The sequence below is a fragment of the Paracoccus fontiphilus genome (genome assembly GCF_017356265.1).
GTDB lineage: Bacteria > Pseudomonadota > Alphaproteobacteria > Rhodobacterales > Rhodobacteraceae > Paracoccus > Paracoccus fontiphilus.
Map to the genome: position 1 here is coordinate 1 of NZ_JAFNAW010000021.1, position 56493 is coordinate 56493.

A 56493-nucleotide genomic window follows, 5' to 3' on the forward strand; every position below is an offset into this window, starting at 1 on the left:
GGTGCCGACGCCGCGGGCCAGCAGCGCCTCGGCCCGGTCGCTGGCCTGACGGGCCTGGGACAGGCCGGCGCGGGCCGCGGCCAATCCGGCCTCGGCCACGCGAAGGGCCTGGTCCTGCTGGAGAGAATCGACCCGGGCAAGTTCCTGCCCCTCGGCCACGCGGTCGCCTTCGTCCACCAGGACGCTTGTCACGCGCCCGGCCTGGCGAAAGCTCAGCTGGATGCTGTCCGTGGCGGCGATGCTTCCCGACAGTTGCAGGTCAAGCTGCACCGGCCGCTCGGCGGCCTCGACCAGTTCGACGCGCAGCAGGTCGCCTTGCGCAAGCGCCGCGGATCCCGGCAACGCCGCGGCCCCAATGACCCATGCCAATCGAAACACGCGCATGAACACGTCCCATCAAATGACGCAGTTGTGCGTCACAATCGGCACCGGCGAAAGCCCCGTGCCCTTACGTCACCGCCGCCTTGTCATGAAACTTCTCATCATTCCAAAGACCGTCGCGCAGGACCCGGGCCAAGGTTTCGACCGCGCGCCCGACATCGTCAAGATCATTGTAGAGCGGCGCGAAGCCAAAGCGCAGCACGTCCGGCGCCCGGAAGTCGCCGATCACGCCCTCGGCGATCAGCGCCTGCATCACCGCATAGCCCTGCGGATGGCGGAAGCTGACCTGGGAACCGCGCCGCTGCGGATCGCGGGGTGAATTGAGGGTCACGTCCGGGCAAGCGGCCTCGACCCCCTTGATGAACGCCTCGGTCAACGCGATCGAGCGGGCGCGCAGGTCAGCCAGTTCGACGTCGTCCCACACGTCAAGCGCGGCATCCAGTGCCGTCAGGGCGATCACGGGGGGCGTGCCGACCCGCATCCTTTCCACTCCCCCGGCCGGGCGATAGCCCAGGTCAAAGGCAAAGGGCGCCTCATGGCCCATCCAGCCCTGCAGGATCGGCTGCGCCGCCTCGGCATGGCGGGGATGGGTCCAGATGAAGGCGGGGGCGCCCGGCCCGCCGTTCAGGTACTTGTAGGTGCAGCCGACCGCGAAATCGGCATCCGCCCCGGCCAGGTCCACATCGACCGCGCCCGCCGAATGGGCCAGATCCCAGACCGTCAGCGCGCCCGCGCGATGCGCAAGGGCGGTCAGCGCCGCCATGTCGTGGCGGCGGCCGGTGCGGTAATCCACCTCGGTCAGCATCAGCACGGCCAGGTCGGGCGTGATCGCGGCCCCGACCTCCTCGGGGGCGACGACGCGCAGTTCGGCGCCGACCGCGCGCGCCAGCCCTTCGGCCACATAAAGATCCGACGGGAAGTTGCCGTTGTCCGACAGGATCACGCGGCGGCCGGGACGCAGCGCCAGTGCGGCGCTGACGGCCTGGAACACCTTGATCGACAGCGTGTCGCCCATCACCACCTCGCCCGGCCCGACCCCGATCAGGCGGGCGATGCGGTCGCCGACGCGGCGCGGCTGGACATACCAGCCCGCCTTGTTCCAGCCGGTTATCAGCATCTCGGACCATTCGTCCGCCATCATCGCCGCCACCCGGTCCCTGGCCGCGACGGGCATCGGCCCCAGCGAGTTGCCGTCCAGGTAGGTGATGCCGGCGGGCAGGTGGAAGGCGCGGCGGGTGGCGGTGAAATCGGTCATGGCGGCTCCTTGTCTTGACCGGAGGCTAGCAGCAGGATCACCTGGCGGAAAGGGAAGGCCGGAAAGAGGGATCTGGATGCTGTATCACGTCGCCGACTGGGACGACGCCTATGCCAATGGCGCGCATATCCCCAATGCCGAAAGCTTCGTTCCCCGGTGGGAGGATGCCGCCGCCCAGTTCCGCCAGGCCCATCCCCCCGAGCCGCTGGGGCGCGGGCACCTGTTCCGCCCGTCGGGCACCGCGCGGGGGCTGATGGTCTTCATCCATGGCGGCTACTGGATGCGCTTTGGTCCCGGCACCTGGTCGCACCTGGCTGCCGGTGCCCTGGCGCGCGGCTGGGCCGTGGCCATGCCCGCCTATACGCTGGCCCCCAAGGCGCGCATCGCGCAGATGACCCGCGAGGTCGCCGAGGCGATCGTCGAGGCTGCCCGCTGCGTGGACGGCCCCCTTGTCCTGAGCGGCCATTCCGCAGGCGGCCATCTGGCCGCGCGGATGGTCTGCCCCGACGGCCTGCCCGATGCGGTGGCGGCGCGGGTGACGGCCTGCGTGCCGATCTCACCCCTGGCGGACCTGCGTCCGCTGCTGTGCACGGCCATGAACGACACCCTGCGGCTTGACGCGAACGAGGCCGCGGCGGAAAGCCCCGCCCTGCTGGCGCCCCGCCCGGGCATCCCGGTCACCACCTGGGTCGGCGGGATGGAACGGCCCGAGTTCATCCGGCAGGCCCGGCTTCTGGCGAATGTCTGGGCGGGACTGGGCGCGGCGACCGAATGCGTGATCGACCCCGGCCACCATCATTTCGACGTGGTCGAAGGGCTGGAACGGGCGGGCAGCCCGCTGTTGGAACGGCTTCTCAGCCGGTGAAATCCGCCAGCGACGCCCCCGTCAGGGTCAGCAACACCCCCGGCGCGATGGCGAAGATGTGGCGCGGCGTGCCGGCCGCGGCCCAGACGCGGTCGAAATCCAGCAGGCGCCGGTCGAAAAAGGCCGCCACCGGCGCCGGATGGCCCACCGGGGCGACGCCGCCGATGGCAAAGCCGGTTTCCGCGCGGATCAGCGCCGCATCGGCCTTGCCCAGCGGCTGCCCGGCGATGGCGGTGGCCTTGGCGGGATCGACGCGGTTGCCGCCGGCGGTCAGGAACAGGACGACATGGCCGCTGGCCTCGCCCCGGAAGATGATCGACTTGGCGATCTGGTCGAGGGCGCAGCCCGCCGCCTGCGCGGCATCGGCCGCCGTGCGGGTGCTGTCCGCCATCTCCAGGATCTCGGCCTTCACCCCCGCCGCATCCAGGGCCGTCCGCACGCGCGCCACGCTTTTGCTCATCCCGTCCCCCCATGATCGCGGCGCGACCATAAGGCGGCGACGGCATGGGGAAAAGGGCCGTCCCCGCATCGCACGTCTTGCGCTTTGCCCTGCGGCGTGATGAGGCGGACGGGCGATCGAAGGAGACCCGCCATGAACGTCTATACCCTGCTGGTCGAGGTGGGACGGGCCCCGAACGACGGGTTGCCCGACGGATCGACCGGCGCCGCGCTGATCTGCTATGCCGCAGGCCGTGACGAGGCCGAGGCCGTGCGCGAAACCGTTGCCATCCTGAAGCAGGCCGACCTGTCGCCGCTGGACGTGACCGGCTATGGCAGCCTGGAGGAACGGCTGGCCGAAGGCCACGAGATCGACGACGAGGAGCGCGCCCTGATGAACCGCGCCCTGGACGAGAACTCGGTCATCATCGCGCAGATGCAGCCCTTCTTCAAAGGCTGCGAAGGCGGGTCGGACGACGACGGGATGCTGCACTAGGGGCAAAGCGGCCTATTCAACCGAAAGTGTCTTCGCTAGACTGCCCCCAACAAGAACAGCAGCAGTCACGGACAGGCGATCCCATGATACTTTCCCGCATTTTCCTGACCACCGCCCTGGTGGGCGCGCTGGCGTCCTGCGGCGGTCCGATGAACCGCGCACCGGGCGCGATGACCGGCAGCGGCCCGGTCACGCCCGCGCCGATCCCCGCCGCCTCGGCCGGAGACGAGGCAGGCCTGCAGAACTTCGTCCAGTCCTTCCGGCCCCGCGCCATCGCCTCGGGCGTGTCGCCCGCCACCTATGACCGCGCCATGCGCATCGCCCGCTACAACCCCGAGGTGATCCGCCTGGACCGCAAGCAGGCCGAGTTCAGCCGCCCCGTCTGGCTGTACCTGGACAGCGCCGTATCGGATTCGCGCATCACCACCGGCCGCCAGAAGGCCGCGCAGCTGTCTGGCGTGTTGTCCCGGATCGAGGCCCGCTATGGCGTCCCGCGCGAGATCGTGCTGGCGGTCTGGGGGATGGAATCGAACTTCGGCGCCAACCGCGGCAAGATGCAGATCATCCCGTCGCTGGCCACGCTGGCCTATGACGGCCGCCGGGGCGAGATGTTCCAGAACCAGCTGATCGCCTCGCTGCGCATCCTGCAGGCGGGCGACACCGATCCCGAGCATATGCTGGGGTCGTGGGCCGGGGCGATGGGCCACACGCAGTTCATGCCGACCTCGTATCTGGACTATGCGGTCGATTTTACCGGCGATGGACGCCGCGACATCTGGTCGGACGACCCGACCGACTCGCTGGCATCCACCGCGAACTACCTGCGCCGCAACGGCTGGGTGCCGGGCCAGGCCTGGGGGGCCGAGGTGCAGTTGCCGCCGGGCTTCAACATGGGCCTGGTCGGCAAGGGCACGCGGCGGTCGGACTGGGCGGCCCAAGGCGTTCGCCGGATCGGCGGCGGCGCGCTGCCGGGCGGCAACGGCTCGATCATCATGCCGGCGGGCGCGAACGGCCCGGCCTTCCTGATCCTCGACAACTTCCGGTCGATCCTGCGCTACAACAACTCGGACAACTACGCGCTTGGCGTGGCTTTCCTGGGCGAGCGCATCGCGGGCCGCGCGGGCATCCAGGGATCTTGGCCCCGCAACGACCGTCCGCTGTCCACGTCGGAACGACAGGAAATCCAGCAGCGCCTGCGCGCCAAGGGCTTTTACCAGGGCGAGATCGACGGGCTGTTCGGCTCGGCCACGATGGAATCGGTCGCGGCCTACCAGCGGTCCATCGGGGTCACGCCGGACGGGTATCCGACATCGATCCTGCTGGGGCAGTTGCGGCGGTGATGGAGAAAGGGGCGTCCGAAAGGGCGCCCTTCCGGTTCGTGCGCCTTGAGCCCGTTGCGGTCATTGATCCCTGCCTTCATGCTGCCGCAATAGACATCGATCCGTCGCGAACTCATGAGGGATCCTGCCTCTGCCTCCAGCAGACTGAGGGCCATTCAGGTGGCCATGTCCAAGCGGAAGCAGGTCAGACAGGCAAGGGGTGGATCATGGCGCGGGGGCGCCCGGCCTCTTTCCAAAGGAAAGCCAGCGTGATCGGCAGGCGGAAGCGGCGGGGGCCGGCCGCGCCGGGGTTCAGCCAAAGGATGCTGCCGGTTTCCGCGATGCCGGGCTTGTGGGAGTGGCCCGAGATCACCACGTCCCACCCTTCGGCGCGCGGATCGGCCCGCAAGGCCTTGCGGTCATGGATCATGTGGATCCGCAAGCCTCCGGTCGTGAGGCTGACCGTTTCAGGCAAGTCCTTGGCCCAGTCGCCGCGGTCGATGTTGCCGCGGATTGCCGTTACCGGGGCGATGCGCACCAGCACGTCGAGATGGCGGGGATCGCCGATATCGCCCGCGTGCAGGATATGGTGGACGCCTTCGAGAGCCTCCAGCGCCTCGGGGCGGAGCAGGCCGTGCGTGTCGGAGATGACGCCGATGCGCTGTTCAAAGGATGGCTGGCCAAGTGGATGCATGGGCGCAGTTCCTGTTCGGCGAAGGAAGGGACGATGCCGAACGACCGGAGCGCAGGCCCCGATCGCCTTGCCATCTGCATCCCCGATGGATCGTGGACTCACGGGCAAACAACCTTAGAAGGCGATGTTCCGGGAAACCGCCATGCCGAGGCCGGACGGATGCTCCGCGATCCTGCATGGCCTTCGTCAAGATCGCGGTAACCGTCGCGGCCAGCGGCAGGTTCGTCCCTTGTCGTCCAGACAACCCCTACCGCAGCCACTCCCGGAACGCCGCCAGCACCTCCTCGTAAACCCCGCGCTTGAAAGGCACGATGTTTTCCAGCAGCGCAGCCGCGGGCATCCAGCGCCACTCCTCGAACTCGGGGTGGTCGGTGTCGATGCGGATGTCGGCGTCGTCCCCCCCGAACCGCATCAGCACCCATTTCTGGCGCTGGCCGCCATACTTTCCCTTCCAGACCTTGCCCATAAGCTCGGGCGGCAGGTCGTAATAGACCCAACCGGGGGTTTCGGCCAGGATCTCGACCTTGTCGGGGGAAACGCCGGTTTCCTCGACCAACTCGCGCAGGGCGGCCTCGCGCGGGGATTCACCCCCGTCGATCCCGCCCTGGGGCATCTGCCAGGCGCCAGGCATGTCGATGCGCTGGCCCGCGAAGACCAGGCCTTCCGCGTTGATCAGCACCACGCCGGCGCAGGGCCGGTAGGGCAGCCCGCCCGGCCCCGTCCGTTCCGCCTCAGCCATTCGTCTTGGCCGCGCCCGAACCCTCGGTCCCCGATCCCTCGCCCGTCATGGCGGGGGTTTCGCTGGCCGGAACCTGCCCCGCCTGGAAATCGACGGCGGCAAGGCCCTTGAGGATGTCCACGGCATAGGCCAGCTGGTAGTCCTCGTCGCGCAGCTTGGCGGTGGCCTCGACCTCGGCGGCCTCGTCCTCCATCTGCTTCTTCTCGTCGTCGCTGACCGAATCGTTGTTCAGCGCGCCGCGCAGGTCGGCCTCGGACCGGCCGAAGTTCGACTGGGTGCGCGGGCCTTCCTTCTCGTCCTCGGGCGTGGCCGGCGGGGTCGGCTGGGCCACCAGAATGTCGGGCTGGATGCCCAGCGACTGGATCGAGCGGCCCGACGGCGTGTAATAGCGCGCCGTGGTCAGGCGGATGGCGCTTTCGGCCGTCACCGGCATGACCGTCTGGACCGAACCCTTGCCGAAGGTCTTTTCGCCCACCACGATGGCGCGGCGGTGATCCTGAAGCGCGCCCGCGACGATTTCCGAGGCACTGGCCGAGCCGCCATTGGTCAGCACGACCATCGGCTTGCCCTGCGCCAAGTCGCCCGGCTCGGCGTTCCAGCGTTCGCTTTCCTCGGGGTTGCGGCCCCGGGTGCTGACGATCTCCCCAGCCTCCAGGAAGGCGTCGGACACGCTGATCGCCTGGTTCAGCAGCCCGCCGGGATTGTTGCGCAGATCCAGGACAAAGCCCGTGACCTTGTCGATCCCGCCCGCATCCTTGACGCCCTTCTCCAGTTCGGACTTCAGCGTGTCATAGGTTTCGTCGTTGAAGGTGGACACGCGCAACACGACCGAATGGCCTTCCACGCGGGTTTTCACCACCGTCAGCTTGATCGTGTCGCGCGTCATGGTCAGGTCGAACGGCTCGGTCTCGCCCTCGCGCAGGATGGTGACGGTGATCTCGGACCCGATGGGGCCGCGCATCATGTCCACGGCCTGATCCAGCGTCAGGCCCATCAGCGATTCGCCGTTCACATGGGTGATGAAGTCGCCCGACTTGACGCCAGCCTGCGCGGCAGGCGTGTCGTCGATGGGGGACACGACCTTGACCAGCCCTTCCTCCTGGCTGACCTCGATCCCCAGGCCGCCGAAGCTGCCGCGGGTCTGGGTCTGCATGTCCTCGTAGTCGCTGGCCGACAGGAAACTGGAATGCGGGTCCAGCGAGGTCAGCATCCCGTTGATGGCGGCCTCGATCAGTTCCTTGTCGTCGGGCGCCTCGACATAGTCGGCACGGACGCGTTCGAAGACATTGCCGAACAGTTCAAGCTGTTCGTAGATCGAGGCGTTGGAGCCGGTTTCCTGCGCGACCAGCGGCCCGGCGATCTGGGTGGTCAGCAGGGCCCCGGCCAGAACGCCGCCCACGCCTGCGATCAGATAATGTTTCATGTCGGCCTTTCCTGCCTTCAATCCTGTTGGGCCCCTACGACCGGATTCAGCATGAACCAGTCCGCCGGGTCCAGAGTTTCCTGTCCCTTGCGCAATTCGAGATACAGGGATTCCGTCTGCCCTGCATTGCCGCCCATGGCGGCATCGGCCACGAATTGCGCACCGAATTCCTGTGCAGACGCTTCCGTCCCGCCCATCAGGCCCAAGGGATCGCCCGCCTGCAGCACGTCGCCCACCTCTCCGAAGACCTGCGCCATGCCCGCGAAGACCAGAAGATAACCGCGCGCGGGCTCGACGATCATCACATTGCCGTAATCCAGCAGCGGGCCACGATAGCGGATCGTCGCGGGCCAGGGGGTCGTCACGAGGGCCGCGGGGGGCGTGGCGATCACCCAGCCGGGACGTTCGACCCCGGCGGCATCCGGCTGGTCGTAGAGCCGCAGGATGGTTCCCACCACCGGCAGGGGCAGGCTTCCCCGGGCTCCCTCGAAATCCTCTATGGGCGGGCCGACATCCATCTGCACCTTGGCCACGCCGGCCGCGAATTCGTCCAGCGACTGCGCCGCATCGCGCAGCTTTTGCAGTTCTGCGGGCGCATCGGCAAAGCGGACAGGCAGGCTGGACCGGTCGGTCACGGCGCTGGCCAGAAGCCTGCGCGCCTCCTGGACCGAGGCAAGTCCCGTCCCCAGCATCTGCGCCGCGCCCGCCTGCAGTTCGCGCACGGTGGCGATCTCGCGCAGGTCGTCCTGCAGCCGCTCGGCCTCGGACCGCAGGCCGGGGGTGACATCGGCAAGCACCATGCCCGACCGGGCATTGGCCAGCGCGCCGGCCGGATGCAGCAGCATGGTGGTCTCGGGCGATTGCTGCAGCGCCGTCATGGCCCCCAGCACCGAGGCCAGTTGCACCCGCTGCGATTCGAAACGGGCGCGCAGGTCCGCCTCGCGCGCGCTGGCCTGGCGCAGGCCTTCGCGCAGGGCGGCGAGGCCCTGTTCGTATCCCCGGATGACCTCCGTCAGGGCCGTCACCTGGTCGTCGGCGGACACGGCATCGGCCAGCTTGGCGACTGCGGCACGCAACTGGGCCGCGGCATCCTGCGCCTCGGCCACGGCGGCGCCGACCGAAGGCTGGTCCTGGGCGGCCACCGGAGTGGCGGCGATCAGCGCCGCCAGCGCAAGGGAAAGCAGCCGTTTCATGCGGTCACGATCAGGCTTTCGCCGGTCATCTCGGCGGGCTTGTCGAGTCCCATCAGATCCAGAACCGTCGGCGCCAGATCGGCCAGCCTGCCGTTCCGCAGGCTTGCGCCCGCCGGGCCGCCATAGACGATCACCGGCACGGGGTTGGTGGTATGGGCGGTATGCGGGCCGCCGGTTTCGGGGTCGATCATCGTCTCGCAATTGCCGTGGTCGGCGCAGATCACCGCCGCGCCGCCCGCGCGGTCCAGCGCCTCCAGCATCCGGCCAAGGCCGCGATCCACGGCCTCGCAGGCCAGGATGGCGGCAGACAGGCTGCCGGTATGGCCCACCATGTCGGGATTGGCAAAGTTCACCACGATCAGGTCATAGTCCGCGCCGATCACCTGGACCAGTTTTGCCGCGACCTCGTCGGCGGCCATCTCGGGCGCAAGGTCATAGGTCGCGACCTTGGGGCTGGAGGGCATGAAGCGGTCCTCGCCCGGTTCGGGCGCCTCTTTCCCGCCGTTCAGGAAGAAGGTGACATGGGGGTATTTCTCGGTCTCGGCCAGGCGGAACTGGCGCAGGCCCTTGGCGGCGACCCAGGCGCCCAGCGTGTTGAGCACCTGCCGCTTCGGGTAGGCGGTGGTCATGTATTCGTTGTGCCGGGTGCTGTAGTCGACCATCCCCAATAGCGCCGCCCATTCCGGGCGGTCGTTCGTGCCGAACTGGTCGAAGGCCGGATCGGCCAGCGCGGCAAGGATCTCCCGCGCCCGGTCGGCCCGGAAGTTGAGGCAGAAGAACCCGTCCCCGTCCATCGCGCCGTTATAGCCGTCGACGATGAAGGGCTGGATGAATTCGTCGGTTTCGCCACGCGCATAAGCGGTGGTCACGGCCAGGTCGGCGGACAGCGCGGGCTCGCCCTGCCCCGCGACGATGGCGCGATAGGCACGCTCGACCCGTTCCCAGCGGTTGTCGCGGTCCATGGCGAAGTAACGTCCGATCACCGTGCCGATCCGTGCGCCCTCGGGCAGCGTGCCTTGCAGTTCGGTGACAAAGCCCATCGCCGACTGCGGCGGCACGTCGCGTCCGTCGGTGACGGCATGGACCACGACCGGCACGCCCGCCCCGGCAATGGCGCGGATGGCGGCCTGGACATGGACGATATGGCCATGCACGCCCCCGTCGGATACCACGCCCATCAGATGCGCCGTCCCTCCCGTGGCGCGCAGCCGTTCCACGAAGCGAACCAGCCCTTCATTGCCGTGAAAACTGCCATCCTCGATCGCCAGGTCGATCTGGCCCAGATCCATCGCCACGACGCGGCCGGCGCCGATATTGGTATGGCCCACCTCGGAATTGCCCATCTGGCCGCGGGGCAGGCCCACGTCGGGCCCGAAGGTCGTCAGTGTCGCATGGGGGCAGTCGCGCATCAGCCGGTCGAAGTTCGGCGTCACGGCCTGGTCCGGCGCGCTTTGCTCGGGCCGGTCCGAGATGCCCCAACCGTCAAGAATGCACAGGACCACAGGTTTCGTCATGTCAGCCTCGGATGATTTTCGCCTTGTTACGCTGGCGCAGCGGCTGCGGCAACCGTAAGCCGGGGGCTTCGCGCCCCCGGACCCCCGCGGGATATTTGAACAAGATGAAATGAGGGTTGCTTTCACATTGGCGTAAATATCCTCGGGGGAATCTCCGAAGGAGATGGGGGCAGACAGCCCCCTGCCCGGTTGCCACACTCACTCCCGGTGATAAGGCGATCCCGCCAGGATCGTCGCCGCGCGATACAGCTGTTCGGCCAGCATCACGCGGACCAGCATGTGCGGCCAGACCATGCGGCCCAGGCTGATCTGCCAGTCGGCCCGCGCCCGCAGCGCCGGATCAAGCCCGTCCGCGCCGCCAATCACGAAGCAGACATCGCGCGCCTCGTCGCGCCATTCCGCCAGCCGCCGCGCGAACAAAGGAGAGGTCGGCTGTTCGCCGCGTTCGTCCATCATCACCAGGGCCGCGCCTTGGGGGATCGCGCGCGCCAGAACCTCCGCTTCAGCGGCCATGCCGCCGCCGCGCCTGTCCTCGACCTCGTGGATGGTGATGGGCGGCAGGCCGAGGCTGCGACCGGTCTTGGCGAAACGGTCGAGGTAGTCCGCCACCATCGCCGCTTCGGGACCCTTGCGCAGCCGCCCGACCGCGGCGATGTCGATTCGCATGGAGCCCGGCCGGTCAGTGGGCCGGGCGTGCCCCGTCGCGGACGCGGCTCAGCGCGTCGGCGGGCATCCACATCTTTTCCAGCTGGTAGAACTCGCGCACCTCGGGGCGGAAAACGTGGACGATCACGTCGTCCGTGTCGATCAGCACCCAGTCGCCCGTGTCCTTGCCCTCGATCCGGGGGGTGCGGCCGGTGATCTGCTTCATCCTCTCGGCCAGCTTTTCGGCGATGGCGCCCACCTGACGCGCGCTGCGGCCCGATGCGATCACCATGTGATCCGCCATGGCCGACCGTCCGCGCAGGTCGATCGTGACGATGTCCTCGGCCTTGTCGTCGTCAAGCGAGGACAGGATGCGGTCCAGGATCTGGTCGCTGGTCAGATCATGCGCCGCGGGGGTCGCTGCCGGCCCCGTGGCCGACGAGACGTCTTGTGACAGGGTTTCATCCTCCGGTCAGCGCGCCGATCGCCCCCGGCGCAGGGGATGGTCTAAAGATAGCATCTTTTCGGGCCATCTCAATGATCCCGGTCCGATTCCGTGCCGTCCGGCCGGGGATCGCCCATATGGATCGGCAGCGAGGCATTCACAACCCGCACCTCGCGCTGCGGGAAGGGGATGGTGATGCCCTGTTCCTTGAAGGCGTCCCACAGCGCCAGATAGACTTGGCCCCGCACATTGGTCAGCCCGCCCGCCGCGTCGTCGATCCAGAAGCGCAGCACGTAGTCGATGGAACTGTCGCCGAAGCCCGTGACCCAGCAGACCGCCTGCCGATGGGTCAGCACGCGCTTCACGGTCTTGACGGCGGCGATGGCTACGGCGCTGACCTTGTGGGGATCGTCGTCGTAGGAGGCGCCGAACTTCAGGTCTAGCCGGACGAAGCTGTTGGTGTGGGACCAGTTGACGACTTGGCCCGTGACCAGATCCTCGTTCGGGATCAGGTATTCCTTGCCGTCGCGCGTGACCACGCTGACATAGCGGGCGCCCAGTTCCTCGATCCAGCCGAAGGTGTCGCCCAGGCTGATGACGTCGCCGGGCTTCACGGACTTGTCCAGAAGGATGATCACGCCCGACACCAAGTTCGACACGACCTTCTGCAAGCCGAAGCCCAGGCCCACGCCCACGGCGCCGGAAAAGACCGCCAGTCCCGTCAGGTCGAAGCCCGCCGCCTTCAGGCCCACGACCAGCGCCAGGCTGAACAGCGCGATCTGCAACAGCTTCGTGGTCAGCACCCGCATCGTGGGCGAGATGTCCTCGTTCCGGGCCAGCCGACCCGAGATCAGCCGCGACAAGGCCCGCGCGCCGCCGATCATCAGGCCGGTCACGACTAGGGCCTTCAGCACCGTCAGGGCCGACAGGCGCAGCTCGCCCACCGTGATGGCGATGCTGTCCAGGAAATCGCCCGCGGGCTCCGTCAGGCCAAGCAGCAGCAGCGTGACCCAGATCCAGGCCAGCCAACTGGTGATCCGGCGCAGGAAGCGGTTGGCGATCAGCCGCACCAGGAAGAAGATGACCAGCCAGGCCGTCGCGATGGAGGCCGCCAGCGCGATCAGCGCGCTGCGCGAGGGCCAGGTGGCTTCGCGCATGACAAGGACGACGGCCCAGGCCAAGGCCACGAAGATCAGCAGCCCCAGCCTGCGCCCGATCAGCACCCCAAGCCGCAGCCGCCATTTCGGCCAGTTGTCGCGACGATGCAGCCAGCTGTCCCACAGGCGGACGGCGCCCCGGCCCAGCAGCCAGGACAGGAGGATCAGGCCGATGACGGCGGCCAGCTGATACAGCCGCTGCGGCAGGATCATGATCTCGAAGAACAGGGCGATGCGTGACCACAAGCCCTGCGCGGCATCCACGACGTTCGGACCGATCGGCTCCATCCCTCCGCCTTTTCCGACAATATTGCGTCAACGCCGAAAGGCGCATAAAAGATCGCCCATGTCCGGGTTCATCTATTTCGACATCCATGACCGCGCGCGCCTGCCTTCGCGGTTCTTTGGCGAAACGCGCGGCGTGACGGCGCGACTGTGACGGGCTGCGGTTCCGCCGCAGCCGATCCCTTCGCCATATCCTCACAGCCGAAAGCCTCAGCCATGACCGTTGATTCCAAACCCGCCGCCGCGCGGACGCTTTACGACAAGATCTGGGACGCCCATGTGGTGGACCGCCAGCCCGACGGCACCTGCCTTCTGTATATCGACCGCCACCTGGTCCACGAGGTCACCAGCCCGCAGGCCTTCGAAGGCCTGCGCATGACCGGCCGCACCGTTCGCGCCCCCGAACGCACCATTGCCGTGCCCGACCACAACGTCCCCACCACCTGGGACCGCGAACAGGGCATCGACAACGAGGAATCGCGCATCCAGGTCGAGGCGCTGGACCGCAATGCCCGCGAGTTCGGCGTGGTCTATTACCCCGTCAACGACATCCGCCAGGGCATCGTCCACATCGTCGGCCCGGAACAGGGCTGGACCCTGCCCGGCATGACGGTGGTCTGCGGCGACAGCCACACCGCCACCCATGGCGCCTTCGGTGCCCTGGCCCACGGCATCGGCACCAGCGAGGTCGAGCATGTTCTGGCGACCCAGACGCTGATCCAGAAGAAGTCGAAGAACATGAAGGTCGAGGTGACGGGCCGCCTCGCCCCCGGCGTCACCGCCAAGGACGTGGTGCTGGCGATCATCGGCAAGACCGGCACCGGCGGCGGCACCGGCCATGTCATCGAATATTGCGGCGAGGCGATCCGCGGCCTGTCCATGGAAGGCCGCATGACGGTCTGCAACATGGCCATCGAGGGCGGCGCCCGCGCCGGCCTGATCGCGCCGGATGAAACCACCTTTGCCTATGTGAAGGGCCGCCCCCATGCGCCGAAGGGCGCGCAATGGGAAGCCGCCGTCGCCTGGTGGAAGACGCTGTTTTCCGACGACGACGCCCAGTGGGACAAGGTCGTCACCCTGCGCGGCGAGGACATCGCCCCCACCGTCACCTGGGGCACCAGCCCCGAGGATGCGCTGCCCATCACCGCCACCGTCCCCGCCCCCGAGGATTTCACCGGCGGCAAGGTCGAGGCCGCGCGGCGGTCGCTGGACTACATGGATCTGACGCCCGGCACTCCCCTGACCGACATCGCCATCGACGCGGTCTTCATCGGGTCCTGCACCAACGGCCGGATCGAGGATCTGCGCGCCGCCGCTGACGTGCTGCGCGGCCGGACCCTGGCGCCGGGCGTGCGCGGCATGGTCGTGCCCGGATCGGGCCTCGTCCGCGCCCAGGCCGAGGAGGAGGGGCTGGACCGGGTCTTCAAGGACGCGGGCTTCGAATGGCGGCTTGCGGGCTGTTCCATGTGCCTTGGCATGAACCCCGACCAGTTGGCGCCGGGCGAACGCTGCGCCGCGACCTCAAACCGCAACTTCGAGGGGCGCCAGGGCTACAAGGGCCGCACGCACCTGATGTCGCCCGCCATGGCGGCGGCGGCAGGGGTCGCGGGGCATCTGGTCGATATCCGCGCCTTTGCGGCAGAAATGGCCTGAGGAGAGCCGATCATGGACAAGTTCACCACCCTGACCGGCATCGCGGCGCCCATGCCGCTGGTCAACATCGACACCGACATGATCATCCCCAAGCAGTTCCTGAAGACCATCCAGCGGTCGGGACTGGGGGTCAACCTGTTCGACGAGATGCGCTATGACCGCGACGGCAACGAGCTGCCGGATTTCGTGCTGAACCAGCCCGCCTACCGCCAGGCGGAAATCATCGTGGCGGGCGACAACTTCGGCTGCGGCTCGTCGCGCGAACACGCGCCCTGGGCGCTGCTGGATTTCGGCATTCGCTGCGTGATTTCCACCAGCTTCGCGGACATCTTCTTCAACAATTGCTTCAAGAACGGCATCCTGCCGGTGGTGCTGCCGCAGGAAGCCGTCGATGCGCTGATGGAGGATGCCCGAAAGGGTGCCAACGCCCGCATGACGGTGGATCTGGAAAACCAGACGGTCACCACCTCGGACGGGGTGTCCTTCGCCTTCGAGGTCGATCCCTTCCGCAAGCACTGCCTGCTGAACGGATTGGACGATATCGGGCTGACGATGGAAAAGGCCCCCGCCATCCAAAGCTTCGAGTCGCAGATGGCGCAGGCCCGTCCCTGGGTCTGACCTGCCCGTCAATGAAGCATTGCAAAGCCGGGCCCAAGGCCCGGCTTTCTTTTTCCGATGGAACCGAACTCGACTTTCCAGGCTGATAGGGGTAGCAAGAACAAAACAGAAACATCTTGGGGTTCGCCATGTTCGATGCGACGCGGCAGCGGCACATCGTTTCGGTCTGGTTCCCCCGGTTGCCAAGCGACCGGGCGCTGCGCCTGCAACCGGCAGAGGGACCGTTCGTCCTGTCGGTCCGGGCGCAGAACAGCGACCGGGTCCATTGTCTGAACCCTGCCGCGGAACGCGCGGGCCTGCACCGGGGCATGGCGCTGTCGCAGGCCCGCGCCTTCTGCCCCGACCTGCACAGCCGCCCGGCCGATCCGGCGGGCGACATGCGGTTCCTGCAGGGGCTGCGCCGCTGGGCCGGGCGCTATTCGCCGCTGGTGGGACTGGACGGCCCGGACGGGCTGGCCCTGGACATCGGCGGGGTCGATCACCTGTTCGGCGGCACGGATGCGCTGCTGGGGGACATCCGCCACCGCCTGTCCCGTGCCGGGCTGACGGTGCGGGTCGGACTGGCCGCGACGCCCGCCGCGGCCTGGGCCATGTCCCATTACGGCGACGGGGACAGCAGGCTTGCCGACCTGCCCGTGGCCGCCCTGCGCCTCGACCCCGATACCGTGACCGCCCTGCAACGGCTGGGCCTGCGCAGCATCGGCGATGTCAGGGGCACCGCCCGCGCGCCCCTGGCGCGGCGCTTCGGGCAGGGCTTGCTTGATCGGTTGGACCAGTTGGAGGGCCTGCGCGCCGAATCCATCGCACCCCTTGCCGATCAGCCCCGTTTCGCGGTGCGCCTGACCCTGCCCGAACCGATCGGCCTTGTCTCGGACGTGATGGCCGGCACCGGGCGGCTGCTGGAACGGCTGTGCCGGACGCTGGAACGGCACGGGGCGGGCGCCTTGGCCCTGCGCCTGACGCTGCGCCGGGTCGATGGGGAAAGCCGCCATGCGGACCTGCGCCTGGCCACGACCATGCGCGCGCCCGAACGCATCCTTCCCCTGTTCGCGCCCGGCGTCGAGGGCGTGGACGCGGGCTTCGGCATCGACCAGTTGCGGCTGGAGGCGACACGGACCGCACCCATGCCCCAGCGCCAGGTCACCACCGGCGGCGCCCCCGACGGCGAGGATGTGGCCGACCTCCTCACCCGGCTGGGCACGCGCGTGGGGCTGGACAACATCCGCCGCATCGTTCCAAGCGACAGCCATATCCCCGAACACAGCTTCGCGCTTGCCCCCTCGGGCGGGAAGCCGCCCCCGCCCGCGCCCCGCCTGCGCCCGCACTGGCTGTTCCCGCCCGAGCCCGTTTCCGCGCGCGGCCCCAGGCCCCCGCAGCAGTTCCGCTGGCGGCGCATGGGGCTGACCAGCGCCGAGGTGACGGGACCGGAACGGATCTGCCCCGAATGGTGGCGGCCGGATCGGGACTGGCCCCATGGCATCCGCGACTATTGGCGCATCGAAACCCGGCAGGGGCCGCGCTTGTGGATGTTCCACACGCCGCAGAACCCCGCCTGGTTCGTGCAGGGGGAATTCGCGTGACCGATCCCGCCCCGCCCGCGCCCCGCTATGCCGAACTGGGGGTGATGACCAACTTCACCTTCCTGACCGGCGCCTCGCATCCCGAGGAACTGGTGCTGCGCGCCGCCGAACTGGGGCTGGAGGCCATCGCCATCACCGACCGCAACTCGCTGGCGGGCGTGGTCCGGGCCTGGTCCGCCCTGCGCGACCTGGCGGCCGAGGCGAAGAAAAGCCTGCGCATCCGCTCCACCACGCAGATCGACAACTGCTCTCGCCAGGAAATCGGCCAGCCGCAGGACCTGCCGCGCGGCCCCCTGCCCCGGCTGCCCAGGCTGATCGTCGGCGCGCGGCTGGTGCTGGCGGACTGCCCGGTCGATTGGCTGGCCCTGCCGACCGACAAGCCCGCCTATCACCGCCTGTCGCGCCTGCTGACGCTGGGCAAGCGCCGGGCCGCCAAGGGCCGATGCGACCTGCGGCTGGCCGATCTGGCAGACGGGTGCGGGGGCATCATCCTGATCGCCCTGCCGCCCGCCGACCTGTCCCAGGCCCTGGCCCCCCTCCACGCCCTGCGGCGCTGCTTTCCGGGCGACGTCTTCCTGGGCGCGGTGCCGCGCTATGACGGCACGGACCAGGACTGGTTCGACGCCTGCGCGGGGCTGGCGCAGCGCGCATCCGCGCCGATGGTGGCCGTGGGCGACGTCCTGATGCACCGTGCCGCCCGCCGCCCCCTGGCCGACGTGCTGACCTGCCTGCGCGAGGGCATCACCATCGACGCCATCGGCACCCGCGCCCTGCCCAATGCCGAGCGCCGCCTGAAGCCTGCCTCCGACATGGCCCGGCTGTTCCACCGCCACCCCGCCGCGATCCGCCGCACGGTCGAGATCGCGGCGCGGTGCGGGTTCGACCTGGGAGAGTTATCCTATGATTACCCACACGAAATCACGGATGGCGAACCGCCCCAGCAGCGATTGGAACGGCTCACCCGCGATGGTCTGGCGCAGCGCAACAAAGGCACCGTTTCTCAAAAGCACGGCGATATTCTGGAAAAGGAACTGGGTGTCGTGGCCGAACTTGGCTATGCCCCGTACTTCCTGACCGTTCATGACATCGTGACCAAGGCACGGTCCCTGGGCATTCTGTGCCAAGGCCGTGGCTCGGCCGCCAATTCCATCATCTGCTGGGCTCTTGGCGTCACCGATGTTCATCCCGACAAGATCGGCATGGTGTTTGAACGCTTCCTTTCCCGTCATCGGGGCGAACCCCCGGATATCGACGTGGATTTCGAACACGAACGACGCGAGGAAGTGGTCCAGTGGATCTACAGGAAATACTCTCGCCACCGGGCGGGCCTTTGCGCAACGGTGATCCATTTCCGCACACGCAATGCGATCCGGGAAGTCGGCAAGGCAATGGGCCTGTCGCAGGATGTGATCGCCACATTGTCGGGCATGGTCTGGGGCATCTCCAACAAGGGCATCAAAGAGGATCATCTGCGTTCTCTCGGGCTTGATCCCGATGACGACCGGATCGCGCAAACCCTTGCGCTGATTCGCGAAATCATCGGCTTTCCCCGTCATCTGTCGCAGCATGTCGGCGGCTTTGTCATCACCCAAGGGCGGCTGGACGAGCTTTGTCCCATCGAGAACGCGGCGATGGAGGACCGCACCTACATCGAATGGGACAAGGACGATATCGACGCGCTGAAAATTCTCAAGGTCGATGTGCTAAGTCTCGGGATGCTGACCTGCATCCGCAAGGCTTTCGACCTGCTGCGTCAGCACGAGGAGGAAGATTACACTCTCGCCACCGTCCCCGGGGAGGACGCGACAACCTTTGACATGCTGTGCCGGGCCGATGCTATCGGCGTCTTTCAAGTCGAGAGCCGTGCGCAGATGAACTTTCTGCCCCGCATGAAGCCGCGAGAGTTCTATGACCTGGTGATCGAGGTCGCCATTGTCCGCCCCGGCCCCATCCAAGGCGGGATGGTCCGACCCTATATTCAGCGCCGATTAGGGTTGGAGGAACCGGAACCCTTCGGTCCCGCGCTTGAGGCGATCACCAGGCGAACCCTCGGCGTGCCACTGTTTCAAGAGCAGGCGCTGCAGATCGCGCAGGTGGGCGCAGGCTATTCGGCCGAGGATGCCGACAAGCTGCGCCGGTCGCTGGCATCCTTCCGCCGCATGGGCACGATCGACCAGCATCGCGAAACCTTTGTCGCCGGAATGCTGAACAACGGCTATGACCGAGAGGTCGCCGAGCGTTGCTTTTCCCAGATCGAAGGCTTTGCCGACTACGGCTTTCCCGAAAGCCATGCGGCGGCATTCGCGATGCTGACCTATGTGTCGGCCTGGCTCAAGTGCCATCACCCGGCGGTCTTTGCCTGCGCGCTTTTGAACAGCCAGCCGATGGGGTTCTATGCCCCCGCGCAGATCGTGCGGGACGTACGCGACCACGGGATCGAGGTGCGCCCGGTCTGCGTCAACCGCAGCATCTGGGACAACACGCTGGAGCGGCGGTCTGACGGCGCCCTGGCGCTGCGGCTGGGGTTCCGGCAGATCAAGGGGCTGCGACAGGCCGATGCCCTGGCCATCACGCGCGATCGCGGCAACGGCTATCCCGACCCCGAGAACCTGTGGCTGCGCGCGGGCCTGGCCCCCGCCACCCTCGAACGGCTGGCCGAGGCCGATGCCTTTGCCGGCATGGGCCTGACCCGGCGCGACGCCCTGTGGGCGATCCGCGCGATCCGGGCGCCCGCGCCCCTGCCGCTGTTCGCCGATCCCCTGGACGGCGAGGGCCTGCGCGAGCCGGTCGTGGACCTGCCCGCCATGCATCTGGGCGAGGAGGTGGTCGAGGACTACGTCTCGACCCGCCTGACGCTGCGCGCCCATCCGATGGAGTTGCTGCGCCCCACGATCCCCGGCCTGACGCCCCATGCCGAGCTGGTCCGCGCGCCCCTGCGCCGGACAACGGTTTGCGGACTGGTCATCACCCGGCAGCGTCCCGGCACGGCCTCGGGCGTGATCTTCCTGACGCTGGAGGACGAGACCGGCGTGTCGAACGTCGTCGTCTGGAAGCGCGTCTTTCACCGCTTCCGCCGCGCCGTGATGGGCGGGCGCTTGCTGCGCGTGACCGGGCCCCTGCAGCGCGAAGGCATCGTCACCCACCTGATCGCCGAGCATATCGAGGATCTGTCCCGCAAGCTGTCCGAACTGGGCCATCCGCTGGACGGAATGATTGGCGCGCGCCACGCGCCTGCCGACGACGCGCCCCGACTGGATCATGGCGCACCCGGCGCGCAGCATCCGCGCGAACAGGCCAGGCGGCTTTTTCCCAGCCGCGATTTCCATTGACGGAAAAAGCCCCGCCATGCGGTGATGGCGGGGCAAGTCGGTTCCCCCATTCGGCGGCAGCCGGGGGAACGTGGCGAACCTGTGAGGATCAGTTGGGGCGGGAAACCTCGCCCTCCATTTCGGCGCGGATCTGCTGGCGCAGGATGTCGATGGGGATCATCCGGCCCTCGCGCCGGTAATGCCAGTAAGTCCAGCCGTTGCAGCTTGGCGCGCCTTCCAGCGCGGCGCCGACCTGGTGGATCGAGCCCTTGACGTCGTTGCCGATCAGTGACCCGTCGGCGCGGACCTTGGCCTTGTGGCGGTTGTTCATGGAAAACAGTTCCTCGCCCGGGCGCAGCATCCCGCGTTCGATCACCTGGCCGAAGGGGATGCGCGGCTCGGCCCGCTTGGCGCGGGTGGTCGCCAGGGCCTCGGCATCCAGGCGGCGGATGCGGCCGATGCGACGCTCGGCAACCTCGCGATAGGCCGCCTCGCGCTCGATCCCGATGAAGTCGCGGCCCAGCATCTTGGCGACCGCGCCAGTCGTGCCGGTTCCGAAGAACGGGTCCAGCACCACGTCGCCGGGATTGGTGGTGCCGATGATGACGCGGTGCAGCAGCGATTCGGGCTTTTGCGTGGGGTGGGCCTTGTCGCCTGCCGCGTCCTTCAGCCGCTCGCCCCCGTTGCAGATGGGCAGCACCCAGTCGGACCGCATCTGCGTGCCTTCGTTCAGCGACTTCAGCGCCTCGTAGTTGAAGGTGTATTTCGAGGCCTCGGACTTCGCGGCCCAGATCAGCGTTTCATGCGCGTTGGTCAGCCGCTTGCCGCGGAAGTTCGGCATCGGGTTCGACTTGCGCCAGATCACGTCGTTCATGATCCAGAAGCCCTGGTTCTGGATCTCGGCACCCACGCGGAAGATGTTGTGATAGCTGCCGATGACCCAGATCGCCCCGTTCGGCTTCAGCAGCCGCCGTGCGGCGGCCAGCCAGTCGCGGGTGAAGGCGTCGTAGGAGGCAAAATTGGAAAACTGGTCCCAATGATCGTCGACCGCGTCCACCTTGGAATGGTCGGGCCGGTGCAGGTCGCCGCGCAGCTGCAGGTTATAGGGCGGATCGGCAAAGATCAGGTCAACGCTGGCTTCGGGAAGCGCGTTCATGACCTCGATGCAGTCGCCTGCGAGAATCTGGTTGAGGGGGAGCGGTCGCGCGGCTGCCATGCGCTGATCCTTGGTCTTGATCATCTTTGCCTCGGGGGGAAATCGCCGGCTTGGGCCGGTCTGGTATTCCCTTAAGATGATTCAGACGCGAATCGGCGTCAAATTGTTTTTTGAATCAAGGGCTTGGTTGCAGGGCTTTACACAAGATGTTGTGGACGGGCTCGAACGAACGCCTATGATAGGGGGTAATCCCCAAATCTAGCAGGGCCTGCTTGTGGGCGGGCGTCGCGTAACCGGCATTGGCTTCCCAGCCGTATCCGGGATGTTGTTGCGCCAAATCCACCATCAGCCGGTCGCGCGCCACCTTGGCCAGAATGGAAGCCGCAGCAATCGTCACGCAGCGCGCGTCGCCCTTAACGATGGCCTCGCCGGGGCAGGACAGGTCGCGGGGGATGCGGTTGCCATCGACCAGGACATGGCACGGCCTGGTGCCCAGGCCCTTCACGGCCAGGCACATCGCCAGGTGCGAGGCGTGGTAGATGTTCAGGCGGTCGATGTCGGCGACCCCGACATGGATGATGCAGTGGTCGCAGTTCGCGGCCAGCCATTCGGCCAGGGCTTCGCGCCGTTTCACTGTCAGCTTCTTTGAATCGTTCAGCCCGTCAGGGATGTTGCCGGGGTCCAGCACCACGGCGGCGGCGGTGACGGGACCGGCCAGGGGGCCGCGCCCGACCTCGTCCACGCCCGCGACGCGGCGGGCGCCACGGGCCAGGGCAGCCAGTTCGACGCTGAAATCAGGCAGAATCATGCGGTGATGGTTACAGGGTCGATGGCGACCTCTTCAAGGTTCACGCCCTCGCCCTCCCGGTCCACGACCAGGAAATCGGCGGGCCGGTCCAGCGGCGTCAGCACGCCGTGCCAGACGCCCGCGCGCAGGTTCACGCCCGTGCCCGCAGGCACCAGGAAGGCGCGCGGCGTCCCCGGCCTGCCGCCCGCGTCAGGCGCCACGACCGACAGCCAAGCGTCCGGTCCCAACGGCATGAAGGCCTGGCTGCCCAGGGGATGGCGTTCCAGCAGCGTGCAGGCGTAAGGCAGGCTGATGGCCTGGGACCGGAAGATCGAGATGATCGCCTCGCCCCCCGCCCGCTCCACGGTGGCAAGCGCATGGTGGCGTTCGCAGCGGCCCGCGTTGATCATGCGGTCGGGCGTGGCGCGCGGGGTCAGAATGTCGCCGAAGGGCGCAAAGGCTTCGGGGGTGATGGGTTCGATGCGGATGGTGGTCATGGATTCCTCCTGCCGCCTGCCTTAGCCTGCCGCCGCCAGCCCGTCGAGGATGCGGGCCATGATCGCGCGGCGGGTGGCGGGCTTGCGCAGCGCCGCGGCCTCGGCCCGTGCGGCGGCGGCCATGGCCTTGCAGGCTTGGGGATTTTCGCGTGCCCAGGCCAGCTTTTCGGCGATGTCGCCGCAATAGCGCTGCAACGGGATATAGTGTTTCCACGGCTGGAAGCGGTCGGAATAGAACACCTCCCAGCCGTCCTCCTCCTTCAGCAGCACGGATTGGCCGTCGATCGCCCCGATGAAGTTCGAGCCGTGGTCATAGCCCGTCAGGCACAGCTGATACCGGAAGCGGTGAAAGAACGCGCGGTCCCGGCGCGGCGTGCAATAGGGCGCCAGAAGCGGATCGCTTGCGAACTGGCGATAACCCCAGGCCATCACCACGCCCAGGTCGAAATCGGGATGCCCCCACCAGCGCCGCACGAAGGCCAGCCGGTTGGTATTGCACAACCGGTCCCAAGCCGCCTGCCGCAGGGCCGGATCGTCGCCCGCCTGGGCCAAGTCGCGCAGGATGACATGCGAGGCCGGGCCGGGCCTGACGCCGTCGCGCATCTCGCTGCCCGAGATCATGCCGCGCCAGACCACCTGGTCCAGCTTGTCCTCCCACGGGATCGGATCGGGCGCGGCACCGGGGTCGAAGCCCGGCAAGCCGATGTCGTGCTGGCCCGGCAAGGGCCACAGCACGGCGTTGCGCGCGCCTGCCCGGCGGTTGTGGCACAGCACGGGTGCCGACAACGGATCGCCCTGCGGCGAGCCGAACCAGCGCGAATCCTCCATGTCGATGCGCAGCGGCATGGGGCGGCCCAGGCGCAGGGCATCGTTGATCACCCCCTCGGCCCGGATCAGCTTGAAATGCCGCTCCGGGGCCGAGACTGCCCCCTGGCCGGGAAGGACCGTCATGCGCCGCACCCCGCCCTTGCGGTCGGTCACGCGGGTGCCGCCGTCCCAGTCGGAAGAATACTCCGAATGCCCGCCGCCCTGCCCTGCGTCGGGGTCGATACCGCGCAGGCAGAAGGTTGCCACCTGGTCCGCATAGGCTTCATCGAGTTGTTCGGCGGGTGGCCTGTCCAGCAGCCGGGAAAGATCCGGGGCCTTGCCCTCTGCTTCGGGAAACCAGCCTTGCTGCCAGCCGGGGTCGGGCAGCGGCAGCACGGGGTGCAGCCGCGCCGCGACATCGGACGGCGTTTCGCGGTCCAGATCGACCCGGATCAGGCGGGGATCGTCGCCGAAAAAGGCGTCCACGGCGGCCAGATGGGCGTGCCAGTCGGCTTCCCACAGGTCGGGCAGGTCGGCGGTGTCGCAGCCGCGATGATGGGCATGGCAGGCTGCCGCAGCCCCCCCGTCGCGGGTCAGGCGGTCCAAGATCCAGTCTTCGGGTCGCCGCACGGTCAGGATGAAGCGCGCCTGCGGGAAACGCTGGGCCAGCCAGCCGAAACGGCGCCATGCCTCAAGCGGGGGGCGCCAATGCGGGATGTTGCGGTAAAGGCCCGAGAACAGCACCGTTCCCGGCCAGTGGCGCAGGGCATCGCCGCCGCTGGCTATGGAAAACAGGATATCCTCGGCCAGCCGCCCGGCGTCGTGGCAGACGGCGGCATGGCCGTTGCGGCGGAACAGCCGCGCCAGCCGCCTCTCGCCGCACCAGTCGGGGCTGATGTGGAAGAACAGCGGCGCGTCCATCAGCCGCCGATCAGCCGTCCCGGCCTGGGCAGGAAGATCGTGAGAAGGCCCAGGATCGGCAGGAACGAGCAGAGGACGAACACCCGCTCGATCCCCTGCGCGTCGGCCAGGACGCCCAGGGCGGCGGCGGCGATGCCCCCCATGCCGAAGCTGAAGCCGAAGAACAGGCCCGCGATTGTGCCGGTGCGGCCCGGCACCAGTTCCTGCGCAAAGACCACGATGGCCGGGAAGGCGGATGCCAGGATCAGCCCGATGATGATGGCCAGCACCCCCGTCGCAGCCAGCCCGACATGCGGCAGCAGCAGCGTGAAGGGCAGCACGCCCAGGATGGAGAACCAGATCACCCGCAGCGGACCGATCCGGTCGCCCACGATGCCGCCCAGGATCACGCCCGCCGCCATGCCGCCCAGGAACAGGAACAGCATGATCTGCGCGCCTTGCGGGCCCAGGCCGAACTTCTCGATGGTGAAGAAGGTGAAATAGCTGCTCATCGAGGCGGTGTAGATGTTCTTCGTGAAGGTCAGGATCGCCAGCACGGCGATGGCCCGGATCACGACCGCGCGGGGCAGGCGCAGCGCGGTGTCGGGCTTTGCGGTGGCGGCGCGGCGTCGCCCCTCGGCCCATTGCCCCACATGCCACAGAAGCGCCCCGCCCAGGGCCGCTGCCACGGCGAACCAGGCCACCGCCGGGCGGCCCAAGGGCACGACGATGAAGGCCGCCAGCAGCGGACCCAGCGACTGCCCGAAATTGCCGCCCATCTGGAACAGCGACTGCGCCGTCCCGAAGCGCCCGCCGGAAGCCAGCCGCGCCACGCGCGAGCTTTCGGGATGGAACACCGCCGAGCCGACCCCGATCAGCATCGCCCCCGCCAAGAGCATCCCGTAGTGATGCGCAAAGGCCAGCAGCAGCACCCCGCAGAAGGTCGAGGCCATGCCGAAGGGCAGCGACCGGGGCTGCGGGTGCCTGTCCGTGGCCATCCCGATCAGCGGTTGCAGCAGGGACGCGGTGACCTGGAACGCGAAGGTCATCACCCCGATCTGCGCATAGGTCAGATCGAACTCGACCCGCAGCAGCGGATAGATTGCCGCCAGCATCGACTGCATCACGTCGTTGATGGTGTGGCACAGGCTGATCGCGGTCAGGATGCCCCAGGCAGTCCCGGTGGCGGCCATCGTGCCGGTTGTCGTGGCGTCAGCGCGCATGTGTCCTCCGCTCTCACCTGCAGATCATGCAATAGCAGCCGCATGGCGTGGCGCAAGCGCCGACTGCCGCCGATCGCCGCCCGATTTGGGCAAGCCTTTGCCGATCCGGGGCCTTGTCGTTTTGGACAGCTTCCCTTCGCGTCATCCTTTTCCGACACTGCGAAGGTTCCATGGTTCAAGTTTTACAGTAAAAAAAATGGCAAAAATACCCGGCAACCTTGTCCGGTCCCTGCGCGCGTCGGGCGCGGCGGGGGGCGGAAGGCGCATGAATACCTGGCAATCGGTCCGCGCCGATGTGCTTGAACGGATCAGAAGCCGTGAATGGCCCCCCGGCGAATTGATTCCCACCGAACAGGAGCTTGCGGCAAGCCTCGGCTGCGCGCGCGCCACCGTGAACAGGGCCCTGCGCGAACTGGCCGACAGCGGCATCATCGAGCGCCGCCGCAAGGTGGGCACGCGGGTTGCCGCCACCTCGGCCCGGCGCACGACCCTGGACATGCCCGCGATCCGCACCGAGATCGAGGCGATGGGCGCGACCTGCGCCTATACGCTGGACAGCTTCGCCATGCGCCTGCCCAGCCCGGCCGCCGCGCGCGCGCTCCAGGTCTCGGCGGGCGAGGAGCTGTTGCTTGTCGAGGCGACCTATACCGCCGACGGAAAGCCGCATTGCTGCGAGGCGGTCTGGCTGAACATGCGTGCCCTGCCCCCCCTGAGCCGCCAGGACGTGGAGCATCAGTCCGCGCTTGAATGGCTTGCAGGCCGGGTTGCCCTGACGCATGGCCGGTTCTCGATCCTGGCGGATACCGCCCGGGGCGAGTTCGCGCGCAACCTCGGCATCGCCGAGGGCAGCCCGGCCCTGACGATCGAGCGCACGAACTGGACCGACAGCACGCCCGTTTCCTTTGCGCGGCAGTTCTATCCGCCCCAGCATCGCCTGGTCTCCGAGGACTGATCAGCCCGCGATAGCCAGCGCCAGCCCCGGAAACAGGACAAGCGCGGCAAGGACCAGAAGGTCCGGGAACAGGAACCGCTCGACCCCCGCGAATGTCGTCCTTGCCGGGACGGCACGAATCGCCTTGTCGATGACGATGACGACAAGCCCCGCGGGCGGCAGGATCATCGCGACCTCTGCCAGCTTGGCCAGGACGATGCCGGCCCAGACCGGGCCAAGCCCATGGGCGCCCGCCAAGGCCATCGCGAAAGGCAGGGCTAGGACCAGCATCGCCAGCGGCTCGACCAGCAGCCCCAGGACGGCGCAGCCCAGGCCCAGCAGCAGGACGGCAACCGGGCGGGGGATGCCCGCCGCCCCGTCCGCCAGCATCGCCGGAATGCCGGCGACATCAAGGAATGTCAGGAACAGCCGCGCCGCGAACAGGATCAGCAGGATCGAAACCGCCTGCCGCAGGCTTTCGCGCAGGGCGAGCCACAGCGTCCCGGCGGTCAGCCGCTGCTGGATGACGCCGAAGGCCAGCGTCGCGGCCAGGCAGATCGCCACGGCCCCGGGCGCCGTCACCAAGCCGAAGAAGATGCCGCCGACCAGGATCGCGAACAGGACCGGGGCGGGCCAGACCGCGCGCAGGGCCGCGCCCGCCGCGATGGCCAGCGGCTGCGGCAGGGGCGCGGCCTCGGCGTCGTGCCGGACCCACCACAGCACGACGGCGGCCATTCCCGCCAGCGACAGCACGGCGGCCGGCAGGCCCGCCAGGAACATGGCGCCGACCGGCGTGCCCGACAACAGCCCCCAGGCGATCAGCAGCATGGACGGCGGCAGCAGCGCCCCCAGCGTGCTGCCCATGGCGACCGAGGCGCCCGCGAGGCGCGGATCGTAGCCCGCCCCCAGCATCGCCGGCATGGCGATCCGCGACATGGTGGCCGCGCAGCCGACCGACGACCCCGAGGTCGCGGCGAAACCGGCGCAGCCCAGGATCGCGGCCATGGCAAGCCCGCCGCGCCGCCGCTGCAGGATCACCGCCGACGCATCATGCACGCGGGTGGCGAAACCCGCGTAAAAGGCCGCATTCCCCAGCATCAGGACCAGCGGCACCAGCAGAAGGTCGGGCGTCCGCAGCAGGCCCGCCAGCGGACCCCAGGCGCTGTCCAGCGCCCCCGCCCAGGCCAGCCCGGCCGCCCCCGCCAGCAGCAAGGACAGCGCGACAGGCATGTGCAGGGCGGTCAGCAGCACCACCGCGGCCATGGCGGCAAGGCCGGCCGTTCCCATTCCCTCGCTCGTCACCCTGCCTCCGGATCGCTGTCCCCGCGGCACGCTAGGCCGGGGCGGCGGCGAACTCAAACGGGAATTGACCGAAATGTGACCGCCGGTCTATCTGGCGGTTTCGCGCAAGACCCCCGATGCTGCGACCATCCCGACGGAGACCACGATGCCGCGCCTTTCGATCCCTCTGCCGCTTGCCCTGGTGCTGGCGTCGCTTTGTGCCCTGCCCGCCGCGGCCCAGACCGACAAGCCGTTCCTGGCGGCCGATGTCGAGGCGGCAAGCTATAACGGCGGCGACCTGCCCCCGGGGCGGTCGGCCCTGACGACCAAGGTGCAGGTGCTGCTGGATCGGTCGGGCATCTCTCCGGGCGTGATCGACGGCTTCAAGGGCGGCATGAGCCAGAGCGCGATCATGGCCTTCGAACGCCGGTCGGGCCTGCCCATCGACGGGGTGATGGACCCGCATGTCTGGAACCTGCTGCAATCCTTCGCGGCGCAGCCCGCCACCCAGGACTACACCATCACGGCCGAGGACGCGCAGGGACTGGCGGAGGCGATCCCCACCGACTACGCCGAAAAGGCGCAGATGCCGGCCATGGCCCATACCAGCGTCGCCGAACGCCTGGGCGAGCGCTTCCACATGGACGAGAAGTTCATCGCCTTCCTGAACCCCGGCGTCGATCTCGTACCCGGCGCCACGATCAAGGTCATCAATCCCGGTGCCCGGATGCGCGGCACGGTGGCGCGCATCCTGGTGGACGTGAACACGCGCCGGGTGGCGGGCTTCGACGCGAAGGGCAAGCTGCTGGTGGACTTTCCCGCGACGATCGGGTCGTCGGCCACGCCCTCGCCCTCGGGCAGCCACCATGTGGCGACGGTCGCGCTGAACCCGAACTATACCTATGACCCGAAGAAGAACTTCCAGCAGGGCGACAACGACAAGGTGCTGGTGGTGCCGCCCGGTCCGAACGCGCCCGTGGGGACCGTCTGGATCGGGCTGTCCAAGCCGACCTACGGCATCCACGGCACGCCCACGCCCTCGCAACTGTTCCGCAACCAGTCGATGGGCTGCGTGCGGCTGACCAACTGGGATGCCGAGGAACTGGCCCACATGGTCCGCGCCAACACCACCGCGGTCGAATTCCTGCCCCAGGGCGTGACCATCGCCCAAGCCACCGGCGCCGCGCCGGCGGAAACCCCGCCCGCCGAGCCTCTGGAGCCGCTGGAAACGGTCGTCCCGGCGGCCGCGGACCCCAGCCCCGCCGCCCCGGACGGGCAGCTTGGCTATCCGGACCCGCTGGCCGCAAAGCGCGCCCCGGCCGAGCCGGTCTACGAGAATACCTCGGAAGAGGATGCCGACGCGCAGGTCGCGCCGGCCGATCCGCTGACCGATGCGCTGACGGGCGCCCTGCCCGACGGCTTCGTCGTGCCCCCGGTGGCCGAGCAGCCATGATCCGGCGGGGCGCGATCCTGCTGGCCCTGTGCCTGTCGCCGACAGCCGCCGCCGCGCAGGACCGTCCGCCCGAACGCCCCGAGGACACGGCAGCCGACCCGGCAGGGGCACCTGCCCCGGCGGAAGAACCGCAGGCGGAGCCGGTGGCGGTTCCGGTTCCAGAGCCGGTGGTGGAATCTTCTCCGATGTTCGGGCCGCCCCCGCCGCCCGTCTGGTGGCTGCTGCGCGAAGACGACGGGGATTTCGCGTCCTGCCTGCGGACCCTTTCCGCCCGGGGCGCGGTCTTCAGCGAACAGCCGCCCATCACCGACCCTGACGACCGCGACTGCGGCATCGCCCGGCCGATCCGGGTAGAGCGCATCCTGCCCGGCCTGGCGCTGGAAGGCGGTGCGGTCATGCGCTGCGACACCGCGCTGGCGCTGGAGGGATGGGCGCGCGCCTTCCTGCAGCCGGCAGCCGCCATGCTGCCCGGGAGGCCTCGCGTCACCGCCCTCCGGCTTGGCACGACCTATGACTGCCGCCCCCGCGTCGGGACCGGAGAGGACCGGCCGAAGCTGTCGGAACATGCGCTTGGAAATGCCATCGACATCGCGGGCTTCGTTCTCGACAAGGGAGAGGCGCTTGCGGTCCAGCCTCGCCTGGACACCGGCGACATGGCCGAGGCCTTCCAGCGCACCGCCCGCGCGGCAGGCTGCCTGTTCTTCACCACCGTCCTGGGGCCCGGCTCAAACGACGCCCATGACGACCACCTGCACCTGGATATCGCCGCCCGGCAGGGTGGCTGGCGCCTGTGCCAGTGATCAGCGCTTGACGCGTTCCAGATCCAGATAGGCCGGATCGAACCGCGCCAGGGTCGTCAGGCCCTTCCAATCCAGGATGGTGATGTCCGGCCCCGACCAGCGGATCAGCCCGCGATCGCGCAGGTCCCTGACCGCGCGGTTCACATGAATCGGGGAATATCCAAGGATATCCGCCAGTTCGCGTTGCAGCAGGGGCAACTGGAACTGACCGTCCGAGGCCGCCCCGACGGCGTTCAGACGGGTGTAGACCTCGCAGACCAGATGGGCCAGATGCGCGCTCGACCGCAGGGACGCCGCGGCGATCAGCCATTGCCGATGGATCGCGGCATCGATCATGGTCGCCATCCACAGCAGACGCGTCAGGTGGGGAAAGTTCCGGGTAATCTCGGTCAGGTCGGCATGGTCGATGTATTCGACCTCCACCGGGCCGACCGCGACAATGGAATGGTCCAGCTTCGACAGGACAAAGGCGTGAAGATCGACGAAATCGCCCGGCACATGCAGGGCCGTGATCACGCGATCATCCGGGCGCCCGACCAGGCGATTCGACCGGGCCGACAAGCCTCGCAACATCATGCAACTGCGGTTGGGACTGGCATTGGCGGGAACGATCGTCTCGCCCGCTCCATAGCTCGCCTGCTCTGTCTTCACCGCCCGCAGACGGTCCAGATCGTTCGGGGACAAAGTGTCGCGTCTTTGAAGATAACGGACGAAATACTCCGTGATTGCCACTTCCGATCCCTTCAACTCTGGCACAAGACAGTTGCAAATCGCACTCTCTCGCGCAATGGGCTCACCCTCCAACCTAACATTCATTAAGCGAACTCAATCGCTTGACTGGCCACTCAACCCCGAAGGGGCTGCCGCGGACTGGCTTGAACCCGCAAGGCCGCAGCAAGTTCCAGGAAGCTCTGCTCGATTCCGTTCGTCTTGCGGGCGACAAGGTCGTCGAGCTGCGGGAAAAGCCTGACGGCCTCGTCCAGGCGGGGGTCCGATCCGGGCGCGTAGAGGCCCGCACGAATCATCAACTCGGATTCCGCATAGGCCCCCAGCGCGGCCCTGGCCTTGCCGATCATCCTGTTCTCGTCAGCGGTGGCGGCATCGGGCAAGGACCGCGACACCGATCTTACCACATCAACGGCCGGAAAGCGCCCGCGTTCCGCGATCGTCCGGTCCAGCACGACATGCCCGTCCAGGGTGCCGCGCAGGATGTCGGCCACCGGCTCCTCCATGTCCGATCCCGCCACCAGCACGCTGAAGATGCCGGTGATGTCGCCCGTCCCCTCCAGCCCCGGACCCGAGCGTTCGGCCAAGGCCATGATCAGGTTGGACACCGAGGGCGGAAAGCCGCGATAGCTGGGCGGCTCGCCTGCGGCCAGGGCGATTTCCCGATGCGCCTCGGCAAAGCGCGTGATCGAATCGGCCAGGAACAGCACGTGGCGGCCCTGGTCGCGGAAATGCTCGGCCACGGCCATCGCGGCCCAGGCGCAGCGCCGCCGGATCAGCGGAGAGCGGTCCGAGGTCGCCGTCACGATCACGGCCCGCGCCATGCCCTCGGGCCCCAGGGTCTTTTCCACGAACTCGCGCAGCTCGCGCCCGCGTTCGCCGATCATGGCGATCACCACGACATCGGCCTGCACCCCTTTGGCAAGCCCGGACAGCAGCGTGGACTTGCCGACGCCCGATCCCGCGAACAGCCCGATCCGCTGGCCGGTGACCAGCGGCAGCAGCGTGTCGAAGACCGCGAATCCCGTGGGCAGGCGCGCGCCCAGCCGCTTGCGGCGCACGGCAGCCGGAGCCTCGCGGCGGAAGGGCAGCGGCTCGCGGCCCCTGGGCAGGGGGCGGCCGTCCAGCGGCTGACCCAGCGGGTCGATGATTCGCCCGATCCAGTCGTCGCAGGGGGCGATGGTGGGCGCGAAGATCAGCTCGACGGCGGCGCCCACCGACAGGCCCTCGGCATCGCCTTCCGGCAGCACGTCGGCATGGCGCGGCGCAAGCCCCACGATCTCGGCCGCGACCTGCCCTTTCTGCAGCGCGATCAGCACCCTGTCGCCCACCGAGGCATGGCTGTTCAACCCCTCGACCCGGATCAGCCCGGCCCGCATCGAATGAACGCGCCCCCAGTGCCGGGTCATGCGCAGATCGGCGATCCGCGCCGCAATCGAACTCAGCTGGTCCATCCTCACCGTCCGTTTTTTCAGCCTGCAAACGGTTTCTAAACGAATCGCGGTTAAGACCGGGTTATCGCCAATGAGGAGAAGCCTCATGTTTGAAAAGATCGAGATGATGCGCATGGCCCGCGCCCTGGGCCAGCATTCCAGCCAGCGGCAGATCACCGTCGCCCGCAACATCGCCAATGCCGACACCCCCGGCTTCAAGGCCGAGGACATGCAGCCCTTCGCCGACAGCTATCGCGCGGCCCTTGCGCCGCTGCGGACCACCGATCCGCGTCACCTGGATGCGCCCGACTGGTCACCTGCCGCACGCAACAGCGTGGCCGGGACCGGCGTCTCGCCCAACGGCAACTCCGTCTCGCTGGAGGAGGAGATGCTGAAGGCGGCCGAGGTCAAGCGCGGCCATGACCTGTCACTGGGCATCTACAGTTCCGCGCTTGATCTGATGCGCACCAGCATCGGGCGGAGGGCGTGATGGACCGTCCCGTTTCCGCCCTGCACCTGTCGGCATCCGGCATGCGCGCCCAGGGCGAACGCCTGCGCCACACGGCCGAGAACATCGCCAACGCGGACACGCCCGGCTATCGCCGCAAGCTGGTCACCTTCGAGGAAGCCGCCCGCTTCGGCCGCCCCACGGGAGAGGTCGAGGCGTCGAAGCTGCGGCTGGACCAGGCCGAACTGCCGCGCCTTTACGACCCCTCGCATCCCCTGGCGGACGAGGACGGCTACTACCTGGGCTCCAATGTCGATCTGGTGATCGAGATCGCGGACTCGCGCGAAGCGGGCCGCTCCTACGAGGCCAACCTGAAAATGTTCGAGCAGACGCGCCAGATGGGCGCGTCGCTTCTGGAACTTCTGCGCCGCTAGAAAGGTCGCCCATGTTTACCAGTTTGAATGCAGCCAGTGCCTATTCCGCCGCCCGCAGCGCCGTCGCGCCGGGCCAGCCCGCCCCCGCCGTCCAGGCGATCTCGCAGGCGGCCGAGGATTTCGCCGCCCAGATGGGCCAGGTCGATGGGGCCGCGACCGACGCCATGACCGGCCAGGTCGAGACCCACCGCCTGGTCCAGACCCTGGCCGAGGCCGAGGTCGCCATGGAAACCGTGGTCGCCATCCGCGACAAGGTGGTCGAGGCCTATCAGGAAATCCTGCGGATGCCGGTGTGATCCATGGATGAGACGCTTCTGTTCGACATGCTGCGCCAGGCGCTTCTGATCTCGGTCCGCATCTCGGCCCCGATGCTGGCCGTTGCGCTGATCGCGGGTGTGGTGATCGGTCTGTTCCAGGCCCTGACCTCGGTTCAGGAAATGACGCTGACCTTCGTGCCCAAGGTCGGGCTGATGCTGGCGGTCTTCTGGGTCTCCATGAGCTTCATGACCACCGCGCTGTCCGACTTCTACCTGGGGCAGATCATCCCCCTGATCGCGGGAAGCTGACATGGACAACGCGACCTATGCGACGCTGACCCGGCAGTCCGGCCTGATGGCCGAAATGCGCGTGGTGGCCAACAACATCGCCAACGCCAACACCACCGGCTTCCGGCGCGAAGGCGTGATCTTCGCCGAACACATGTCGGCTCTGGACCGCAGCGGCGACACGCTGTCGATGGCCCATGCGCGCGGCCGGACCCTGGATCTGGACCAGGGCGTGCTGAGCCAGACCAACGGCAACTACGACCTGGCGATCGAGGGCGACGGCTTCTTCCTGGTCGAGACGCCCGAGGGCAACCGCCTGACCCGCGCGGGCGCCTTCCTGCCCTCCCCGGAGGGCGAGTTGATGACGGCCGACGGCTTTCGCCTGCTGGACGAGGGCATGGCGCCGATCATCGTGCCCGCAGGCGCCAGCGATGTCGCGGTCGGGGCAGACGGCACCCTGTCCGCCAATGGCGTGACCTTCGGCAGGATCGGCGTCTTCACCGCCCCCGAGGATGCACAACTGACCCACCAGGGCGGCACCGCCTTCACCACCGACGCCGCCCCCGCGCCGGTCGAGGATGCCCGCATCCGCCAAGGCTTCCTTGAGGAATCGAACGTCGATTCCGTCTTCGAGATCACCCGCATGATCGAGGTCCAGCGCGCCTACGAGCTGGGCCAGTCCTTCCTTGACCGAGAAGATCAGCGCATCCGCAGCGCGATCGCCGGCATGACCCGCTGAAAGGTCCCCCCATGAGAGCCCTGCAGATCGCCGCAACCGGCATGAGCGCGCAGCAGACCCGCGTCGAGGTCATCTCGAACAACCTCGCCAACATGTCCACCACCGGCTACAATGCCCGCCGCGCGGAATTCGCCGACCTGCATTACCAGCAGGCCACGCGGCCTGGCACCGTCACCGCCGCCGACGGCACCGTCATCCCCGCGGGCGTGCAACTGGGCCTGGGCGTGCGTCCCACGGCGGTCAGCGTCAACCTGCAGCAGGGCGCGCTGACCCAGACCGGCGGCGATCTGGATCTGGCCATCGACGGCGAAGGCTATCTCGAGGTGACGCTGCCCTCGGGCTTGTCCGCCTATACGCGGGACGGCGGGCTGAAACGCTCGCCCGACGGGCTGATCGTGACCTCGGACGGGTATCCGGTGGCGCCCGCCATCACCATCCCCGATGACGCCAGCACCATCTCCATCAACGCCGCCGGCGAGGTTTACGCCTATTTCAGCGACCAGGTCGAACCCGAGATGCTGGGCCAGTTGACGCTGGCGGGCTTTTCCAACGAAAAGGGGCTGGAGGCGATCGGGTCCAACCTGTTCCTGGAAACCGCCGCATCGGGCACGCCGCAGGTGACGACGCCCGGCCAGGACGGGCTGGGCACGCTGCGCCAGGGATACCTGGAAGACAGTTCGGTCGATTCCGTGCGCGAGATCACCGAACTGATCAAGGCGCAGCGCGGCTACGAGCTGAACGCCAAGGTCATCACTGCCGCCGACCAGATGCTGTCGGCCACCACGCAGGTGCGCTGATGCGCTGGCTTTTCCTGCTTCTGGCGCTGTCGCCCCTGCCCGCCCAGGCGGCGGTGCTGGCGGCGGCACGGACCCTGCCCGCGGGCACGGTCATCACGGCGGCCGACCTGCGCGCCATTGACGGCGACCGCCCCGGCCTGTCCGATCCGTCCGAGGCGATCGGATTGCAGACCCGCATCACCATTCACGAAGGCCGCCCCTTGCAGGCGTCCTTGCTGCAGGCGCCCAAGCTGATTTCCCGCAACCAGATCCACCCGCTTGTCTTCCAGCGCGGCGCCCTGCGCATCGTGACCGAGGCCCGGACCCTGTCGGACGGTGCCGCGGGCGAAGTGATCCGCGTCATGAACCTCGAATCTCGCGCCACCATCAGCGCCACCGTCCAGCCGGACGGCAGCCTGCTGGCGATCAAATAGACCAAAGGATTTCCGATGAAGCCGACCCATGTCCTTTGCCTTGCCCTTGCCGCCGCCGCCTGCGCGCGTAGCGATCACATGGGCAAGCCGCCCAGCCTGACCTCGCCCCGCAACAGCGAGGAATTCATCGCCATGACCAACCCGCCCTTGGAAATCCCTGTCGACTCCGGCCGTCCCGAGGCCGCGGCATCCCTGTGGGCCGGAACCACCTCGTCCCTGATCAGCGACCGGCGGGCGGCCACCCGCGGCGACATCCTGACCGTGGTGATCGAGATCGACGACGAGGCGCAGATGACCAACACCTCGGGGCGCAGCCGGTCCTCGGACGAAAGCGTGAGGGTCCCGCAGATGGTGGGCATCCCGCAGCGGTTGAACGAAAAGCTGCCCGACGGCGCCTCCTTCGACAACCTGGCCGAGGCCGAGGCCTCGTCCTCCTACAAGGGCAGCGGCAACATCACCCGGCGCGACAAGCTGACCCTGCGCGTGGCCGCCACCGTGATCGACACCCTGCCCAACGGCACCCTGCAGATCGAGGGCACCCAGGAGGTCCGCGTGAACTACGAGCTGCGCGAACTGACCGTCAGCGGCTTCGTGCGCCCCGCCGACATCGACCGCAGCAACGAGATCGCCTATGACCGCATCGCGGGCGCGCGCATCTCCTATGGCGGGCGCGGGCAGATCACCGACGTGCAACAACCCCGCTTCGGCCAGCAGCTGGCTGACGTGATCCTGCCCTACTGAGGTTCCCGATGAAGAAGATCCTGGCCCTGCTGGTTCCCGTGCTGGCCCTTGTCGGAGGTGTCGCCGCCGGGGACATGCTGCGCCCCGGCGCCAAGGGGGACCACCCTGCCACCGCGGGGGCGCCTGCCGATGACGGCCATGGCGCGCCAGCCGAAGACCACGCCGCCGGCGATCACGCCGCCCCTGACGTCTCGGATCACGCCGCGCCCCCTTCGGCCGACGATCATGCGGCCGCTGCGGACGGCCATGGCGGCGGGGAGCATGGCGGAGAGGCCGTCCCGGCCGAGGGATGGTTCACCTTCCCCAGCCAGTTCTTCGTGCCCTTGATGCGCAACGGCGACATGGGCGCGGTCATGATCCTGACCCTGACGATCGAGACCGGCGGCGCCGACCTGCCCGCGATGAGGCAGCAGGAACACCGCCTGCGCGACGCGCTTCTGCGCGAGTTGCTGATCCACGCCAATACCGGCGGCTTCGACGGCAACTTCACCGCCGAGGCGCGGCTGGCCCCCCTGCGCGAGCGGCTGCAAAGGGCCGCGCAGGCCAGCACGGACCTGACCGTCAAGGCCGTGCTGATCGAGGATATCGCCCGCCAGGCAGGCTGACGGTTGCATCGGGAAGGGCGACGGGGCAGAAACCGGTCCTGCCTTGCCAAGGACATGCCGGTGGACCGCCCAACCCTCTTGCCCCAAGCCAGCGCTGTTCCGGTCACGATCCTGCTGGCCAGCTATCGCGGCGCAGCCTTCATCGGCGCGCAGTTGCAAAGCATTGCCGGGCAGACGCATCGGAACTGGCGGCTGATCGTTTCGGACGACGGGTCGGATGACGGGACGCGCGACATCGTCGCGGCCTTTGCAGCCGCGCATCCGGCAGGCCAGGTGCGATTGATCGACGGACCAGGGCGGGGTGCCACGCAGAATTTCCTGCACCTGCTGTCAGCGGCGCCCGAGGAGATGATCGCTTTCTGCGACCAGGACGACATCTGGTTTCCCGACAAGCTGTCCCGCGCGGTCGAGGCGCTGTCCGCGCATGACGGCCCGGCGCATTATGCCGCGCGGACCATCATCACCGACGCAGACCTACGCCCCGTTGCCGAGTCGCGCCATTTCCCGCGTCCCCTGGGGTTTCGGAATGCCCTTGTCCAGGCGATCATGGCGGGCAACACATCCGTCTTCAACGCAAGGGCTGCGGCAATCCTGCGGCGCTGCATCCGGCCCGCGCAGGCCAATGACATCCCCTCACATGACTGGTGGGCCTATCAGGTCACGGCAGGCGCGGGCGCGGCATTGATCCACGACCCGCGTCCCGCGCTGTTCTATCGCCAGCACGCCCGAAGCGAGATGGGCCGGAACGACACCGTACGGGCCATGTCGCAGCGGATCGGAATGTTGCTGGCGGGAAACTACGGGGGCTGGCTGGCCACCAATCACGCGGCCCTTGACGCGGTCCGGCCAGAGCTTCTAGCCGAAAATCGCGCCCTCCTCGACCGGTTCGGCGCGGCGCTGCGCCAATCCGCCCCGGCCGCAGCCCTGTCCATGGCCCGCATCGGGCTTTATCGCCAGACACGGGCCGGGACGTCCGCTTTTTATGCGGCGGCCCTGATGGGCCGCTTGCGTCAATGCGGCCCCAGAAGGCTCATCAGATAGCGGCCATAGGCGTTCTTGGAAAACTTCTGCGCCTGTTCGCGCAGCCGGTCCTCGTCGATCCAGCCGGCCTCGAAGGCGATCTCGTCGGGGCAGCCGGTCTGCAGGCCCTGGCGCTTTTCCAGCGTCCGCACGAAGTTGCCGGCATCCAGCAGGCTGCCATGCGTGCCGGTATCCAGCCAGGCAAAGCCGCGGCCCATCTTCTCGACCGTCAGGCTGCCGTCATGCAGATAGCTTTCCAGCAGGGTCGTGATCTCGAGTTCGCCCCGCTCGGACGGCTTGACGGCCTTGGCCCGCTCCGAGGCGGTTCCGTCCAAGAAGTAAAGCCCCGTGACGGCAAAGTTCGACGGCGGCAATTCGGGCTTCTCGATGATCGCGCGCACCTTTCCGTCCGACTGGAAATCGACGACGCCATAGCGCTCGGGGTCCGAGACGCGATAGCCGAACACGGTGCCGCCGCTGTCGCGCTCATCCGCCGCCTTCAGAAGCTCGGGCAGGCCGTGGCCGAAGAAAATGTTGTCGCCCAGGACCATGGCGGACGGCGCACCCGCAAGAAACCCCTCGGCCAGCAGATAGGCCTGCGCCAGCCCGTCGGGCGACGCCTGGATGATCCATTCGAAGCGCAGGCCCCATTGCTCGCCCGTGCCCAGAAGCCGCTGGAATTGCGCCTGGTCCTCGGGGGTGGTGATGATCGCGATCTCGCGGATGCCGGCCAGCATCAGCACGCTGATCGGATAATAGATCATCGGCTTGTCATAAAGCGGCAGAAGCTGCTTCGAGACGCCCATCGTGATCGGGTAAAGGCGCGTGCCGGACCCACCCGCCAGAATAATGCCCTTGCGTGCGGTCATGCCGAATATCCCATTTGGTTCAATACAATGTCCAGGTCTTCCCGCCAGTCGGGCCGGTCGATGCCGAAATCCCGACCGATCCGTGCGCAGTCCAGGCGAGAGTTCAGGGGCCGGCGCGCGGGCGTCGGGTAGGCGCTTGTCGAAATCTCGCGCACCTCGCAGGCCAGGCCCGCGCGCTCAAAGATCGCCCGCGCGAAGCCGGCCCAGCTGACGTCCGGCGTTCCGGCAAAATGATACAGACCGCCCTTCTGCGGATCGGCCATCATCTGGCGCGTCATCTCCAGCAGGGCGCCGGCGATCCGGCCGGCCTCGGTCGGGCCGCCGATCTGGTCGGCCACGACATTGATCTCGTCCCGCTCGGCGCCCAGCCGCAGCATGGTCTTCACGAAGTTGGCGCCATCGGGGGAAAACACCCACGAGGTGCGCAGCACGGCCCATGTTCCGCCCGCCGCCGCGACCTGCCCTTCGCCGTCCAGCTTGGTGCGGCCATAAACGCCCAAGGGACCGGTAGCGGCATCCTCGTCGCGTGCCGCATCGCCACTGCCGTCGAAGACATAGTCGGTCGAGACATGCAGAAAGGGAATGCCCAGATCGGCTGCCGTCCGCGCCACAAGGCCCGGAGCCGTGGCGTTCAGCAGCGTCGCGGCCTCGACATCCGACTCCGCGCGGTCAACGGCCGTGTGGGCCGAGGCGTTGATGATCGCCGTGGGCCGAAGGTCGAGGATTCGCGCGGCCACGGTGGCGGGATCAGACAGGTCGGCTTCCGCCCGCCCCCAGAAGGTCGCCCCGGGCGCGAGGCGCGCCAGGGCCTGCGCAAGCTGACCCGAGCGGCCCAGAACAAGCAGACCGTTCATCTTGCCTGTCCCAACCGCTGGCCGACGCCTTCGCGCGACAGCAGGGGCTGCCACCAGTCACGGTTCTGCAGATACCATTCGACGGTCCGCCGCAGCCCCTCCTCGACCGTGACCGAGGGACGCCAGCCCAGTTCCGTGCGGATCCGGGTCGGGTCGATCGCATAACGGCGATCGTGGCCCGGGCGGTCCGTGACAAAGGTGATCAGGTCGGCATGGGGCGCGCCCTCGGGGTGCATCTCGTCCATATGCGCGCAGATGGTGCGCACCAGATCGATGTTCCTGGCCTCGTTCTCGCCGCCGATGTTGTAGCTGCGGCCGATCTCGCCCTTTTCCACCACCAGAAGCAGCGCGTCGGCATGATCCTCGACATACAACCAGTCGCGCACGTTGCCGCCATCGCCATAGACCGGGATCGGCTCGCCCGCTAGGGCCTTCAGGATGACAACCGGCACCAGCTTTTCGGGGAAGTGGTAAGGGCCGTAATTGTTCGAGCAGTTGGTCAGCACCACCGGCAGGCCATAGGTCTCGTGCCAGGCGCGCACCAGATGGTCCGACCCGGCCTTGCTGGCGGAATACGGGCTGCGCGGATCATAGGGCGTCGTTTCTGTGAACTGTCCCGTTTCCCCCAGCGACCCGAAAACCTCGTCGGTCGAGATGTGATGGAAGCGGAACCCTTCGGGACGGCCCCGCTCGGTCCAATGGCTGCGGGCGGCCTCCAGCATGTTGAAGGTGCCGATCACGTTGGTCTCGATAAAGGCGGCAGGCCCGTCGATCGAGCGATCGACATGGCTTTCGGCCGCCAGGTGCATGACCACGTCCGGTTGATGCGCCGCGAACACCCGGTCCAGCGCCTGACGGTCGCGGATGTCCACCTTCTCGAAATGGTAAAGCGGGCTTTGCGCGGCTTCCGCGACGTTGTCGGGATTGGCGGCATAGGTCAGCGAATCGACATTGACGACCTCATGGCCGCGCCGGACCGCAAGGCGAACCACGGCCGAGCCGATGAAGCCAGCACCACCTGTCACAAGGATCTTCATGCTGCACCCGCATATTCGAAGGGAGACTGCCAGTCCGAGAAGGCCGGCGCGTCGCGGTCCTTGTCCGACAGAAGGGGATCGGCGACCCCCCAGTCGATGCCAAGGCTGTCCCAGCGGACCGCGCCATCGCTGGCCTTGTCGTAATGGGCGGTGCACTTGTAGATGATCTCGGTATCCGGCTCTCGCGTGACGAAGCCGTGCAGGAAGCCCGCCGGCACCCACAGCTGCCGGCCATTCTCGAACGACAGCTCGACCGCGACCGACCGGCCAAAGGTCGGGCTGCCCCTGCGTCCGTCCACCGCGACATCCAGAAGCGACCCACGGCCGCAGCGCACCAGCTTTCCCTGCGCGAAGGGAGGCGCCTGATAGTGAAGCCCGCGCACGGTCCCGACACGGCGCGACATGGAATGATTGTCCTGCACGAACTCGGGCAGGTTTACCCCCGCATCCGACAGTGTCTTCCTGTTCCAGCTTTCCGAGAAAAAGCCCCGTTCATCACCGAATCTGGACGGAGTGATGACAAGAACATCCGGCAGAGCAGTGGCCTCTATCTTCATCAGATCAACCTAAGCTGGAAACGTCGCCTACCGTCTATGCGATGAAGTAAAGAGTGTCACTCACCTTCGCCCAACAAAATCGGGCCTGTGTCATTCGATGATCAGGTCGGCGTGCAGGGCTCCTGCGGCATGGATGGATTTCAGGATGTCGATCATCTCGCGGGGGCGGACCCCCAGGGCGTTCAGCCCTTCGACAAGGTCGCTGAGCGAGGTTTCCCCTGCAACCTCGGCAAAGCCGATGCCCGGTTCGTTGCGCAACTCGGCCATGGTGCGGGGCACCGTCACGGTTTCGCCACGGGCGAAGGGATTGGGCTGCGACACCATCGACGCCTCGCTGACCTGCAGCGTCAAGGCGCCCTGCGAGACGGCGACCCGCGATATGCGCACCCGCTCGCCGATGACGATGGTTCCCGACTTGTGGTCGATCACAACCTTGGCGCGATCCTCGGGTTCGACCGTCAGGTTCTCGATGCGGCCCAGCACGCGGGCGGGATTGACATCGCCAAGCTGCCGAAACTCGACCATGACCGTGCCGCTGTCCTGCGTCAGGGCGATGCGGCGGTCGAAGTCGCGGTTGATCGCGTCCTCGATCCGGGTCGCGGTGGTGAAATCGGCGTTGCGAAGCGCGATGCGGATGTTCTCGATCCCGGCGAAGTCGAACTCGACCTCGCGCTCGACCCGCGCGCCGACCGGAATCTTGCCCGAGGTCGGCACCCCCTCGACCACGCGCGCGGCCTCGCCCTCGACTGCGGCGCCGCTGGCGATGATCGACCCTTGGGCGACCGCATAGATGTTGCCGTCCGCTGCCTTCAAGGGGGTCATGACCAGCGTCCCCCCCAGCAGGCTCTTGGCGTCCCCGATGGTCGAGACGCTGACGTCGATGCGGCCGCCGGAGCGGGCAAAGGCGGGCAAGGTCGCGGTGACCACCACGGCGGCCACGTTGCGGGACCGCAGGGCCTCGTCGGTGACGTTCACGCCCAAGCGTTCCAACAGGCCGGCCAGCAACTCCTCGGTGAACGGGGCATTGCGAAAGCCGTCGCCGGTGCCGTCCAGACCCACCACGAGGCCGTAGCCGACAAGATCGTTGCCCCGCACCCCGTCGAATTCGGCCAGGTCCTTCACGCGCACAGGTGCTGCCGCGGCAATGACCGGCAAGAGCGACACGGCGATGATCGCAAGAAGGCGCCACATCAGATGTAATCCGCAAGCTTCATCTGCGACAGCCGGCCGATGACGGAATACAGGGTTTGCAGTTTCGTTTCCGCCTCGCTGATGGCGGCCGAGGTTGCGAAGGGATCGGCCTCGCGCAGCGTGTTGCGCGCGGTTTGCAGCGTGGCGGTCGCGGCCTCCCCCTCGGTCTGCGAGGTCGCGATGACCTGCTGGGCATAGCCTACCCGCGCCTGCTCGGCGACCAAGGCAGGCGAGTTGTCCAGCAGCGCCTTTCCGGCGGCTTGCAGCAGTTCCCGCCCCTGTTGCGGGTCCGTGGCCAGTATCCCGCGATCGATCAGCGCCGCCGTCGCAAGACCCTTCAGGCTGTCCCGGATCGACGGAGACAGCGCGGTCGTGGTCAAGGCGATGGTGGTGCCCTCGCCGATCGGCATCACTTGCCCGCCCGTGCCGCCGCGATAGGCGACATCGACGAAACCGCCCGCGCCTGAGGAGGCATCGAACCAATCCGAAACGGACTGCACGATATCGTCGGCTGTGGTCAGGCCGCTGACAACGGCCGTCAATTCCGACAGGATGTCATCGGCAGACACCAGCGGCGGCGTATCGCTTGCGGTTCCCGAGAACAGAAAGCGCTGCGCGACCGAGCCGTTCATCTGCCCGATCACCGCCTGCAGGCCAGAGGCTGCCTCGGCCGAGCGCGCGGCCAGCAGGTCGCCGGTTGTCGAGGCCGGCTCGATGTACAGGCCCCGCCCCAAGCTTTCGCTTGTTCCCTGGATCGCGGAAAGGGCGTCCTGCATTCCCTTGGCATGGGCGGCGGCCTCGGCGGCATTGTTCTTGAACTGCGCCAGCATCGCCAGCCGCGCCTCGATCCCGGCAAGGGTTCGCGTGTTGCCGCCCAGCCTTGCGCCAAGGTCCGCGACCTCTCCGCTGGAAAGTTCGGCGGTCAAGGTCGCAAGCGTCGTCTTGATTCGGCTGGAAGCGGCCTGCATCGCAAAGGCACGCGCCTGGTCCCCGATGGATTGCACCGTCATCGTTCAAATCCCCAGTATCTGGTCCATCATGGTCTGGATGGCCTGAATCACCCGCGCATTCGCGGCATAGGCCTGTTCGTATTGCAGCAGCTTCTGCATCTCGGCGTCGCTATCCACCCCGTCGGCCGTCAGGCGACTCGTTATGGTGTCTGCCTGGCTGTTGCGGACTGCGGCGTCCGACTGGGCGTTCACCCGCGCGGTCGAAATCCGCGATTCGACAAGGCCGAGCCGATCGGCCAGCGAGCCCTTGCCGCCGAAGTCGGTTCCCGCGGCGGGGGCAGTCGCGGCATCCAGGGCATCGGACATGGCAACCAGCAGCGCCCCATCGCCCACGGGACCCGCCGCCGTTGCCTCCAGGCCCGTTCTCAGCCTCCAGACCTCTCCTCCCCGGGATGCGACAACGGCATCGTTCACGCCGATGCGCCCCGCAAGGCCTGTCTTGTTCGTCGCGATCGCGCGCGCGCCCGCATCCGTGAAAAGCCCTGCAGAGGTGGCGTTCAGCGAGCCATCGACGGCTGGCGTCGCCAGGCGCTGGTGCAGATCGAAGGCAAGGTCGTCCAGCAAGGCCTGGGCCTGCGGCGCCAAGTCATCGCGAATGGCAAAGTTGGCGGCAAGCCGTCCACCCGCGTAAAGCCTTGTCTGCGACGGCGTCAATTCCAGCCCGTTCTGGACCAGCATCGACAAGCCCGATCCGGCGGTCGCATCGGCAGTCATCTGGACGGCCGCGCTGAACGAAAACTCGGTCGGCGTGGTGCCGTCCAGCAGGACCGCGCCCTCGGCCGTGAACAGCGCCACGGCACCGGCCGGTCGCGTCACCTCCTGCACCGGCACGATCTTCGCGATGTCGCCGATGATCCCCTGCCGCTGGTCGTAGAGCGAGGAAGGGTCCGAGCCGTCCGCCTCCATCACGGCGATCTTGCGGTTCAGGTCCGCCACCTGGGCCAGCGATTTGTTCAGCGTGGCGACATCCGTGGCGATCGCCTGGTCCGCCTCGGCGCGCGCGGCCTGAACCCTGCCCGAGGCCGTGTTCAACTGCCTGGCCAGCGCGGTGGCCTTGTCGACCACCTGGGTCAGGCGGATGTCGTCATCGGGACGGCTGGCGGCCGAGGTCAGCGCGCTTCGGAATGCGCTCAGCGCCGAACCCAGGCTGCCGCTGTTCCCCGTGATGCCGACAACGTCCTCGACGGCGGTCGCAAAGTCCAGCCGCGCCGTTGCCTCGGCGCGGGCACCTTCGGCCAGCCGCGATTCCGACAGCACGCTGGCATTGACCACGCGGGCTATCCCGTTGACCCGCACGCCGCCAGCATTCCCCCCTGCGGTCTGGGCGCTGACGACCATGTCCCGCTTGGCATAGCCGGGCGTCGAAGCGTTGGCGAGGTTGGCTGCAACCGTTTCCGTCCCCCGCGCCGTGGCGGTCAGGCCGGAAATGGCATTTCCAAGGGCGCGCGCGATGCTCATCCCACTTGTCCCTTACCGCTTGATGTTGGTGGTTTCCTGCAGCATCTCATCCACGGTCTGGATGATCTTCGCGTTCGACGAATAGGCCCGCTGCGTCTGGATCAGGTGGGTCAGTTCCTCGGCCACGTCGGTGGTCGATTCCTCCAACGCATAGCCTTGGACCGAACCCGTCGGGCCATCGCCCGCGTCCCACAGGAAGAAGCTGCCGGATGTGGGCGAGATCGTGAAGGCCTGCGAGTCGACCGAGGTCAGCCCGTTCGGGTTGGGCACGTCCACCAGCGGGATCTGGTACAAGGTCTTGACGAAGCCCGTGTCATAGCTGGCTTTCAGGAAGCCGTCGGCATCCACCTCGACAGTGGTGAGGTTTCCGACCGGAGAGCCGTTCTTGGTGATGTTGGTCGGTGAGAAATTGGCCGAAAGCTGACGCAGCCCGGTGGTCCCGCCGGGCGTCCCGATCACCAGATCCATCGGCCCGCCTGCCACGGTCAGCGCGATTGCGCCCGTTTCAGGATCATAGGCCCCGCCACTGATCGGCGTCACGCTGGCGATGCTGCCGCCGTTCGACTGGCTTTCATCGAAGGTGATCCGATATGACCCGACAAGGTTCGAGGCCGGGTCCGACGCCGAATCGCGCACCTCCATTACCCAGCTGTTCGACATGCCCGTCGGATCGGACGTGTCGGGCACGAAGGTGATGTTCAGCGCCTCGGACGTGCCGAGATTGCCATAATATTCGACCTTCAAGGCCAGCGGGTCGCCCGAAGCGTCCGGCAGGGTCTCGGTCGCGGGAAGGTTCACGCCCAGCGACACGGCGGTCGTCGGATCGCCGGCCGTCTGGTTGGCGCTGATCTGCACGGGAACCAGGCCGCCCATCGTGTCGCGGGACATCAGGGGGACGCTGCCGTCCGCCTGCGCGGGCCAGCCCATCAGCACCAGACCGGTCCCGGTCCTCAGGATGCCTTCGGCATCGGTGCGGAAAGACCCCGTCCGGGTCATCATGAAGGGAAGATCCGTAAAGCCGTTGTCCAGATCCACGGCCGATGTAACCGGCAGCATCCCGCGGCCCGACACGGCGATGTCCAGCGGATGCGTGGTGGTGGACAGCGCCCCGTCATCCTCGATCAGCCGTTGCGTCGTGGCCGTCACGCCGCCCGCCGAATAGAGCCCGGCGATGCGGTGCTGGTTCAGCACAAAGGAGTTGAAATCCGTCTCCATCCGCTTGTAGCCATGGGTGCCCGAGTTCGCGATGTTGTCGGAAATCGTTGCAAGACGGGTCGAATTGGCCGCCAGCCCCGAGACACCGGCGCTCATCGCGGAAGACATAGACATGGCATCACCTTCTTGTGGTTCGATCCCGATCATCCATGCCAGGGCTTAAGATTCGCCTAACCGCACCCGGTCATCTGAGTAAAATCACCTCGATCCGGTTGTTCGCGGGTTCCATCGGGTTTGCGGTCTTTCCCTTGCGATCGGCATAGCCGGTCACCCTCTGGATACGCTGCCCGTCAAGGCTCGATCCTTCCAGCAGGTTGCGGACTGCGTGGGCGCGGGCATCCGACAGCGCCCAGACAGGCGAGGTCACCAGCGTTTCGGGATAGGCCCGGACATGCCCCGCGATGGCGATCTGGTTGCGTGTCTTGCCGATGACGCGCCCGATGATTCGGGTCAGATCCGACAGCACCGGCTGCGGCTGGCCGGTATCCTCCACGAACAAGGGGGCGTCGGTCAGGTCGCCCAGTTCGATCACCAGCCCCTCGTCCGTCATGCGCGTGACGACATGGCGCAGCAGATTGGTCAGTTGCTGCGATTCGCCGCCGCTTGCGCGAAGCTGGCGTTCGATCTCCTCGGCCACCTCCTCAAGGGTGGTGTCAGAGGGCTCCTTCCCCTGCCTTTCCACCCCCTCGCCCGAGGCTCCGGGCGTTCGCACGATGCTGGGGTTGAAATAATCGGCCAATCCGCTGCGCTGCTGTTCGGTGGTGGCGTTCAGCAGCCACATCAGCAGGAAGAAGGCCATCATTGCGGTGACGAAATCCGCATAGGCGACCTTCCACGCCCCGCCGTGGTGCCCCCCATCGCCCGAGACGGTCACCCGCTTGATCATGATCGCGGGTCCAGCCGAACCCTTCTGTCTTGCCATCGCCGCACCGCCTTGGACCATCCGTCCGGAATGTCGCGGCAAGTGCTGCGAAGAACAAGCCGACCCCTCAAATGCAAGGCATTATCGGGGCCATCCAAGCCGGCTCAGTCAGCCGACCAGCCGCTGATCGCCTTGGAGTCCATGAACTCCTCAAGCCCCATCACGCCGCCCTCGCGCGCCCGGCCCGACATCTTGACGCCGCCGAAGGCCGAGCCCGCGCCGCGGGACTGCCCGTTCATCTCGACCATGCCAGAGCGCAACTGCCGCGCCACGCGGTTGCGCCGCGCGCCGTCCTGGGACTGGACATAGTTCGTCAGGCCGTAAGGCGTGTCGTTTGCGATGGCGACGGCCTCGTCCTCGGTGTCGAAGGGGATGATGGACAGGACGGGGCCGAAGATCTCCTGCTGGGCGATGGTCATGTCGTTGCTGACATCGGCAAAGACGGTCGGCCGCACGAAATAGCCGCGGTTCACGCCCTCGGGCAGGCCGGGACCGCCCGCGACCAGCCGGGCACCCTCGTCGATGCCCTTCTGGATCAGGTCCTGAATCTTTTCCCACTGCTGCTTGCTGACGACCGGGCCGATATGCCTGCCGGGCTGATGGGCGCTTGCCACCTGGGTTTCGGTCGCGACCCTGGCCGCCGTCTCGACCGCGCGGTCGTAAACGGACCGCTCGACCAGCATCCGCGTCGGCGCGTTGCAGGACTGGCCGCTGTTGTAGAAGCAATGCCGCGCCCCACGCACCACGGCCTTGTCGTCCGCATCCGCGAAGACGATGTTGGCGCCCTTGCCGCCCAGTTCCAGCACCACCTTCTTCAGCGTGTCCGCCGCCGCCTTCGTGATCGCGATGCCTGCCCGGGTAGAGCCCGTGAAGCTGATCATGTCCACGTCGCGATGCGTGGACAGTTGCGTGCCCACCCCCGGCCCGTCGCCGTTCACCAGGTTGAAGACGCCGGGGGGCAGCCCGGCCTCGTCCACGATCTCGGCAAACAGCATCGAGGACAGCGGCGCGATCTCGGACGGTTTCAGCACGCAGGTGTCGCCCGCCAGGATCGCCGGGATGACCTTCAGCGTCACCTGGTTCATCGGCCAGTTCCACGGCGTGATCAGGCCAACCACGCCCACCGGCTCCCACGCGATCATGGAGGTCGGGGCGTGGTCGCCAAGCGGGCGGATGAACCTGAAGTCCTTGAAGGCGGTGATGAAGTTCTCGATGTGATAGGACCCGGCCTCGGCCTGATCGCCAAGCGACATGTCCTGCGGCGCGCCCATCTCGTGGCTGATCGCCCAAGCCATGTCCCCGGCCCGGCGGCGATAGATGTCCAGGATCCGCTGCACATGGCCCAGCCGCTCGGCCGGGTCGGTCCGCGACCAGCCCGGGAAGGCGGCCTTGGCGGCTGCGACCGCGCGATCCGTGTCGGCCTGGTCGCCCAGGCTGATGACCGCCACCGCTTCCTCGGTCGAGGGGTCGATCACCTCGAGGTCGTTGGCACGGACGGGATCGGCCCATGCCCCGTCGATATAGAACTTGCGCTTGTCCAGCAGGTCGGTCATCGCGATCCCTCCATCAGAATTGCCTGTAAGGTGGAACGGCCGCCGGGCCGCTGCAACCCTTGTTAATCTCGACACGGTCTGTCGATGAATGGCTGGCATTCCGTCCTGTTTGACCTATTCTTCCCGGGACAATCACCCGAAAGGACACTCATGTCGCTGCGCATCAACGACATCGCCCCCGATTTCACCGCCCCTTCGACCGAAGGCGAAATCCGGTTTCACGACTGGCTGGGCGACAGCTATGCCATCATCTTCAGCCACCCGCGCGACTTCACGCCCGTCTGCACGACGGAATTCGGCGCCGTCGCCCAACTGATCCCGGAGTTCGAGAAGCGCAACACCAAGGTGATCGGCGTGTCGGTCGACTCGGTCGAGGATCACGGCAAATGGAAGCGCGACATCGAAGCGGTGGCGGGCGTTCCGGCCGATTTCGCGATGATCGACGACCGCGACCTGACCGTCGCCAAGGCCTATGACATGCTGCCTGCCGACCATTACCTGCCGGCCGAGGGCCGCACGCCCGCGCATTCGGCCACCGTGCGCAGCGTGTTCATCATCGGCCCCGACAAGAAGGTCCGGCTGACCATGACATACCCGATGTCCATCGGCCGCAACTTCGCCGAAATCCTGCGGGCGCTGGATGCGGTGCGAAAGACGGATGGCGTGCCGATCGCCACGCCCGCCAACTGGGTTCCCGGGCAGGACGTGATCGTCGCCCTAGCGCTTGACGACAAGGCGGCCGCCGAACGCTATGGCGCGCTTGAAATCAAGCTGCCTTACCTGCGCTTTGCCAGGGACCCGGCCTGACAGGGGGCGCGGCGCGCCGGGCGGGGCCTTTGCCTAGCCCGGCCAGCCATAGTGTTCCAGCAGGGCGGCGACCGCCTGGTCGTTGCCCGTGCCGTGCAGGTTCTCGCTGCGCAGGCTTTGCGCCTGGCTTCCTTCCCATTCGAGAATCCGGGCCCGTCCGCCGATCTTCTGCGCCTCGATCCCCGCCAACCGGTGCATCCAGTAAAGCCAGACATCGTCGGACCTCGGCGCTAGGCGGGAAAACAGGTCGTCCCGCGTCACGTCGGGATGAAAGACGCCCGGCGCATAGATGACGCCGCTGACGCCGGTCAGAAAAGTCAGCGACGATCGTTCCGGCGCATCGACATTGTGCCGCCATTCGGCATAGGGCGCAGGCCTTCCGCCGCGCAGCGCTATCCGATGGGCGCGATGGCACGCGATCCGGGCACCGCCCTGGGCCGCCCCGACCAGTTTTTCCAGCCAGCCCGCCGGATAGTAGATGTCGTCGTCCGCTGTCACCACGAAGCTGCCGGGCGCGTCCCGAAGGGTCGGCACGATCTTCTTGTAGGACCGCCAGGCGGGACAGGTGCGAATTTCCAGCCCCGGCAGGTCCGGAATGTCCCGCGGCAGGCGCGCCTCGTCCCCCTCGTCCAGCCACAGGATGACCCGGTCGGGCTGGACAGACTGGCGCAGGATGCCCCGCAGCGTCAGGCCAAGCGTGGCAAAGCGGGCCGGATAGCTGGTCAACGAGACAACCAGCGTGCCCGGCAGGCCATGCGGACGACCCGGCCCGACGGGCCGGGCGGCGATCTCGGCCTTGGCGCGGATCAGCCTGCGGCGGTGCTTGAAGGCGCGAAAGGCGTCGGAGATCATGCCTGTTCCCATGCCCGCCGCAGCCAGTCGATCCGGCCGATGCGGCGGTACCACTTGTGGCCGCGCCCGGCGAAGACATCCTCCATCTTCGGCGCGCCAGCAAACAGGACGATCTTCGCGCCCCGGGGCAAGGCGGGATCACGCAGATAGCTGGCCAGATGGCGCGGCACGCAGTCGTTCTTGAAGCTGACACACCAGCCCTTGGGCCAATAGTTCAGGTGGCCATGGGCCGCCAGTTGGGCTGACTGGAACTGCTGGCTGATTTCATACCGTGCCGTCGCCGCGGCCGGGTCGGCCAGGTAGGCATCGAGGATATAGGAATGCCGGCCGATCTCGAACCGGAAGACGCTGGAGTTGCCGACGCTGTGGAGGAAGCGGTCGCGCGCGGGGTTCACCTTGCGAAGCGGCTTGGCGCGGAACAGGTCGTCGTCGCGGATGATGTAAAAGGCGCCCGGCAGGTCGAAGAAGGGTGACAGGTCATCGACCACAACAAGGTCGATATCCAGAAACAGCGCCGTGCCCGACAGCCCCGCCAGGTCGCGCCGGAAGACCGCGAGCTTGCGCCAGCGGGTGTCGCCATGGCCCTGCGGCAGGCCCAGCTCGGGCAAGGGCATTGCCTCGATTCCCGGGTCCAGTCCCTCGGCATCATCGGTAAAGCAGATGAAGCGATGCGGTCGCGGCAGGTGGCGGCGGACCTGGCGATGAAGTCGGTTCACGTCCTCGGCACTGTAGAGCGTGCCCCATTTCATGGTGAGGATGTTGACAGGATAGATTACCATTGTCTCTCCCACGAATGGCAGCGGCTTACTCAATGCCAAAACTGGATCGAACCGGAAGCCTCCGGTAAAAGGCAACCAGAAAGACCTGAGGAATTAAATTGTCCAGCCCTACCATCATCACATTATCCAGTATCCCACCGCGGTTTTCACTGCTAGGTCCCGCATTGAACAGCCTGCTGAAGCAAGAGTTGCCTGCAAAGGCGATCCATCTTTACATTCCGGAACGCTATCGTCGCTTTCCTGACTGGGACGGCACGCTGCCACAAGTGCCCACGGGAGTCACCATTCGCCGCTGTCTGCAGGATCTAGGTCCTGCCACCAAGATCTTGCCTGCCGCGCAGGACTATGCAGGGCAAAACGTGGACTTGCTGTTCTGCGACGACGACAAGATCTATGATGCGCGTTGGCACAGCCGGTTCAAGCGCACTCGCCTGGCACATCCCGAGGCTTGCATCGTCGAAGCAGGAGAGAACCTGCCGGACATTGCCGAGAACACACGCCCGCACAACCGCAAGCCGCGCGCCAAGCGGTGGACAAAGAAGCCGCTTTCCTATCGGATCAAGCGGGTGCTGTCGCTGTTTACCATCAAATCTCCCATGTACGCCAATCCCGGATATGTCGATGTCTTATCCGGCCACGCAGGCGTTATGGTTCGGCCTGACTGGTTCGATGCCGCCGCATGGCAGATTCCAGACATCCTCTGGACGGTGGATGACCCTTGGCTTTCCGGGCATCTTGAGCGCAGGGGCATACCGATCTGGCTGATTGCCGAAGTCCGCCGAATGAGCGCATCCGATGCAGGTGACATCGACGCGCTCCATGACTTGGTCGAGAAGGATCACGACAGAGTTCAGGCCGACATCGCCGCCATCGACTACATGCGCAAGACCTATGGCATTTGGAAGCCCGCCGGAAAAGTGACACCTCCTGCAGGCTATATGAGCGACACGATGCGCGAACTGAGCCGACGTGCCCTAGCCATGTCCCGATGATGCCACGTCCTTATCGGTCCGAAATGTAAAGGCCCCGCTAGTGCGGGGCCTCGTAGTCCTGAAAGAACTCAGTCCGATTATTCGGAAGCCGCTTCTTCCTTGGCTTCGGTGATTTCCTCACCGGTCTGCTGGTCGACCATCTTCATGCCAAGGCGGACCTTGCCGCGGTCGTCGAAGCCCAGCAGCTTGACCCTGACCTCCTGGCCTTCCTTCAGCACCTCGTTCGGGTGGTTCAGGCGCTTGTTGGCGATCTGGGACACATGAACCAGACCGTCGCGCTTGCCGAAGAAGTTCACGAAGGCGCCAAAATCCACCAGCTTGACGACCTTGCCGATGTAGATCTTGCCTTCCTCGGGCTCGGCCACGATCGAATAGATCATGTCATAGGCCTTCTTGATCGAATCGGCATTGGCCGAGGCGATCTTGATGGTGCCGTCGTCGTTGATGTCCACCTTCGCGCCCGAGGTTTCCACGATCTCGCGGATGACCTTGCCGCCCGAGCCGATCACTTCGCGGATCTTGTCGGTCGGGATCTGCATCGTCTCGATGCGCGGCGCGTGGGCGCTGAACTCGCGACGGCCTTCGGTCAGGGCCTTGCCCATCTCGCCCAGGATGTGCAGGCGGCCTTCCTTGGCTTGCGCCAGCGCCTGCTCCATGATGGCGGGGGTGATGCCCGCGACCTTGATGTCCATCTGCAGGGACGTGATGCCTTCGGCGGTGCCGGCGACCTTGAAGTCCATGTCGCCCAGGTGATCCTCGTCACCCAGGATGTCAGTCAGGACCGCATACTTGCCGTCGTCTTCCAGGATCAGGCCCATGGCCACGCCCGCGACCGGCGCCTTCAGCGGCACGCCCGCATCCATCATCGCCAGGGAACCGCCGCACACCGACGCCATCGAGGACGAGCCGTTCGATTCGGTGATCTCGGACACGACGCGGATGGTGTAGGGGAAGTCCGTCGGTGCAGGCAGCACGGCCTGCAGCGCGCGCCAGGCCAGCTTGCCGTGGCCGATCTCGCGGCGGCCGGGGCTGCCCACGCGGCCAACCTCGCCAACCGAATAGGGCGGGAAGTTGTAGTGCAGCAGGAAGTTCGAGCGGAAATTGCCGTGCAGCGCGTCGATGATCTGTTCGTCGTCGCCGGTGCCCAGCGTGGTCACCACCAGGGCCTGCGTCTCGCCGCGGGTGAACAGGGCCGAGCCGTGGGTGCGCGGCAGGATGCCCACTTCGCTGTCGATGGCGCGGACGGTGCGGGTGTCGCGGCCGTCGATGCGGGCGCCGCCGTTGATCACGTCGCCGCGCAGGATGCCCGATTCCAGCTTCTTGAGCGCGCTGCCCAGATGCGGGTCAGCCAGTTCTTCCTCGCTCAGGGCTTCCTTGACCTTGGCTTTCGCGGCCTCGATCGCGTCGCGGCGCTCGCCCTTGTCGCGGATCGCATAGGCGGCGCGCATGTCTGCCTCGCCCGCGGCCTTCACCTTGCCGTAAAGCGCGGAATAATCCGGCGACTGGAAGTCGAAGGGCTCTTTCGCGGCGGCTTCGGCCAGGTCGATGATCAGGTCGATCACGGGCTGCATCTGCTCGTGGCCGAACTTGACGGCGCCCAGCATCTCTTCCTCGGTCAGCTCATAGGCTTCCGATTCGACCATCATCACGGCATCTTTCGTGCCGGCGACAACCAGGTCCAGACGCTGCTCGGGGTTCGAGCGCAGGTTGTCCATGTCCTGAACCTCGGGGTTCAGCACATACTGGCCGTTCGCAAAGCCCACGCGCGCGGCGCCGATCGGACCCATGAAGGGCACGCCGGAAATGGTCAGCGCGGCCGAGGCCGCGATCATCGCAACGATATCCGGGTCGTTGACCAGGTCGTGCGACAGGACCGTGCACATCACCAGGGTCTCGTTCTTGAAGCCCGGCGCGAACAGCGGGCGGCAGGGCCGGTCGATCAGGCGCGCGGTCAGCGTCTCCTTTTCGGTCGGGCGCGCCTCGCGCTTGAAGAAGCCGCCGGGGATCTTGCCGGCCGCATAGTATTTTTCCTGATAGTGAACCGTCAGCGGGAAGAAATCCTGCCCGGGCTTGGGTTCCTTCGCGAAGGTCACGTTGGCCATGACGCTGGTCTCGCCCAGGGTGGCGATGACCGTGCCGTCGGCCTGACGGGCAACCTTGCCCGTTTCCAGCGTGAGCGTTTCCTGGCCCCACTGGATGGATTTCTTCACTTCATCAAACATCTGGTTTCCTCTGGGCCGCGCCAGCCCTCTGGCCACGCCCGTGTCCTATGGCGGCCCCATTGCCGCCGCCCCTATCCTTTGCATGTGCCCCGGGGCATGGGCGTCACGTCACAGATGGCGGGCCAATACAGGAAAACAAGGGGTTTGGGAAGTGGCGACCGCCCCTGCGCGGCCCCGCCCCGGCAGGGACGGGACCAACAGATCGGCCTAGGCAGAGGGCCGGGCGCGGTATTCGCCCCGGTCAGGGGTCGCCAGGCTGACCAGCACGATGGCGATCCACGAGGCGACAAAGCCCGGCACGATCTCGTAAAGCCCCTCGCCGCCCAGCAGCGACTGGTTCAGGCCCAGCCAGATCCACAGGCCGACCGTCACGGCGCCGACGATCAGGCCGGCCACCGCGCCTGCGCCGGTCATGCGCTTCCAGGTCAGCGCCAGCACCACCAGCGGACCGAACGCCGCGCCGAAGCCCGCCCAGGCGTTGGCAACCAGTCCCAGCACCTTGGCCTCGGGATTGGCCGCGATCACGGCCGACACAAGGCCGACCCCCAAGACCGTCAGGCGCCCCACGTTGACCAGTTCCCGTTCGCTCGCCCCCCGCTTCAGCAGCGTGTGATAGATGTCCTCGGTCAGCGACGAGGACGACACCAGAAGCTGGCTGGACACCGTGGACATGATCGCGGCCAGCAGCGCGGCATAAAGGAAGCCGGTCACAAGCGGGTGGAACAGCAGATCCGACAGGATGATGAAGATCGTCTCGGGGTCGCTGACGGTCATGCCGTTGCGCTCGGCATAGGCGCGGCCGAACACGCCGACGCCCACGGCCCCCAGCAACGAGATCACCATCCAGCCCATGCCGATGTTGCGGGCCGTCGGCACGTCGCGGACGCTGCGGATCGCCATGAAGCGCACGATGATATGCGGCTGCCCGAAATAGCCCAGTCCCCAGGCCATCGCCGAGATCCAGCCCAGCAGCGTCATGCCCTTGGCCATCGAGAAGAAATCGGCGTCGATGGCGGTCAGCCGGTCCACCGCCTGGCCCACGCCGTTGCCCTGCCCCGTCGTCAGGATCACGATGGGCATGATGATCAGCGCCAGCATCATGATGATGCCCTGCACGAAGTCGGTGAGGCTGACCGCCAGAAAGCCGCCGATCACGGTATAGACCAGCACGATCCCCAGCGTCAGCAGAACGCCGGTCATGTAGTCGCCCCCGAAGGCGCTGGCGAACAGCTTGCCGCCGCCCACAAGCCCCGAGGCGGTGTAGACCGCAAAGAAGACCACGATGATGACGGCCGAGACCATGCGCAGCAACCGGGCATTGCTGGGGAAGCGATTGCCCAGAAAGCCGGGAATGGTCAGGCTGTTGTCATAGAACTCGGTCTGCTCGCGCAGGCGCGGGGCCACGATGATCCAGTTCAGCAAGGCCCCCAGCGTCAGGCCGATGCCGATCCAGGACTGCGACAAGCCCGACACGAACAGCGCGCCGGGCAGGCCCAGCAGAAGCCAGCCGCTCATGTCCGAGGCGCCCGCCGACAGCGCCGTGACCGAGGGCGAGAGATCCCGCCCGCCGAGGATATATCCCTCGGAACTTTCGGTGCTCTTGCGCCAGGCATAAACGCCGATGCCGATCATCAGCAGGAAATAAGCCGCAAGGCTTATCAAGACCCCAGGCTCCATTAGCCCCTCCATCCTTTTCAAATCGCGCGGGCTCTGTCACGAAAACTTGCGAAAACGGAAGGGGAAACCGAGGCAAGAATGGAAACCGCCAGAAATAAGGGATTTTCGACTATCGGAAGGGCCGCAAATAGGCGTTCCGACTAGACGCCGTTCCTGCGTCCGTCGAATCGAGACGCCCGCAACGAGGTGCGGGCGTCATCCTTGCTGAAACCCGCAACCGGTCAGGCGGCGGCCATGCCTTCGGGTCTTGCCGCCGGGACACGGGCCTGGGCGCCGTTTTCAGCGCTTGCCTTCTGCGCCTGCTCGTCCCGCGACGCGGTCTTCAGGCTTTCGACGACATCCAGCATCCTGCTGCTTGCCTGGGCCTGGATGGCCTGGGCACGGGCGCGGGCTTCCTCGTCCGGATCGACTGCCTGCTGTGGCAGGAACGAAGGCGCAGCCGCTTCCGGTGCCACCTCGGCCTTGCCGGCGGGCGCCGGGGCGGACAGAGGGGCACTTGCCACGGCTGCGGGGGCCGCGACAGGGGCGGGCGGGACGGGCGAGGAGCTTGCCGGAACAACCGCCGCATTGTCCGTCCGTTCTTCGGCTGCCACGGGATTGGCCATGCTGGCGGCCGACGCCTGCAGGGCGGACTCTGAAAAGTCGAAAATCACGCCCGAGGCATTCTCGATCCTGAGAGCCTCCTGCACGGCAAGAGAGGGCTGGGCAGGCTGGGCAGGCTGGGCAGGCTCCCCCCGCGCCGGCTGCATGGCAA

55 protein-coding genes and 1 pseudogene are annotated in these 56493 nt (G+C 67.3%); 22 read left to right on the forward strand and 34 right to left on the reverse strand.

Translation table 11 applies throughout. The features are described 5' to 3' along the window. Positions 1-342: pseudogene (locus J0F76_RS09425) on the reverse strand (efflux RND transporter periplasmic adaptor subunit); the annotation flags it as partial. Positions 343-448: 106 nt separating this feature from the next. Beyond that, the gene (gene kynU / locus J0F76_RS09430) at positions 449-1636 is read right to left on the reverse strand and encodes a kynureninase (protein WP_207468409.1); all 1188 of its coding nucleotides are present in this window, start codon (positions 1634-1636) and stop codon (positions 449-451) included. A 76-nt stretch (positions 1637-1712) separates the two neighbouring features. Between kynU and J0F76_RS09435 the strand changes: the two genes are divergently transcribed. Further along, positions 1713-2501: an alpha/beta hydrolase gene (locus J0F76_RS09435; RefSeq protein WP_207468411.1), complete on the forward strand. Its 789-nt coding sequence runs from the start codon at positions 1713-1715 to the stop codon at positions 2499-2501. On the opposite strand, the gene J0F76_RS09440 is transcribed toward J0F76_RS09435, so the two are convergent. Then, entirely contained in the window at positions 2491-2961 is a 471-nt protein-coding gene (locus J0F76_RS09440) for a YbaK/EbsC family protein (RefSeq protein ID WP_207468414.1), read from the reverse strand. The genes J0F76_RS09435 and J0F76_RS09440 overlap by 11 nt on opposite strands. 132 nt (positions 2962-3093) lie before the next feature. Between J0F76_RS09440 and J0F76_RS09445 the strand changes: the two genes are divergently transcribed. Beyond that, positions 3094-3435, forward strand: a complete 342-nt coding sequence (locus J0F76_RS09445; RefSeq protein WP_207468416.1) for a hypothetical protein — start codon at positions 3094-3096, stop codon at positions 3433-3435. 83 nt (positions 3436-3518) lie between these two features. Beyond that, positions 3519-4775 carry a lytic murein transglycosylase gene (locus J0F76_RS09450; protein WP_207468419.1) on the forward strand — a complete coding sequence of 419 codons (1257 nt, stop codon included), beginning with the start codon at positions 3519-3521 and terminating at the stop codon, positions 4773-4775. A 184-nt stretch (positions 4776-4959) separates the two neighbouring features. Here J0F76_RS09450 and J0F76_RS09455 read toward each other — a convergent pair whose 3' ends face one another. From J0F76_RS09455 to J0F76_RS09490, 8 genes are all read right to left on the reverse strand, one after another. Then, positions 4960-5448, reverse strand: a complete 489-nt coding sequence (locus tag J0F76_RS09455; RefSeq protein WP_207468421.1) for a metallophosphoesterase family protein — start codon at positions 5446-5448, stop codon at positions 4960-4962. Positions 5449-5695: 247 nt separating this feature from the next. Beyond that, entirely contained in the window at positions 5696-6187 is a 492-nt protein-coding gene (locus J0F76_RS09460; protein WP_207468422.1) for an RNA pyrophosphohydrolase, read from the reverse strand. Further along, positions 6180-7610: a S41 family peptidase gene (locus tag J0F76_RS09465; protein ID WP_207468424.1), complete on the reverse strand. Its 1431-nt coding sequence runs from the start codon at positions 7608-7610 to the stop codon at positions 6180-6182. The genes J0F76_RS09460 and J0F76_RS09465 overlap by 8 nt, the downstream gene beginning before the upstream one ends. A 17-nt stretch (positions 7611-7627) precedes the next feature. Beyond that, positions 7628-8803: a murein hydrolase activator EnvC family protein gene (locus J0F76_RS09470; RefSeq protein WP_207468426.1), complete on the reverse strand. Its 1176-nt coding sequence runs from the start codon at positions 8801-8803 to the stop codon at positions 7628-7630. Beyond that, the gene (gene gpmI / locus J0F76_RS09475) at positions 8800-10317 is read right to left on the reverse strand and encodes a 2,3-bisphosphoglycerate-independent phosphoglycerate mutase (RefSeq protein WP_207468428.1); all 1518 of its coding nucleotides are present in this window, start codon (positions 10315-10317) and stop codon (positions 8800-8802) included. Before gpmI ends, J0F76_RS09470 begins: the two co-directional genes overlap by 4 nt. A 198-nt stretch (positions 10318-10515) precedes the next feature. Then, a complete protein-coding gene (gene rlmH, locus J0F76_RS09480; protein WP_207468431.1) occupies positions 10516-10983 on the reverse strand; it encodes a 23S rRNA (pseudouridine(1915)-N(3))-methyltransferase RlmH in 468 nt (155 codons plus the stop codon). A 13-nt stretch (positions 10984-10996) separates the two neighbouring features. Then, positions 10997-11419 (reverse strand): ribosome silencing factor, encoded by a 423-nt coding sequence (gene rsfS / locus J0F76_RS09485; RefSeq protein WP_207468530.1) that lies wholly within the window; start codon positions 11417-11419, stop codon positions 10997-10999. Between the two features lie 77 nt (positions 11420-11496). After that, entirely contained in the window at positions 11497-12852 is a 1356-nt protein-coding gene (locus tag J0F76_RS09490; RefSeq protein WP_207468433.1) for a mechanosensitive ion channel family protein, read from the reverse strand. Between the two features lie 213 nt (positions 12853-13065). Here J0F76_RS09490 and leuC point away from each other — a divergent pair, with 213 nt between their 5' ends. The 4 genes from leuC (at position 13066) to J0F76_RS09510 (ending at position 20029) form a co-directional block, all read left to right on the forward strand. Continuing rightward, positions 13066-14502 (forward strand): 3-isopropylmalate dehydratase large subunit, encoded by a 1437-nt coding sequence (gene leuC / locus J0F76_RS09495; RefSeq protein ID WP_207468435.1) that lies wholly within the window; start codon positions 13066-13068, stop codon positions 14500-14502. Between the two features lie 12 nt (positions 14503-14514). Continuing rightward, positions 14515-15120 (forward strand): 3-isopropylmalate dehydratase small subunit, encoded by a 606-nt coding sequence (leuD, locus tag J0F76_RS09500; protein WP_207468438.1) that lies wholly within the window; start codon positions 14515-14517, stop codon positions 15118-15120. A 128-nt stretch (positions 15121-15248) separates the two neighbouring features. Continuing rightward, complete coding sequence (locus J0F76_RS09505) at positions 15249-16700, forward strand: Y-family DNA polymerase (RefSeq protein WP_207468440.1); 1452 nt, start codon at positions 15249-15251, stop codon at positions 16698-16700. Between the two features lie 44 nt (positions 16701-16744). Then, positions 16745-20029: an error-prone DNA polymerase gene (locus tag J0F76_RS09510; RefSeq protein ID WP_207468532.1), complete on the forward strand. Its 3285-nt coding sequence runs from the start codon at positions 16745-16747 to the stop codon at positions 20027-20029. 88 nt (positions 20030-20117) lie between these two features. On the opposite strand, the gene J0F76_RS09515 is transcribed toward J0F76_RS09510, so the two are convergent. The 5 genes from J0F76_RS09515 to J0F76_RS09535 form a co-directional block, all read right to left on the reverse strand. Next, the gene (locus J0F76_RS09515; RefSeq protein WP_207468442.1) at positions 20118-21248 is read right to left on the reverse strand and encodes a site-specific DNA-methyltransferase; all 1131 of its coding nucleotides are present in this window, start codon (positions 21246-21248) and stop codon (positions 20118-20120) included. 91 nt (positions 21249-21339) lie between these two features. Further along, entirely contained in the window at positions 21340-21972 is a 633-nt protein-coding gene (locus tag J0F76_RS09520) for a ribonuclease HII (RefSeq protein ID WP_207468445.1), read from the reverse strand. Next, positions 21969-22448, reverse strand: coding sequence for an ureidoglycolate lyase (locus tag J0F76_RS09525; RefSeq protein WP_207468447.1), 480 nt, complete (start codon positions 22446-22448; stop codon positions 21969-21971). The genes J0F76_RS09520 and J0F76_RS09525 overlap by 4 nt, the downstream gene beginning before the upstream one ends. A gap of 21 nt (positions 22449-22469) precedes the next feature. Further along, entirely contained in the window at positions 22470-24176 is a 1707-nt protein-coding gene (locus J0F76_RS09530; protein ID WP_207468448.1) for a glycosyl transferase family 90, read from the reverse strand. Next, entirely contained in the window at positions 24176-25378 is a 1203-nt protein-coding gene (locus tag J0F76_RS09535) for an MFS transporter (protein WP_207468450.1), read from the reverse strand. The genes J0F76_RS09530 and J0F76_RS09535 overlap by 1 nt, the downstream gene beginning before the upstream one ends. Positions 25379-25643: 265 nt before the next feature. Between J0F76_RS09535 and J0F76_RS09540 the strand changes: the two genes are divergently transcribed. Beyond that, the gene (locus J0F76_RS09540; protein ID WP_207468452.1) at positions 25644-26330 is read left to right on the forward strand and encodes a GntR family transcriptional regulator; all 687 of its coding nucleotides are present in this window, start codon (positions 25644-25646) and stop codon (positions 26328-26330) included. Here J0F76_RS09540 and J0F76_RS09545 read toward each other — a convergent pair whose 3' ends face one another. Continuing rightward, complete coding sequence (locus tag J0F76_RS09545) at positions 26331-27596, reverse strand: TRAP transporter large permease subunit (RefSeq protein ID WP_207468454.1); 1266 nt, start codon at positions 27594-27596, stop codon at positions 26331-26333. A gap of 160 nt (positions 27597-27756) precedes the next feature. Between J0F76_RS09545 and J0F76_RS09550 the strand changes: the two genes are divergently transcribed. After that, positions 27757-29043: a L,D-transpeptidase family protein gene (locus J0F76_RS09550; RefSeq protein ID WP_207468456.1), complete on the forward strand. Its 1287-nt coding sequence runs from the start codon at positions 27757-27759 to the stop codon at positions 29041-29043. Next, complete coding sequence (locus tag J0F76_RS09555) at positions 29040-29843, forward strand: extensin-like domain-containing protein (protein ID WP_207468458.1); 804 nt, start codon at positions 29040-29042, stop codon at positions 29841-29843. The genes J0F76_RS09550 and J0F76_RS09555 overlap by 4 nt, the downstream gene beginning before the upstream one ends. Here J0F76_RS09555 and J0F76_RS09560 read toward each other — a convergent pair whose 3' ends face one another. Together J0F76_RS09560 and J0F76_RS09565 are read right to left on the reverse strand one after the other, a co-directional pair. Continuing rightward, entirely contained in the window at positions 29844-30494 is a 651-nt protein-coding gene (locus tag J0F76_RS09560) for a Crp/Fnr family transcriptional regulator (protein WP_341351580.1), read from the reverse strand. A 194-nt stretch (positions 30495-30688) separates the two neighbouring features. After that, positions 30689-32023, reverse strand: coding sequence for a FliI/YscN family ATPase (locus J0F76_RS09565; protein WP_207468462.1), 1335 nt, complete (start codon positions 32021-32023; stop codon positions 30689-30691). An 85-nt stretch (positions 32024-32108) separates the two neighbouring features. Between J0F76_RS09565 and J0F76_RS09570 the strand changes: the two genes are divergently transcribed. From J0F76_RS09570 to J0F76_RS09615, 10 genes are read left to right on the forward strand one after another with little or no spacing between them, the layout of a single operon-like run. After that, positions 32109-32492: a FlgB family protein gene (locus J0F76_RS09570; protein ID WP_207468465.1), complete on the forward strand. Its 384-nt coding sequence runs from the start codon at positions 32109-32111 to the stop codon at positions 32490-32492. Next, complete coding sequence (flgC, locus tag J0F76_RS09575; RefSeq protein WP_207468468.1) at positions 32492-32884, forward strand: flagellar basal body rod protein FlgC; 393 nt, start codon at positions 32492-32494, stop codon at positions 32882-32884. Before J0F76_RS09570 ends, flgC begins: the two co-directional genes overlap by 1 nt. A gap of 11 nt (positions 32885-32895) precedes the next feature. Continuing rightward, complete coding sequence (fliE, locus tag J0F76_RS09580; RefSeq protein ID WP_207468469.1) at positions 32896-33180, forward strand: flagellar hook-basal body complex protein FliE; 285 nt, start codon at positions 32896-32898, stop codon at positions 33178-33180. Positions 33181-33183: 3 nt separating this feature from the next. Then, positions 33184-33450, forward strand: a complete 267-nt coding sequence (locus tag J0F76_RS09585; protein WP_207468471.1) for a flagellar biosynthetic protein FliQ — start codon at positions 33184-33186, stop codon at positions 33448-33450. A 1-nt stretch (position 33451) separates the two neighbouring features. Next, complete coding sequence (locus tag J0F76_RS09590) at positions 33452-34168, forward strand: flagellar hook-basal body complex protein (protein WP_207468473.1); 717 nt, start codon at positions 33452-33454, stop codon at positions 34166-34168. Between the two features lie 11 nt (positions 34169-34179). After that, positions 34180-34965 carry a flagellar basal-body rod protein FlgG gene (gene flgG, locus J0F76_RS09595; RefSeq protein WP_207468475.1) on the forward strand — a complete coding sequence of 262 codons (786 nt, stop codon included), beginning with the start codon at positions 34180-34182 and terminating at the stop codon, positions 34963-34965. Next, complete coding sequence (flgA, locus tag J0F76_RS09600; protein WP_207468477.1) at positions 34965-35378, forward strand: flagellar basal body P-ring formation chaperone FlgA; 414 nt, start codon at positions 34965-34967, stop codon at positions 35376-35378. The genes flgG and flgA overlap by 1 nt, the downstream gene beginning before the upstream one ends. Before the next feature lie 15 nt (positions 35379-35393). Then, complete coding sequence (gene flgH / locus J0F76_RS09605; RefSeq protein ID WP_207468479.1) at positions 35394-36119, forward strand: flagellar basal body L-ring protein FlgH; 726 nt, start codon at positions 35394-35396, stop codon at positions 36117-36119. Positions 36120-36127: 8 nt separating this feature from the next. Next, positions 36128-36724 carry a hypothetical protein gene (locus J0F76_RS09610; protein ID WP_207468481.1) on the forward strand — a complete coding sequence of 199 codons (597 nt, stop codon included), beginning with the start codon at positions 36128-36130 and terminating at the stop codon, positions 36722-36724. Positions 36725-36784: 60 nt separating this feature from the next. Next, positions 36785-37765: a glycosyltransferase gene (locus tag J0F76_RS09615; RefSeq protein ID WP_207468483.1), complete on the forward strand. Its 981-nt coding sequence runs from the start codon at positions 36785-36787 to the stop codon at positions 37763-37765. On the opposite strand, the gene rfbA is transcribed toward J0F76_RS09615, so the two are convergent. The 10 genes from rfbA to J0F76_RS09665 all read right to left on the reverse strand — a co-directional run bounded on the left by rfbA (position 37735) and on the right by J0F76_RS09665 (position 48401). Beyond that, complete coding sequence (rfbA, locus tag J0F76_RS09620; protein ID WP_207468485.1) at positions 37735-38613, reverse strand: glucose-1-phosphate thymidylyltransferase RfbA; 879 nt, start codon at positions 38611-38613, stop codon at positions 37735-37737. The genes J0F76_RS09615 and rfbA overlap by 31 nt on opposite strands. After that, positions 38610-39467 (reverse strand): dTDP-4-dehydrorhamnose reductase, encoded by an 858-nt coding sequence (gene rfbD, locus J0F76_RS09625; RefSeq protein WP_207468487.1) that lies wholly within the window; start codon positions 39465-39467, stop codon positions 38610-38612. Before rfbD ends, rfbA begins: the two co-directional genes overlap by 4 nt. Then, positions 39464-40504, reverse strand: a complete 1041-nt coding sequence (gene rfbB / locus J0F76_RS09630) for a dTDP-glucose 4,6-dehydratase (RefSeq protein WP_207468489.1) — start codon at positions 40502-40504, stop codon at positions 39464-39466. The genes rfbD and rfbB overlap by 4 nt, the downstream gene beginning before the upstream one ends. Beyond that, positions 40501-41061 (reverse strand): dTDP-4-dehydrorhamnose 3,5-epimerase, encoded by a 561-nt coding sequence (rfbC, locus tag J0F76_RS09635; RefSeq protein ID WP_207468492.1) that lies wholly within the window; start codon positions 41059-41061, stop codon positions 40501-40503. The genes rfbB and rfbC overlap by 4 nt, the downstream gene beginning before the upstream one ends. Positions 41062-41151: 90 nt before the next feature. Further along, on the reverse strand, positions 41152-42252 hold the full coding sequence (locus J0F76_RS09640; RefSeq protein ID WP_207468494.1) for a flagellar basal body P-ring protein FlgI: 1101 nt from the start codon (positions 42250-42252) through the stop codon (positions 41152-41154). Then, on the reverse strand, positions 42252-43262 hold the full coding sequence (locus J0F76_RS09645; RefSeq protein WP_207468496.1) for a hypothetical protein: 1011 nt from the start codon (positions 43260-43262) through the stop codon (positions 42252-42254). Before J0F76_RS09645 ends, J0F76_RS09640 begins: the two co-directional genes overlap by 1 nt. 3 nt (positions 43263-43265) lie before the next feature. Beyond that, on the reverse strand, positions 43266-44720 hold the full coding sequence (gene flgK / locus J0F76_RS09650; RefSeq protein WP_207468498.1) for a flagellar hook-associated protein FlgK: 1455 nt from the start codon (positions 44718-44720) through the stop codon (positions 43266-43268). Positions 44721-44732: 12 nt separating this feature from the next. Continuing rightward, the gene (locus J0F76_RS09655; RefSeq protein ID WP_207468500.1) at positions 44733-46049 is read right to left on the reverse strand and encodes a flagellar hook protein FlgE; all 1317 of its coding nucleotides are present in this window, start codon (positions 46047-46049) and stop codon (positions 44733-44735) included. Between the two features lie 70 nt (positions 46050-46119). Next, positions 46120-46857: a flagellar motor protein MotB gene (locus J0F76_RS09660; protein WP_207468502.1), complete on the reverse strand. Its 738-nt coding sequence runs from the start codon at positions 46855-46857 to the stop codon at positions 46120-46122. A 104-nt stretch (positions 46858-46961) separates the two neighbouring features. Continuing rightward, positions 46962-48401 carry an aldehyde dehydrogenase family protein gene (locus tag J0F76_RS09665; RefSeq protein ID WP_207468534.1) on the reverse strand — a complete coding sequence of 480 codons (1440 nt, stop codon included), beginning with the start codon at positions 48399-48401 and terminating at the stop codon, positions 46962-46964. Positions 48402-48560: 159 nt separating this feature from the next. Here J0F76_RS09665 and J0F76_RS09670 point away from each other — a divergent pair, with 159 nt between their 5' ends. Then, positions 48561-49217, forward strand: coding sequence for a peroxiredoxin (locus J0F76_RS09670; protein WP_207468504.1), 657 nt, complete (start codon positions 48561-48563; stop codon positions 49215-49217). Between the two features lie 33 nt (positions 49218-49250). On the opposite strand, the gene J0F76_RS09675 is transcribed toward J0F76_RS09670, so the two are convergent. Together J0F76_RS09675 and J0F76_RS09680 are read right to left on the reverse strand one after the other, a co-directional pair. Then, positions 49251-50069, reverse strand: coding sequence for a glycosyltransferase family 2 protein (locus tag J0F76_RS09675; protein WP_207468506.1), 819 nt, complete (start codon positions 50067-50069; stop codon positions 49251-49253). Next, complete coding sequence (locus J0F76_RS09680; protein WP_207468508.1) at positions 50066-50848, reverse strand: hypothetical protein; 783 nt, start codon at positions 50846-50848, stop codon at positions 50066-50068. The genes J0F76_RS09675 and J0F76_RS09680 overlap by 4 nt, the downstream gene beginning before the upstream one ends. A gap of 164 nt (positions 50849-51012) precedes the next feature. Here J0F76_RS09680 and J0F76_RS09685 point away from each other — a divergent pair, with 164 nt between their 5' ends. Then, the gene (locus J0F76_RS09685) at positions 51013-51840 is read left to right on the forward strand and encodes a glycosyltransferase family 2 protein (RefSeq protein WP_207468510.1); all 828 of its coding nucleotides are present in this window, start codon (positions 51013-51015) and stop codon (positions 51838-51840) included. Positions 51841-51917: 77 nt separating this feature from the next. On the opposite strand, the gene pnp is transcribed toward J0F76_RS09685, so the two are convergent. The 3 genes from pnp to J0F76_RS09700 all read right to left on the reverse strand — a co-directional run bounded on the left by pnp (position 51918) and on the right by J0F76_RS09700 (position 56488). After that, positions 51918-54062 (reverse strand): polyribonucleotide nucleotidyltransferase, encoded by a 2145-nt coding sequence (gene pnp, locus J0F76_RS09690; RefSeq protein ID WP_207468518.1) that lies wholly within the window; start codon positions 54060-54062, stop codon positions 51918-51920. A 207-nt stretch (positions 54063-54269) separates the two neighbouring features. After that, complete coding sequence (putP, locus tag J0F76_RS09695) at positions 54270-55724, reverse strand: sodium/proline symporter PutP (protein ID WP_207468520.1); 1455 nt, start codon at positions 55722-55724, stop codon at positions 54270-54272. Between the two features lie 236 nt (positions 55725-55960). Then, on the reverse strand, positions 55961-56488 hold the full coding sequence (locus tag J0F76_RS09700) for a hypothetical protein (RefSeq protein WP_207468522.1): 528 nt from the start codon (positions 56486-56488) through the stop codon (positions 55961-55963). Positions 56489-56493 lie beyond the last annotated feature (5 nt).

Coding starts and splice junctions, on each gene's coding strand:
- J0F76_RS09520 (WP_207468445.1), bottom strand. CDS start 21,972: ATGATTCTGCCTGATTTCAGCGTCGAACTGGCTGCCCTGGCCCGTGGC.
- pnp (WP_207468518.1), bottom strand. CDS start 54,062: ATGTTTGATGAAGTGAAGAAATCCATCCAGTGGGGCCAGGAAACGCTC.
- J0F76_RS09490 (WP_207468433.1), bottom strand. CDS start 12,852: ATGGAGCCGATCGGTCCGAACGTCGTGGATGCCGCGCAGGGCTTGTGG.
- J0F76_RS09660 (WP_207468502.1), bottom strand. CDS start 46,857: ATGGCAAGACAGAAGGGTTCGGCTGGACCCGCGATCATGATCAAGCGG.
- J0F76_RS09505 (WP_207468440.1), top strand. CDS start 15,249: ATGTTCGATGCGACGCGGCAGCGGCACATCGTTTCGGTCTGGTTCCCC.
- J0F76_RS09530 (WP_207468448.1), bottom strand. CDS start 24,176: ATGGACGCGCCGCTGTTCTTCCACATCAGCCCCGACTGGTGCGGCGAG.
- J0F76_RS09470 (WP_207468426.1), bottom strand. CDS start 8,803: ATGAAACGGCTGCTTTCCCTTGCGCTGGCGGCGCTGATCGCCGCCACT.
- J0F76_RS09655 (WP_207468500.1), bottom strand. CDS start 46,049: ATGTCTATGTCTTCCGCGATGAGCGCCGGTGTCTCGGGGCTGGCGGCC.
- J0F76_RS09565 (WP_207468462.1), bottom strand. CDS start 32,023: ATGGACCAGCTGAGTTCGATTGCGGCGCGGATCGCCGATCTGCGCATG.
- rfbB (WP_207468489.1), bottom strand. CDS start 40,504: ATGAAGATCCTTGTGACAGGTGGTGCTGGCTTCATCGGCTCGGCCGTG.
- J0F76_RS09455 (WP_207468421.1), bottom strand. CDS start 5,448: ATGCATCCACTTGGCCAGCCATCCTTTGAACAGCGCATCGGCGTCATC.
- J0F76_RS09440 (WP_207468414.1), bottom strand. CDS start 2,961: ATGAGCAAAAGCGTGGCGCGCGTGCGGACGGCCCTGGATGCGGCGGGG.
- flgA (WP_207468477.1), top strand. CDS start 34,965: ATGCGCTGGCTTTTCCTGCTTCTGGCGCTGTCGCCCCTGCCCGCCCAG.
- rfbA (WP_207468485.1), bottom strand. CDS start 38,613: ATGACCGCACGCAAGGGCATTATTCTGGCGGGTGGGTCCGGCACGCGC.
- gpmI (WP_207468428.1), bottom strand. CDS start 10,317: ATGACGAAACCTGTGGTCCTGTGCATTCTTGACGGTTGGGGCATCTCG.
- J0F76_RS09645 (WP_207468496.1), bottom strand. CDS start 43,262: ATGACGGTGCAATCCATCGGGGACCAGGCGCGTGCCTTTGCGATGCAG.
- flgC (WP_207468468.1), top strand. CDS start 32,492: ATGGACCGTCCCGTTTCCGCCCTGCACCTGTCGGCATCCGGCATGCGC.
- J0F76_RS09435 (WP_207468411.1), top strand. CDS start 1,713: ATGCTGTATCACGTCGCCGACTGGGACGACGCCTATGCCAATGGCGCG.
- J0F76_RS09525 (WP_207468447.1), bottom strand. CDS start 22,448: ATGACCACCATCCGCATCGAACCCATCACCCCCGAAGCCTTTGCGCCC.
- J0F76_RS09555 (WP_207468458.1), top strand. CDS start 29,040: ATGATCCGGCGGGGCGCGATCCTGCTGGCCCTGTGCCTGTCGCCGACA.
- fliE (WP_207468469.1), top strand. CDS start 32,896: ATGTTTACCAGTTTGAATGCAGCCAGTGCCTATTCCGCCGCCCGCAGC.
- rlmH (WP_207468431.1), bottom strand. CDS start 10,983: ATGCGAATCGACATCGCCGCGGTCGGGCGGCTGCGCAAGGGTCCCGAA.
- J0F76_RS09445 (WP_207468416.1), top strand. CDS start 3,094: ATGAACGTCTATACCCTGCTGGTCGAGGTGGGACGGGCCCCGAACGAC.
- flgG (WP_207468475.1), top strand. CDS start 34,180: ATGAGAGCCCTGCAGATCGCCGCAACCGGCATGAGCGCGCAGCAGACC.
- J0F76_RS09550 (WP_207468456.1), top strand. CDS start 27,757: ATGCCGCGCCTTTCGATCCCTCTGCCGCTTGCCCTGGTGCTGGCGTCG.
- J0F76_RS09670 (WP_207468504.1), top strand. CDS start 48,561: ATGTCGCTGCGCATCAACGACATCGCCCCCGATTTCACCGCCCCTTCG.
- J0F76_RS09465 (WP_207468424.1), bottom strand. CDS start 7,610: ATGAAACATTATCTGATCGCAGGCGTGGGCGGCGTTCTGGCCGGGGCC.
- J0F76_RS09640 (WP_207468494.1), bottom strand. CDS start 42,252: ATGTGGCGCCTTCTTGCGATCATCGCCGTGTCGCTCTTGCCGGTCATT.
- kynU (WP_207468409.1), bottom strand. CDS start 1,636: ATGACCGATTTCACCGCCACCCGCCGCGCCTTCCACCTGCCCGCCGGC.
- J0F76_RS09450 (WP_207468419.1), top strand. CDS start 3,519: ATGATACTTTCCCGCATTTTCCTGACCACCGCCCTGGTGGGCGCGCTG.
- J0F76_RS09675 (WP_207468506.1), bottom strand. CDS start 50,069: ATGATCTCCGACGCCTTTCGCGCCTTCAAGCACCGCCGCAGGCTGATC.
- J0F76_RS09585 (WP_207468471.1), top strand. CDS start 33,184: ATGGATGAGACGCTTCTGTTCGACATGCTGCGCCAGGCGCTTCTGATC.
- rfbC (WP_207468492.1), bottom strand. CDS start 41,061: ATGAAGATAGAGGCCACTGCTCTGCCGGATGTTCTTGTCATCACTCCG.
- J0F76_RS09590 (WP_207468473.1), top strand. CDS start 33,452: ATGGACAACGCGACCTATGCGACGCTGACCCGGCAGTCCGGCCTGATG.
- J0F76_RS09515 (WP_207468442.1), bottom strand. CDS start 21,248: ATGATCAAGACCAAGGATCAGCGCATGGCAGCCGCGCGACCGCTCCCC.
- J0F76_RS09610 (WP_207468481.1), top strand. CDS start 36,128: ATGAAGAAGATCCTGGCCCTGCTGGTTCCCGTGCTGGCCCTTGTCGGA.
- J0F76_RS09540 (WP_207468452.1), top strand. CDS start 25,644: ATGAATACCTGGCAATCGGTCCGCGCCGATGTGCTTGAACGGATCAGA.
- J0F76_RS09545 (WP_207468454.1), bottom strand. CDS start 27,596: ATGGGAACGGCCGGCCTTGCCGCCATGGCCGCGGTGGTGCTGCTGACC.
- J0F76_RS09700 (WP_207468522.1), bottom strand. CDS start 56,488: ATGCAGCCGGCGCGGGGGGAGCCTGCCCAGCCTGCCCAGCCTGCCCAG.
- rfbD (WP_207468487.1), bottom strand. CDS start 39,467: ATGAACGGTCTGCTTGTTCTGGGCCGCTCGGGTCAGCTTGCGCAGGCC.
- flgH (WP_207468479.1), top strand. CDS start 35,394: ATGAAGCCGACCCATGTCCTTTGCCTTGCCCTTGCCGCCGCCGCCTGC.
- J0F76_RS09460 (WP_207468422.1), bottom strand. CDS start 6,187: ATGGCTGAGGCGGAACGGACGGGGCCGGGCGGGCTGCCCTACCGGCCC.
- J0F76_RS09510 (WP_207468532.1), top strand. CDS start 16,745: ATGACCAACTTCACCTTCCTGACCGGCGCCTCGCATCCCGAGGAACTG.
- leuC (WP_207468435.1), top strand. CDS start 13,066: ATGACCGTTGATTCCAAACCCGCCGCCGCGCGGACGCTTTACGACAAG.
- leuD (WP_207468438.1), top strand. CDS start 14,515: ATGGACAAGTTCACCACCCTGACCGGCATCGCGGCGCCCATGCCGCTG.
- J0F76_RS09535 (WP_207468450.1), bottom strand. CDS start 25,378: ATGCGCGCTGACGCCACGACAACCGGCACGATGGCCGCCACCGGGACT.
- J0F76_RS09570 (WP_207468465.1), top strand. CDS start 32,109: ATGTTTGAAAAGATCGAGATGATGCGCATGGCCCGCGCCCTGGGCCAG.
- flgK (WP_207468498.1), bottom strand. CDS start 44,720: ATGAGCATCGCGCGCGCCCTTGGAAATGCCATTTCCGGCCTGACCGCC.
- J0F76_RS09680 (WP_207468508.1), bottom strand. CDS start 50,848: ATGGTAATCTATCCTGTCAACATCCTCACCATGAAATGGGGCACGCTC.